General features: G+C 28.9%; 54 protein-coding genes, 14 tRNA genes and 2 riboswitches (2 of these 70 cut by a window edge). Of the genes, 14 read left to right on the top strand and 54 right to left on the bottom strand.

All coding sequences use genetic code 11. The annotated features are described in order from the left end of the window. Together thrB and asd are read left to right on the top strand one after the other, a co-directional pair. On the top strand, nucleotides 1-578 hold the 3' portion of the coding sequence (gene thrB / locus BQ2505_RS01735; protein ID WP_074016093.1) for a homoserine kinase. 298 nt of this gene lie to the left of the window's left edge; only the last 578 of its 876 coding nucleotides appear in the window; its start codon lies off the left edge, out of view; the stop codon is at nucleotides 576-578. A 46-nt stretch (nucleotides 579-624) separates the two neighbouring features. Beyond that, nucleotides 625-1,695 (top strand): aspartate-semialdehyde dehydrogenase, encoded by a 1,071-nt coding sequence (gene asd, locus BQ2505_RS01730; protein ID WP_074016092.1) that lies wholly within the window; start codon nucleotides 625-627, stop codon nucleotides 1,693-1,695. A 168-nt stretch (nucleotides 1,696-1,863) separates the two neighbouring features. Here the strand turns inward: asd and BQ2505_RS01725 are convergent, their stop codons facing one another. Further along, on the bottom strand, nucleotides 1,864-3,216 hold the full coding sequence (locus BQ2505_RS01725; RefSeq protein ID WP_074016091.1) for an alanine/glycine:cation symporter family protein: 1,353 nt from the start codon (nucleotides 3,214-3,216) through the stop codon (nucleotides 1,864-1,866). 137 nt (nucleotides 3,217-3,353) lie between these two features. After that, a riboswitch (glycine riboswitch) is annotated at nucleotides 3,354-3,433 on the bottom strand. 2 nt (nucleotides 3,434-3,435) lie between these two features. Further along, nucleotides 3,436-3,520: riboswitch (glycine riboswitch) on the bottom strand. A gap of 198 nt (nucleotides 3,521-3,718) precedes the next feature. Between BQ2505_RS01725 and rplM the strand changes: the two genes are divergently transcribed. Beyond that, nucleotides 3,719-4,153, top strand: a complete 435-nt coding sequence (gene rplM, locus BQ2505_RS01720) for a 50S ribosomal protein L13 (RefSeq protein WP_074016090.1) — start codon at nucleotides 3,719-3,721, stop codon at nucleotides 4,151-4,153. An 11-nt stretch (nucleotides 4,154-4,164) separates the two neighbouring features. Beyond that, on the top strand, nucleotides 4,165-4,563 hold the full coding sequence (gene rpsI, locus BQ2505_RS01715; RefSeq protein ID WP_074016089.1) for a 30S ribosomal protein S9: 399 nt from the start codon (nucleotides 4,165-4,167) through the stop codon (nucleotides 4,561-4,563). Nucleotides 4,564-4,817: 254 nt separating this feature from the next. Here the strand turns inward: rpsI and BQ2505_RS01710 are convergent, their stop codons facing one another. The 10 genes from BQ2505_RS01710 to BQ2505_RS01665 form a co-directional block, all read right to left on the bottom strand. Next, the gene (locus BQ2505_RS01710) at nucleotides 4,818-5,852 is read right to left on the bottom strand and encodes a ribonucleotide-diphosphate reductase subunit beta (protein ID WP_074016212.1); all 1,035 of its coding nucleotides are present in this window, start codon (nucleotides 5,850-5,852) and stop codon (nucleotides 4,818-4,820) included. Next, complete coding sequence (locus tag BQ2505_RS01705) at nucleotides 5,845-8,130, bottom strand: ribonucleoside-diphosphate reductase subunit alpha (RefSeq protein WP_074016088.1); 2,286 nt, start codon at nucleotides 8,128-8,130, stop codon at nucleotides 5,845-5,847. Before BQ2505_RS01705 ends, BQ2505_RS01710 begins: the two co-directional genes overlap by 8 nt. After that, nucleotides 8,131-8,334 carry a glutaredoxin domain-containing protein gene (locus BQ2505_RS01700; RefSeq protein ID WP_074016087.1) on the bottom strand — a complete coding sequence of 68 codons (204 nt, stop codon included), beginning with the start codon at nucleotides 8,332-8,334 and terminating at the stop codon, nucleotides 8,131-8,133. Between the two features lie 309 nt (nucleotides 8,335-8,643). Further along, nucleotides 8,644-9,375: a pyruvate formate-lyase-activating protein gene (gene pflA / locus BQ2505_RS01695; RefSeq protein WP_074016086.1), complete on the bottom strand. Its 732-nt coding sequence runs from the start codon at nucleotides 9,373-9,375 to the stop codon at nucleotides 8,644-8,646. Between the two features lie 249 nt (nucleotides 9,376-9,624). After that, entirely contained in the window at nucleotides 9,625-11,856 is a 2,232-nt protein-coding gene (gene pflB, locus BQ2505_RS01690; RefSeq protein WP_074016085.1) for a formate C-acetyltransferase, read from the bottom strand. Nucleotides 11,857-12,274: 418 nt separating this feature from the next. Then, complete coding sequence (gene recG / locus BQ2505_RS01685; RefSeq protein ID WP_074016084.1) at nucleotides 12,275-14,344, bottom strand: ATP-dependent DNA helicase RecG; 2,070 nt, start codon at nucleotides 14,342-14,344, stop codon at nucleotides 12,275-12,277. Nucleotides 14,345-14,534: 190 nt separating this feature from the next. Further along, nucleotides 14,535-15,284, bottom strand: coding sequence for a YebC/PmpR family DNA-binding transcriptional regulator (locus BQ2505_RS01680; RefSeq protein ID WP_074016083.1), 750 nt, complete (start codon nucleotides 15,282-15,284; stop codon nucleotides 14,535-14,537). A 244-nt stretch (nucleotides 15,285-15,528) separates the two neighbouring features. After that, on the bottom strand, nucleotides 15,529-16,752 hold the full coding sequence (locus BQ2505_RS01675; protein WP_074016082.1) for an FprA family A-type flavoprotein: 1,224 nt from the start codon (nucleotides 16,750-16,752) through the stop codon (nucleotides 15,529-15,531). 370 nt (nucleotides 16,753-17,122) lie between these two features. Then, the gene (locus BQ2505_RS01670) at nucleotides 17,123-17,962 is read right to left on the bottom strand and encodes a 3-hydroxyacyl-CoA dehydrogenase NAD-binding domain-containing protein (RefSeq protein WP_074016081.1); all 840 of its coding nucleotides are present in this window, start codon (nucleotides 17,960-17,962) and stop codon (nucleotides 17,123-17,125) included. Nucleotides 17,963-17,993: 31 nt separating this feature from the next. Next, nucleotides 17,994-18,770 (bottom strand): enoyl-CoA hydratase-related protein, encoded by a 777-nt coding sequence (locus BQ2505_RS01665; RefSeq protein ID WP_074016080.1) that lies wholly within the window; start codon nucleotides 18,768-18,770, stop codon nucleotides 17,994-17,996. 573 nt (nucleotides 18,771-19,343) lie between these two features. Between BQ2505_RS01665 and BQ2505_RS01660 the strand changes: the two genes are divergently transcribed. Next, nucleotides 19,344-21,932, top strand: coding sequence for a cation-translocating P-type ATPase (locus BQ2505_RS01660; RefSeq protein ID WP_074016079.1), 2,589 nt, complete (start codon nucleotides 19,344-19,346; stop codon nucleotides 21,930-21,932). 306 nt (nucleotides 21,933-22,238) lie between these two features. On the opposite strand, the gene fomA is transcribed toward BQ2505_RS01660, so the two are convergent. The 3 genes from fomA to BQ2505_RS01645 all read right to left on the bottom strand — a co-directional run bounded on the left by fomA (nucleotide 22,239) and on the right by BQ2505_RS01645 (nucleotide 25,650). Further along, complete coding sequence (gene fomA / locus BQ2505_RS01655; RefSeq protein WP_074016078.1) at nucleotides 22,239-23,333, bottom strand: major outer membrane protein FomA; 1,095 nt, start codon at nucleotides 23,331-23,333, stop codon at nucleotides 22,239-22,241. Between the two features lie 479 nt (nucleotides 23,334-23,812). Next, nucleotides 23,813-24,682 (bottom strand): RluA family pseudouridine synthase, encoded by an 870-nt coding sequence (locus tag BQ2505_RS01650; protein WP_074016077.1) that lies wholly within the window; start codon nucleotides 24,680-24,682, stop codon nucleotides 23,813-23,815. Between the two features lie 59 nt (nucleotides 24,683-24,741). Next, on the bottom strand, nucleotides 24,742-25,650 hold the full coding sequence (locus tag BQ2505_RS01645) for a PBECR4 domain-containing protein (RefSeq protein ID WP_074016076.1): 909 nt from the start codon (nucleotides 25,648-25,650) through the stop codon (nucleotides 24,742-24,744). 635 nt (nucleotides 25,651-26,285) lie between these two features. Here BQ2505_RS01645 and BQ2505_RS01640 point away from each other — a divergent pair. The 5 genes from BQ2505_RS01640 (at nucleotide 26,286) to BQ2505_RS01620 (ending at nucleotide 30,402) form a co-directional block, all read left to right on the top strand. After that, nucleotides 26,286-26,828, top strand: coding sequence for a hypothetical protein (locus tag BQ2505_RS01640; protein WP_074016075.1), 543 nt, complete (start codon nucleotides 26,286-26,288; stop codon nucleotides 26,826-26,828). Between the two features lie 250 nt (nucleotides 26,829-27,078). Further along, the gene (locus BQ2505_RS01635; RefSeq protein ID WP_074016074.1) at nucleotides 27,079-27,459 is read left to right on the top strand and encodes an acyl-CoA thioesterase; all 381 of its coding nucleotides are present in this window, start codon (nucleotides 27,079-27,081) and stop codon (nucleotides 27,457-27,459) included. Nucleotides 27,460-27,702: 243 nt separating this feature from the next. Beyond that, complete coding sequence (gene gap, locus BQ2505_RS01630) at nucleotides 27,703-28,710, top strand: type I glyceraldehyde-3-phosphate dehydrogenase (RefSeq protein ID WP_074016073.1); 1,008 nt, start codon at nucleotides 27,703-27,705, stop codon at nucleotides 28,708-28,710. Between the two features lie 115 nt (nucleotides 28,711-28,825). Then, nucleotides 28,826-30,022 (top strand): phosphoglycerate kinase, encoded by a 1,197-nt coding sequence (locus tag BQ2505_RS01625; RefSeq protein ID WP_074016072.1) that lies wholly within the window; start codon nucleotides 28,826-28,828, stop codon nucleotides 30,020-30,022. 14 nt (nucleotides 30,023-30,036) lie between these two features. Further along, nucleotides 30,037-30,402: an FMN-binding protein gene (locus BQ2505_RS01620; protein ID WP_074016071.1), complete on the top strand. Its 366-nt coding sequence runs from the start codon at nucleotides 30,037-30,039 to the stop codon at nucleotides 30,400-30,402. 165 nt (nucleotides 30,403-30,567) lie between these two features. On the opposite strand, the gene BQ2505_RS01615 is transcribed toward BQ2505_RS01620, so the two are convergent. The 10 genes from BQ2505_RS01615 to BQ2505_RS01570 all read right to left on the bottom strand — a co-directional run bounded on the left by BQ2505_RS01615 (nucleotide 30,568) and on the right by BQ2505_RS01570 (nucleotide 40,303). Beyond that, nucleotides 30,568-31,776, bottom strand: a complete 1,209-nt coding sequence (locus BQ2505_RS01615) for an acetyl-CoA C-acetyltransferase (protein ID WP_074016070.1) — start codon at nucleotides 31,774-31,776, stop codon at nucleotides 30,568-30,570. 49 nt (nucleotides 31,777-31,825) lie between these two features. After that, nucleotides 31,826-32,545, bottom strand: a complete 720-nt coding sequence (fabG, locus tag BQ2505_RS01610; protein ID WP_074016069.1) for a 3-oxoacyl-[acyl-carrier-protein] reductase — start codon at nucleotides 32,543-32,545, stop codon at nucleotides 31,826-31,828. 166 nt (nucleotides 32,546-32,711) lie between these two features. Next, a protein-coding gene (gene prfB / locus BQ2505_RS01605) for a peptide chain release factor 2 (RefSeq protein WP_187367078.1) occupies nucleotides 32,712-33,810 on the bottom strand; the annotation gives its coding sequence in 2 pieces (ribosomal slippage) (nucleotides 32,712-33,737 and nucleotides 33,739-33,810; 1,098 coding nt in all). Nucleotides 33,811-33,819: 9 nt separating this feature from the next. Further along, nucleotides 33,820-34,188 carry a holo-ACP synthase gene (gene acpS / locus BQ2505_RS01600; protein WP_074016067.1) on the bottom strand — a complete coding sequence of 123 codons (369 nt, stop codon included), beginning with the start codon at nucleotides 34,186-34,188 and terminating at the stop codon, nucleotides 33,820-33,822. After that, complete coding sequence (locus BQ2505_RS01595; protein ID WP_074016066.1) at nucleotides 34,185-34,943, bottom strand: TatD family hydrolase; 759 nt, start codon at nucleotides 34,941-34,943, stop codon at nucleotides 34,185-34,187. The genes acpS and BQ2505_RS01595 overlap by 4 nt, the downstream gene beginning before the upstream one ends. 21 nt (nucleotides 34,944-34,964) lie before the next feature. Further along, nucleotides 34,965-35,822 carry an Hsp33 family molecular chaperone HslO gene (locus BQ2505_RS01590; RefSeq protein ID WP_074016065.1) on the bottom strand — a complete coding sequence of 286 codons (858 nt, stop codon included), beginning with the start codon at nucleotides 35,820-35,822 and terminating at the stop codon, nucleotides 34,965-34,967. A gap of 1 nt (nucleotide 35,823) precedes the next feature. After that, complete coding sequence (locus BQ2505_RS01585) at nucleotides 35,824-36,345, bottom strand: ComEA family DNA-binding protein (RefSeq protein ID WP_074016064.1); 522 nt, start codon at nucleotides 36,343-36,345, stop codon at nucleotides 35,824-35,826. Between the two features lie 11 nt (nucleotides 36,346-36,356). Continuing rightward, nucleotides 36,357-37,763, bottom strand: coding sequence for a coproporphyrinogen III oxidase (locus BQ2505_RS01580; protein ID WP_143403523.1), 1,407 nt, complete (start codon nucleotides 37,761-37,763; stop codon nucleotides 36,357-36,359). 11 nt (nucleotides 37,764-37,774) lie between these two features. Continuing rightward, nucleotides 37,775-38,779, bottom strand: coding sequence for a type IV pilus twitching motility protein PilT (locus tag BQ2505_RS01575; RefSeq protein ID WP_074016062.1), 1,005 nt, complete (start codon nucleotides 38,777-38,779; stop codon nucleotides 37,775-37,777). Nucleotides 38,780-38,806: 27 nt separating this feature from the next. After that, nucleotides 38,807-40,303 (bottom strand): YifB family Mg chelatase-like AAA ATPase, encoded by a 1,497-nt coding sequence (locus BQ2505_RS01570; RefSeq protein WP_074016061.1) that lies wholly within the window; start codon nucleotides 40,301-40,303, stop codon nucleotides 38,807-38,809. Between the two features lie 72 nt (nucleotides 40,304-40,375). Between BQ2505_RS01570 and BQ2505_RS01565 the strand changes: the two genes are divergently transcribed. Both BQ2505_RS01565 and BQ2505_RS09005 read left to right on the top strand, forming a co-directional pair. Continuing rightward, the gene (locus BQ2505_RS01565; RefSeq protein WP_074016060.1) at nucleotides 40,376-40,927 is read left to right on the top strand and encodes a manganese efflux pump MntP; all 552 of its coding nucleotides are present in this window, start codon (nucleotides 40,376-40,378) and stop codon (nucleotides 40,925-40,927) included. Between the two features lie 70 nt (nucleotides 40,928-40,997). Then, a complete protein-coding gene (locus tag BQ2505_RS09005; protein WP_262360265.1) occupies nucleotides 40,998-41,123 on the top strand; it encodes a hypothetical protein in 126 nt (41 codons plus the stop codon). A 148-nt stretch (nucleotides 41,124-41,271) separates the two neighbouring features. On the opposite strand, the gene nusB is transcribed toward BQ2505_RS09005, so the two are convergent. From nusB to BQ2505_RS01540, 5 genes are all read right to left on the bottom strand, one after another. Then, nucleotides 41,272-41,733 carry a transcription antitermination factor NusB gene (nusB, locus tag BQ2505_RS01560; protein WP_074016059.1) on the bottom strand — a complete coding sequence of 154 codons (462 nt, stop codon included), beginning with the start codon at nucleotides 41,731-41,733 and terminating at the stop codon, nucleotides 41,272-41,274. Between the two features lie 3 nt (nucleotides 41,734-41,736). Next, entirely contained in the window at nucleotides 41,737-41,961 is a 225-nt protein-coding gene (locus BQ2505_RS01555; protein WP_074016058.1) for a DUF2273 domain-containing protein, read from the bottom strand. Beyond that, a complete protein-coding gene (gene amaP / locus BQ2505_RS01550) occupies nucleotides 41,962-42,534 on the bottom strand; it encodes an alkaline shock response membrane anchor protein AmaP (RefSeq protein ID WP_074016057.1) in 573 nt (190 codons plus the stop codon). It abuts the gene before it with no gap. 15 nt (nucleotides 42,535-42,549) lie between these two features. Continuing rightward, nucleotides 42,550-42,918: an Asp23/Gls24 family envelope stress response protein gene (locus BQ2505_RS01545; RefSeq protein ID WP_074016056.1), complete on the bottom strand. Its 369-nt coding sequence runs from the start codon at nucleotides 42,916-42,918 to the stop codon at nucleotides 42,550-42,552. A 107-nt stretch (nucleotides 42,919-43,025) separates the two neighbouring features. Then, nucleotides 43,026-43,685: an XRE family transcriptional regulator gene (locus BQ2505_RS01540; RefSeq protein WP_074016055.1), complete on the bottom strand. Its 660-nt coding sequence runs from the start codon at nucleotides 43,683-43,685 to the stop codon at nucleotides 43,026-43,028. An 806-nt stretch (nucleotides 43,686-44,491) separates the two neighbouring features. On the opposite strand from BQ2505_RS01540, the gene BQ2505_RS01535 reads away from it, so the two are divergent. Next, nucleotides 44,492-45,238 carry an MIP/aquaporin family protein gene (locus tag BQ2505_RS01535; RefSeq protein WP_074016054.1) on the top strand — a complete coding sequence of 249 codons (747 nt, stop codon included), beginning with the start codon at nucleotides 44,492-44,494 and terminating at the stop codon, nucleotides 45,236-45,238. Nucleotides 45,239-45,365: 127 nt separating this feature from the next. Beyond that, nucleotides 45,366-46,865: a glycerol kinase GlpK gene (glpK, locus tag BQ2505_RS01530; RefSeq protein ID WP_074016053.1), complete on the top strand. Its 1,500-nt coding sequence runs from the start codon at nucleotides 45,366-45,368 to the stop codon at nucleotides 46,863-46,865. A 37-nt stretch (nucleotides 46,866-46,902) separates the two neighbouring features. On the opposite strand, the gene BQ2505_RS01525 is transcribed toward glpK, so the two are convergent. The 25 genes from BQ2505_RS01525 to ffh all read right to left on the bottom strand — a co-directional run. After that, nucleotides 46,903-47,616: an ABC transporter ATP-binding protein gene (locus BQ2505_RS01525; protein WP_074016052.1), complete on the bottom strand. Its 714-nt coding sequence runs from the start codon at nucleotides 47,614-47,616 to the stop codon at nucleotides 46,903-46,905. Between the two features lie 4 nt (nucleotides 47,617-47,620). Next, entirely contained in the window at nucleotides 47,621-48,400 is a 780-nt protein-coding gene (locus tag BQ2505_RS01520; protein ID WP_074016051.1) for an ABC transporter ATP-binding protein, read from the bottom strand. Further along, nucleotides 48,390-49,370: a branched-chain amino acid ABC transporter permease gene (locus BQ2505_RS01515; RefSeq protein ID WP_074016050.1), complete on the bottom strand. Its 981-nt coding sequence runs from the start codon at nucleotides 49,368-49,370 to the stop codon at nucleotides 48,390-48,392. Before BQ2505_RS01515 ends, BQ2505_RS01520 begins: the two co-directional genes overlap by 11 nt. A gap of 1 nt (nucleotide 49,371) precedes the next feature. Continuing rightward, nucleotides 49,372-50,259 carry a branched-chain amino acid ABC transporter permease gene (locus BQ2505_RS01510; RefSeq protein WP_074016049.1) on the bottom strand — a complete coding sequence of 296 codons (888 nt, stop codon included), beginning with the start codon at nucleotides 50,257-50,259 and terminating at the stop codon, nucleotides 49,372-49,374. A 27-nt stretch (nucleotides 50,260-50,286) separates the two neighbouring features. Next, on the bottom strand, nucleotides 50,287-51,435 hold the full coding sequence (locus tag BQ2505_RS01505) for an ABC transporter substrate-binding protein (protein ID WP_143403531.1): 1,149 nt from the start codon (nucleotides 51,433-51,435) through the stop codon (nucleotides 50,287-50,289). Between the two features lie 423 nt (nucleotides 51,436-51,858). Continuing rightward, nucleotides 51,859-52,116 (bottom strand): 50S ribosomal protein L28, encoded by a 258-nt coding sequence (gene rpmB, locus BQ2505_RS01500; RefSeq protein ID WP_074016047.1) that lies wholly within the window; start codon nucleotides 52,114-52,116, stop codon nucleotides 51,859-51,861. A gap of 285 nt (nucleotides 52,117-52,401) precedes the next feature. Then, nucleotides 52,402-52,478 (bottom strand) — tRNA-Met (locus BQ2505_RS01495). A gap of 5 nt (nucleotides 52,479-52,483) precedes the next feature. Beyond that, a tRNA-Ala gene (locus BQ2505_RS01490) sits at nucleotides 52,484-52,560 on the bottom strand. An 18-nt stretch (nucleotides 52,561-52,578) separates the two neighbouring features. Continuing rightward, nucleotides 52,579-52,654 (bottom strand) — tRNA-Gly (locus BQ2505_RS01485). Between the two features lie 24 nt (nucleotides 52,655-52,678). Next, nucleotides 52,679-52,762: transfer RNA gene (locus tag BQ2505_RS01480), tRNA-Leu, on the bottom strand. A 9-nt stretch (nucleotides 52,763-52,771) separates the two neighbouring features. After that, nucleotides 52,772-52,847: transfer RNA gene (locus tag BQ2505_RS01475), tRNA-Thr, on the bottom strand. 3 nt (nucleotides 52,848-52,850) lie between these two features. Further along, nucleotides 52,851-52,927, bottom strand: a tRNA-Asp gene (locus tag BQ2505_RS01470). A 5-nt stretch (nucleotides 52,928-52,932) separates the two neighbouring features. Next, nucleotides 52,933-53,008, bottom strand: a tRNA-Val gene (locus BQ2505_RS01465). Between the two features lie 15 nt (nucleotides 53,009-53,023). Further along, nucleotides 53,024-53,098 (bottom strand) — tRNA-Glu (locus tag BQ2505_RS01460). Between the two features lie 8 nt (nucleotides 53,099-53,106). After that, nucleotides 53,107-53,182, bottom strand: a tRNA-Lys gene (locus tag BQ2505_RS01455). Nucleotides 53,183-53,188: 6 nt separating this feature from the next. Further along, a tRNA-Gly gene (locus BQ2505_RS01450) sits at nucleotides 53,189-53,264 on the bottom strand. Nucleotides 53,265-53,314: 50 nt separating this feature from the next. Then, nucleotides 53,315-53,388: transfer RNA gene (locus tag BQ2505_RS01445), tRNA-Cys, on the bottom strand. A gap of 7 nt (nucleotides 53,389-53,395) precedes the next feature. Continuing rightward, nucleotides 53,396-53,471 (bottom strand) — tRNA-Phe (locus BQ2505_RS01440). 3 nt (nucleotides 53,472-53,474) lie between these two features. Then, nucleotides 53,475-53,551 (bottom strand) — tRNA-Asp (locus BQ2505_RS01435). Between the two features lie 5 nt (nucleotides 53,552-53,556). Next, nucleotides 53,557-53,632: transfer RNA gene (locus BQ2505_RS01430), tRNA-Val, on the bottom strand. 137 nt (nucleotides 53,633-53,769) lie between these two features. Next, the gene (locus tag BQ2505_RS01425; protein ID WP_074016046.1) at nucleotides 53,770-54,516 is read right to left on the bottom strand and encodes an aminotransferase class IV; all 747 of its coding nucleotides are present in this window, start codon (nucleotides 54,514-54,516) and stop codon (nucleotides 53,770-53,772) included. A gap of 2 nt (nucleotides 54,517-54,518) precedes the next feature. Next, nucleotides 54,519-55,874, bottom strand: coding sequence for an aminodeoxychorismate synthase component I (pabB, locus tag BQ2505_RS01420; protein ID WP_074016045.1), 1,356 nt, complete (start codon nucleotides 55,872-55,874; stop codon nucleotides 54,519-54,521). Beyond that, the gene (locus BQ2505_RS01415; RefSeq protein WP_074016044.1) at nucleotides 55,858-56,469 is read right to left on the bottom strand and encodes an anthranilate synthase component II; all 612 of its coding nucleotides are present in this window, start codon (nucleotides 56,467-56,469) and stop codon (nucleotides 55,858-55,860) included. The genes pabB and BQ2505_RS01415 overlap by 17 nt, the downstream gene beginning before the upstream one ends. Before the next feature lie 284 nt (nucleotides 56,470-56,753). Further along, a complete protein-coding gene (gene rpsP, locus BQ2505_RS01410; RefSeq protein ID WP_074016043.1) occupies nucleotides 56,754-57,017 on the bottom strand; it encodes a 30S ribosomal protein S16 in 264 nt (87 codons plus the stop codon). A gap of 46 nt (nucleotides 57,018-57,063) precedes the next feature. Next, a protein-coding gene (gene ffh / locus BQ2505_RS01405) for a signal recognition particle protein (protein WP_074016042.1) crosses the window boundary here: on the bottom strand, nucleotides 57,064-57,671 show its final stretch. The gene runs 736 nt beyond the window's last position; 608 of the gene's 1,344 nt are visible here — the last part of the coding sequence; its start codon lies off the right edge, out of view — the gene reads right to left on this strand; it ends in the stop codon at nucleotides 57,064-57,066.

Below are 57,671 nucleotides of genomic sequence, written 5' to 3'. Positions count from 1 at the left end.
CATATTTGCTAACAAATACTGAGATAAATAAAAATGAAATCTTAAAAATCGCTACAGAAATAGAGGGGCACCCAGATAATGTTGCACCTGCTATATTTGGAAATTTATGTGCTTCTTGCTCAGTAGATGGAAATCCATACAATGTTCAATATGATGTAGATGAGAGATTTAATTTTATTGCACTTATTCCAAATTTTGAAACAAAAACAGAAGAAGCTAGAAAAGCTTTACCTAAAGAATTAAATTTTAAAGATGCTATTTATTCTTTGAGTAGATTAGGAATAGTTTTGAAAAGTTTTGAAAACTATGATACTGAAATTTTAAAAAATATTCTAGATGATAAAATACACGAACCCTATAGAAAATTATTAATACACGAATATGATGAAGTTAGAAATATTTGTGAGAGCATAGATAGTTGTGGATTTTTTATTTCTGGAAGTGGCTCAACTCTTATTAATATAATAAAAGATGAGAAAAATTTAAATGAAATTACAGAAAAGTTAAAATCTTTAAAATATGAATGGAAAGCTATTATAACAAAAGTAGATAAAAAAGGAACAATTTTTACTCTATAGAAAAGTATAAAATTAAATAATATAGAAAAAAGAAAGGAAGAAAAAAATGAAAAAATCAAGAGTAGCTGTTGTTGGAGCAACAGGAATGGTTGGGCAAAGATTACTTGTCCTTTTAGAAAATCATCCATATTTCGATGTAGTAAAACTTGCTGCATCAAAAAATTCGGCTGGTAAAAAATATGGAGAGCTTATGCAAAATAAATGGAAAATCGACAATAAAATGCCTGAATTTACAAAAAATATGATAGTTGAAGATGCAATGGAAGTGGAAGCAGTTTCAAAAGATATAGATATGATTTTTTGTGCAGTTAATTTAGATAAAAAAGAATTAGTTGCACTAGAAGAAGCTTATGCAAAACAAGAAGTCGTTGTTGTATCAAACAATTCAGCTAATCGTATGAAAGCTGATGTACCTATGATTATTCCAGAAATTAATGCTCATCATTTAGAAATAGTAGATGTTCAAAGAAAAAGATTAGGAACTAAAAAAGGATTTATAGTTGTTAAACCTAATTGTTCAATTCAAAGTTATGTTCCTGTTTTTGCTGCATTAAAAGAATTTGGAATAAAAGAAGCAAGTATTTGTACTTATCAAGCTATATCTGGAAGTGGGAAAACTTTTGAAGAATGGCCAGAAATGGTAGGAAATATTATTCCTTATATAGGTGGTGAAGAAGAAAAAAGTGAAATAGAACCACTAAAAATATTTGGTCATATTGAAGATGGAGAAATTAAATTAGATGATAAAATGAAATTCTCTGCTCAATGTATTAGAGTTCCCGTATTAGATGGACATTTAGCTTGTGTTTCATTTAACTTAGAAAAAAATCCAGGTAAAGATGTATTAATAGAAAAGATAAAGAATTTTAAGTCAGAAATAACTGATTTACCTTTAGCACCAAAAGAATTTTTACATTATTATGAAGAAAATGATAGACCTCAACCTATTTTAGATAGAGATAATGAAAAAGGAATGCAAATTACTGTTGGTCGTTTAAGAGAAGATAATTTATTCGATTATAAATTTGTAGGACTTTCTCATAATACTTTAAGAGGTGCTGCTGGAGGTGCTGTACTTACAGCTGAATTAATTAAAAAACTTGGATATTTAGATTAAAATAAAATTTTATAAAGAAAATTAGGAGTTGTTACAAAATTAAAGATGTAACAGCTCCTTTATTCATTCATGCTTATTAGTCTCTGTGACGTCCGTACTAGTTTGAAGAAACTGTGTTTATTGAGCTCGTAGAACTCATACGGCTGTCAAGAGACTTTATTTATTTTTTTATTTATGAAGTTCATCATACTCGTTAGATGTTTTTGACACTAATTTATGTAATAAAATTAATGCAATTAAATTTGGTATAACCATAAGACCGTTAAATAAATCTGCTAACTCCCATACAACATCAACTTTTTGAGTAGTTCCTAAAAAGATAGAAATCATAACAAGTACTCTGTATATACCGATAGCCTTTTTTCCAAAAAGATATTTTATATTAGCTTCTCCAAAGAAATACCAACCAATTATTGTAGAAAAAGCAAAGAAAAATAAAGCAACAGCTATAAATATATTTCCAAAGTAACCTAAAGTTTTTTCAAATGCAACTTGAGTTAAAGAAATTCCTGTTAATTCTACTCCACCAACAACATTATGAGAAGTCAAAATTACAAGAGCTGTCATAGTTAAAACTATAAAAGTATCAATAAAAACAGTTATAAGAGCAACATTTCCTTGTTCAACTGGATTTTCAACCTTAGCTATTGCATGTGCATGTGGAGTTGAACCCATACCAGCTTCATTTGAAAATAATCCTCTAGCAACTCCATATCTAACTGCTTTTTTCACACCCATTCCTAAAAACCCACCAAGTATAGATTTTGTAGAAAAAGCATTTACAAAAATTGCTTGAAATGCTGGAAAAATATTATCATAATTAATAAAAATTATTATTAAACAAATTAAAATATATAGACCTGCCATAAAAGGTACTACTTTTTCTGTAAATGATGCTATTCTCTTAACTCCTCCAAAAAAAACAAAACCTCCTAATAACGCTACTATAATCCCTGTTAATAGTGGAGGGATAGAAAAAGCATTTTCCATTGCAACTCCTATCGAGTTTGCTTGAACACCATTTCCCATAAATCCTAAAGCTAAAATACAAGATAAAGCAAAAAAGATAGCAAGAATTTTAGCTATAAAATTTTTATTAAATAATTCTTCAATATAATATGCTGGTCCCCCTGTTACTTCTCCCTCTACTTTTCTTTTAAAAAGCTGACTTAAGATAGCTTCAGCATAAATTGTTGACATTCCAAAAAAAGCACTTACCCACATCCAGAATATAGCCCCTGGTCCCCCTGATACTATTGCAGTAGCAGCTCCAGCTAAATTTCCTGTCCCAACTTGAGCAGCTATTGCTGTTGCTAAAGCTTGAAACGAAGACATTCCATTGTGGTCTGCAGATTTTCCATTCATATTAAAATCTCCAGTAAGTTGTCTTACTCCTCTTTTAAATTTTCTAACTTGAACAAATTTTAATTTGACTGTATAAAAAAATCCTGTTCCAACTAAAAGTATAATTAAAATCATTCCCCAAAATAAATTATTAATTTCTGCAATAACACTTAACATAAAAACTTCTCCTTTTATATTATAATTTCATCGAATAAATAAAAAAAGGTCTTTTTCTAAAGACCTCTGAATATCAAATATAAAAGAATTATACAATAAAAATAAAAAAATAAAATTTTTATAAGAATTGCACAATTCCTCCGTCCTTTTACCTGAGAGTTTAGGCCAAAATGGCTTTGCTCCTTCGGTGTTATCTTTATGATAATCTCTCCAGAGGTTCGTCCAATATGAGTCCTTTTACCTGAAAGAGTTACTTCTTCGGTGTTTTTTATTTTTAATAAAAAATCTCTCCTCATATCTTCATCCGATTAATTATTCGATTCTATGATTGATTATACTAGCATTTTTTTTTAGATTTGTCAAATATAAAAAATAATTAGTGCAATTTTAATTGACATATATCAAAAAAAGTAATATAATAACTAGGTATAAATTTAACCTTTCCCACAAAGGACCGTTGCGTTATATTAGAAAAATATAACCATATTAGGAGGATTTAAAAGTGAAAAAATATACTTTTATGCAAAGAAAAGAAGACGTTGTTAGAGAATGGCATCACTACGACGCAGAAGGACAAATTTTAGGAAGATTAGCTGTTGAGATAGCTAAAAAATTAATGGGTAAAGAAAAATTAACATTTACTCCTCATATCGATGGTGGAGATTATGTTGTAGTTACAAATGTAGATAAAATTGTTGTAACTGGAAACAAATTAAACAACAAAGTTTACTACAATCACTCTGGATTCCCTGGAGGAATAAGAGCTAGAAAATTAGGAGAAATCCTAGCTAAAAAACCTGAAGAACTTTTAATGCTAGCTGTTAAGAGAATGCTTCCAAAAAACAAATTAGGAAGACAACAACTAACTAGACTTAGAGCATTTGCAGGAGCTGAACATGCTCATGAAGCTCAAAAACCAAATAAGGTAGAATTATAGGAGGTAGAACAGTGGCAGATACAATTCAATATTTAGGAACTGGTAGAAGAAAAACTTCGGTAGCTAGAGTAAGATTAATCCCTGGTGGTCAAGGAGTAGAAATAAACGGTAAAGCAATGGCAGATTATTTTGGAGGAAGAGCAATCTTATCTAAAATAGTTGAACAACCTTTAGCATTAACAGAAACTTTATCTAAATATGGAGTAAAAGTTAATGTAGTAGGTGGAGGAAATGCAGGACAAGCAGGAGCAATCAGACATGGTGTTGCAAGAGCTTTATTACTTGCTGATGAAAGCTTAAAAGAAGCTTTAAGAGAAGCTGGATTCTTAACTAGAGACTCAAGAATGGTTGAAAGAAAGAAATACGGTAAGAAAAAAGCAAGAAGAAGCCCTCAATTCTCAAAAAGATAATTGGTTTATTCAAAAAATTATCCCACAGAAAACTGTGGGATTTTTTATTTTATAGGAAAGTATAAATTTAATATGAAAATTAGTCTCCGACGTCCGTATTACTCTGGAGAACATTTCGGTGAGCTCGGAAGAGTCATACGGCTGTCAGGTTGCTATTTAAATTTATACTTTCCTATATAAAATAATACACCCATAATTTTTATAAAAAAGATTATAGGTGTTATTTTTTCTAATTAATATAATTTAAAATTTACTTAGAAATCTTCCCAACCATCGATAGAAGAACTCATATTATAACTTGTTACTGTTCCTTCAAAGAAATTTGATTTAACATTTCCTTCTCCTTCAGTGTCAGCAAATCTTTCTAAATGTTTGTATGGATTCTTATTAAATCCAGGATATAACGGTTCCAATCCCAAAGATTTTAATCTCTCATTAGCAAGCCATTTTGTATATGCTTCTGTTGTTTGAGAAGTTATTCCAAGAACCTTATTTCCTATTATATGTTCTGTCCAATTTATTTCTTGTTCAACAGCTGTTTTAAACATAGAATAAATAGTTTCAGCAGTAAAAAATTCTGGATAATCGTTTTTAATTTCTTTTACCATACTTCTAAATAAAACAACATGAGAAAGTTCATCTCTATTGATAAGTCTTATAATATCAGATGTCCCAACCATTTTATTTCTACTTGCTAATAGATAGAAGAAGTTAAATCCATTGTAGAAATATAGAGACTCTAACAAATAGTTAGCTATAATAACCTTAGCAAAATTTTCATCTGATTGTTCATCTATAAAATCTTGATATATTTTAGCTATAAAGCTATTTCTTTCAAATAGAACCTTATCATCTCTCCATTTATCATAAATCAAATCTCTACTTTGTTTTGGAAGTATAGATTCTATTATATATTGATAAGATTGAGAATGTATTGCTTCTTGGAAAGTTTGAATTGCAAGTAGCAAATTAACTTCCGGAGCTGTTATATGGTCTGATATATTAGGAATATTATTAGTTTGTATACTATCTAAAAATATTAAAAAAGATAATATTCCATCATAGGCTTCTCTTTCAGGGACAGTTAAGTTTTCATAATCATTTTTATCTTGAGTTAAATCAACTTTTTCAGGTATCCAAAAGTTAGCCATCATAGTTCTATATAGTTGATTAGCCCATTGAAATTTAACATTATTTAAGTTAAATAAATTTGTGGAATTTCCCTTTATAATCTTTCTTGCATTTAATGTATCATCACCATCTGGATTAAATAATTTTTTTCTATCCACTACAGCTTTCACACTCCTCTTTATCGGCTATATTGTTTGTATTCTTTTGTATAGTTCTTATATAATAAACACTCTTACAACCTTCTTCCCAAGCTGTAATTAATGTATCATAAATATCTTTAGCTTTTATATCTTTATTTAGGTCAAATAAAAGTTCCATAGATACTCCTTGACTTACCCACGAACCAATTTTTGCCATAATCTTTACATAAGTTATAGGATTAACATTTTTAAATTCTGGATAAAACCAAGCTCTATCCTTTAGATGTTTTACAGTTCTAGGTGTAGCCCCTCTTTGATTTTTTTCTATAAAAAATCTTGAGAATGTTGGAATAACAGAAGCTGTCGACCCCATAAGTAATGATGTTGATGTATTTGGAGCTATAGCTGTAAGCTCTCCATTTCTAAGACCATGAGCTTGAACTAAATAAAAAGCTTCATTCCACTCATCTTTAAATTTAGAATTTTTTTGATACCATTCATTAGTTTTTCCAAAGAATAAACCTTGATCCCATTTAGAACCTTTAAATGCTTTATAAGATCCTCTTTCTTTTGAAAGTAATGCTGATGCTTTTATTGCATAAATAGCTATTCTTTCAAAAAGTTCATCTATTTCATTAACAGATTCTTCATATATCATATATTCCCTAGCTAAGTAATCAGCTAAGCCCATAGCTCCAACTCCAACAGTTCTATATAATAAATTATGTTTATTTGACTCTTTCAACGGAGTTACTGTTAAATCTATTGTGTTGTCCAATGCTCTAACAGCAAGAGCAACATATTTTTCAATTTCTTCTTGAGTAAGTTCAGCTAAGTTCATAGAAATTAAATTACATGTATGAATTTCTCCCATTTCACTTTTTCTTATAGAAGTATTTCCATTTTCATCTTCAATAAAATCAACTGTCGGTTTAAAATTAGAGAAACTTTCCATACATAAATTTCCATTACCTATCATTCCCATATGTGAATTATGGTTCATTTCATTAGCTCTATCTTTATAGAAAATATATGGCATACCTGTTTCTAATTGAGTTTTCATGATACTTTTAAACAAATCCTTAGCATTTAAAACTTTCTTTATTTTAATATTATTATCTTTCTCGATTTTCTCATAAAGTTCTTCAAACTCGTATCCATAAAGTTCACAAAGTTCTACTCCATAAATTTTTCTTACTTCATATGGGTCAACTAAAGTCCAAGTTTCATTATTTTTTACTCTTTTCATAAAAAGATTTGAACAAACAACTTGGGGATAAATATCGTAAGCTTTACCTCTTTGATCTCCATTTTCAGTTTGAAGTTCTAAGAAAGTTTCTATATCTAGATGCCAAGTATCAAGTGCAACTGTAACAGCACCTGCTCTTCTTCCTTGTTGATTTACAGCAACAGCTGTGTCATTGATAATTCTTATCCAAGGTACAACTCCACCACTTGCATTGTAATACCCATTTACCATAGACCCTTTAGCTCTTATTCTAGAAACATTTACTCCTACTCCTCCACCATTTTTACTAATTTTAGCAATAGAATCTATATTATAAAAAATTGATTCTATATTATCGTCTATAGCAGTGATAAAACAAGATGATAAATTCCCGTTAGGTATTCTTAAATTTGCTAAAATAGGTGTAGCTAATGACAATTTTCTAAGTGATAATGCATCGTAAAATTCTTTTGCTATTTCAATTCTACTTTTTTTATTATTTGAAGTTTTTACTTTTTCTTCATTTAGAGATAACATCATAGATATAGCCATAAATACTTCTTGAGGTAATTCATAACTCTTACCATCATATCTTATCAAGTATCTATTAACAAGCATATTTGCTCCGGCATAATCATAAACCATATCTCTATCCACAACGATAAAACTAGCTAGTTCTTGTAATTCTTCATCTGTATAAGTTGCAAGTCTATTGTCATATAGACCTAACTCTATCATTTTTTTTATCATTTTCGGAAAATCATTGTATGAAAAACCTCTTGCATGATAGACTTCTCTCTCAGCTTCCATCATAAGTAATCTTCCTGCTACATAAGACCAATCACTTTCTTCAAAAGTAGTCATAGCAACGGCTGAGTTGATAAGAGAGGCTTGAATTTTTTGAGTAGTAATATTTTCTTCATAAATTGAATCAATTTTACTTTCAAGTTCAACCATATTTACTTCTAAACCTTCACAAGCTCTTTCAAGTTTTTCTCTAATCTTTTCAATGTTCAATTCTTCAATAATTCCATCTCTATTGATAACTTTTCTTCTCTCAAAATTCAATTAAATCACCTCAAGAAAGGCTTCCATTGTGTATACATTATTATTATATTCAATAACGGGTGCACTCATAATTCTAGCTTTACTTGCAACTATCATAAGTGTTTTTAAATCTTCTATATATTCAAACTCAATATTTCTACTAGCTAAAATATTTTTTAAAGATGTACATTTACTACAATTTTCTTTTCCGTATACTTTTATCATTTCTAAAAACTCCTTTTTTATTTTATAGGCATAAATAGCAAAATTAGTTTCTGACGTTGTATTAGTTCGAAGAGCCTATGTTCATTGAGCTCGTAGAACTCATTCGTATAGCTGTCAAGAGACTTTATTTACTTAATATAGTGGTTCTAAAAAAATAATACACTATATATAGTGTGTCTAACTATATAAGTGTATTATATAAACTAAACTTTGTAAAGTAAAATTTTTAATTTATCATATAAAATATATATTTTACTTTTTCAAAATTTAATAAACTATTTTATAACTTTGGTAAATTCATTCTTAAAATTATTTTCTTTCAACATACAACGGTAAGTCATATTTTTTAAAAATATCTTCAGCTTTTTTTATTTCATCTTTAGTAGGCGTTTTTGTATCTTTTAATTTGTATTCTCTTGCTGTTTTCTCCCATTTATAAATTGCCATTTGATGAAATGGAAGTATATCTACTCTTTTAACAACACTAAATTTTGACACAAAATTTGCCCATTCATTTAAATCTTTAATATCATCACTATACCCAGGTAAAAGAACATATCTAATCCAAGTTGGCTTTTTAATTTCTTCTAGATATTTTAAAAAGTTAAGTGTTGGTTCTAAATCAACAGAAGTAATTTTCTTATACATTTCTTTATCTATATGCTTTATATCTAATAAAACTAAATCTGTATATTCTAAAACTTTTTTTGATTTTTCAGTAAATATATAGCCTGAAGTATCTAAAGCTGTGTGTATATTGTTTTCTTTACATAACTTAAAAAGCTCCAAAACAAAATCTGCTTGAAGTAGAGGCTCTCCCCCTGAAACTGTTATACCTCCAGTTAAAAATGCCTTAACTTTATTTAACTCTGCTATAACTTCTTCTGGACTATTAATATAATTTTTATCTCTTAACTCCCAAGTATCAACATTATGACAATAAAGACATCTTAGAGGACAGCCTTGCATAAAAACTACAAATCTTATTCCCGGTCCATCTTTAGTTCCAAATGATTCAAATGAATTTATATAACCTTGCATATTTTCCCTTTCAAATAAATAAAGTCTCTTGACAGCCTTATGAGTTCTACGAGCTCAATGAACACAGGCTCTTCGAACTAATACGGACGTCAGAGACTAACTTTTATTATTTAAATTTATACTTTCCTATAGAATAAAAATAAGAGAGTTACACTCCAAATTTTAGAATAAAAATTTGACTAGTAACGAATTATTTTTTACTATAATACTAATGTAAAGGGGAGAAAAATTCTCCCCTTATTTATTTTATTACATTTTATTACTGATAGTTCTGTTTATTACATCTAATTGTTGTTCTTTTGTTAGTTTTATGAAGTTTACTGCATATCCAGAAACTCTAATTGTTAATTGTGGATAATTTTCTGGATGTTCCATAGCATCTTCTAGTAATTCTCTTCCAAATACATTTACATTTAGGTGATGTCCTGTTTGTTTGAAATATCCATCAAGAAGTCCAACTAAGTTATTTTTCTTTTCATCATCTGTTTTTCCTAAAGTTTCAGGAGTTATTGCAAATGTATAAGAAATTCCATCGTTTGCATCTTCAAACGGTAATTTTGCAACTGAAGCTAGAGAAGCAACAGCTCCCTTAGTATCTCTTCCGTGCATAGGGTTTGCTCCTGGCCCAAATGGAGCTCCTGCTCTTCTTCCATCTGGAGTATTTCCTGTTTTCTTTCCATAAACTACATTTGAAGTTATAGTTAATACTGATTGAGTTGGTTCAGCATCTCTATACATTTTATGACTTCTAATCTTGTTCATAAATGTTCTTACAACTTTTACTGCTAATTCATCTGTTCTATCATCATTATTTCCAAATGGAACATATGGTTGTTCTACAACATAATCAACAGCATCTCCAGCTTCATCTCTTATTACTCTTACTTTACCATATTTAATAGCAGCAAGTGAGTCAGCAACTATTGAAAGTCCAGCTATACCACAAGCTTCTGTTCTTTTAATATCTAATGAATGTAGAGCCATTTCTAATGCTTCATAAGAATATTTGTCATGCATGTAGTGAATAATATTTAATGCTTTTACATAAGTTGATGCAAGCCAAGTAAGCATTTTATCATATTTTTCCCAAACTTCATCAAATTCCAAATAATCACCAGTAATTTTTTCAAATTGTCCAGCAGGTGTTACTTGTTCTTTCTTTACTTCATCTTTACCACCATTTATAGCATATAACAATGCTTTAGGCAAGTTTGCTCTTGCTCCAAAGAATTGCATTTGTTTTCCTATAGCCATAGGAGATACACAACAAGCTATTCCATAATCTTCTCCAAATTGTGGTCTCATAATATCATCATTTTCATATTGTAATGAAGATGTATCTATTGAAACTTTTGAACAGAATTTTTTCCAGTTTTCTGGTAATTGTTCACTCCATAAAATTGTTAAGTTAGGTTCTGGAGCAGTTCCTAAATTATATAAAGTATTTAAATATCTGAAAGCATTTTTAGTTACCCAAGATCTTCCATCGTTATTCATACCACCTATTGATTCTGTAACCCATACTGGATCTCCTGAGAATAATTGATCGTATTCTGGAGTTCTTAAGAATCTAACTATTCTTAATTTCATAACAAAGTGGTCAATAAATTCTTGAGCTTGTTTTTCAGTTATTCTTCCTTCTTTTAAATCTCTTTCAATGTAAACATCTAAGAAACCAGCAGTTTTTCCTAAACTCATTGCTGCTCCATTTTGATCTTTGATTGCTCCTAAGTAACCAAAATATGTCCATTGGATAGCTTCTTGAGCTGTTTCAGCAGGTCTTCCAATATCAAAACCATAAGCTGCTGCCATTCTTTTTAGAGCTTTTAATGCTTCTAATTGTTCAAACATTTCTTCTCTATCTCTAATAATATTTTCTGTCATTTCTTCAGGATCATAAGCATCGAATTCTCTTTTTCTTTCTGCAATTAATCTATCAACACCATAAAGAGCAACTCTTCTATAGTCTCCTATTATTCTTCCTCTTCCATATGCATCAGGAAGTCCAGTTATAATACCAGTATGTCTTGCAGCTTTTATTGCAGGTGTATAAGCAGAGAAAACTCCAGAATTATGACTCTTTCTATATTTTTCATAGATTTCTTTAGTAGTTGGATCTAATTGATATCCAAATGCTTCTAAAGAATTTTCAACCATTCTTAATCCACCATTTGGGAATATAGCTCTTTTTAAAGGAGCATCAGTTTGTAAACCAACTATTGTTTCTAATTCTTTACTGATATATCCAGGTCCATATGCATCAATCTTTGAAGGAATTTTTGTTTCTGCATCATAAATTCCTTTTTCTCTTTCTATTTTAAGCATTCCACTTAAAATTTTCCATAATTCTAAAGTATTTTCAGTAGGACCTTCTAAGAAAGATTCATCTCCAGTGTATTCAGTGTAATTTTGTTTTATAAAATCACTAACATTAATACTTTCTTTCCATTTACCATCTCTAAAACTTCTCCAAGCTTCCATTGATAAAAACCACCTTTCATTTATATAATTTATTTTATTTTTTTACGTAAACCACAGATAAAATAGTACATTCAAATATTTATTTTATTTATATTAAAATAAATAAGATATATAAACTACTACTTTACATAAGTTTACTATGATTTAAATTTTATTTCAATATAAATTTATTAGTCTATTGAAAAGAGAGTAAAAATAACTCAATTTCATGTTTAATTTTTGATTTTATATTTTAAAAGTATATTCCAATTTTGTTTTATCAATATACTTAAATTTCCCATTAGAAAACAAAAAGAGATAATACGGGAACATTAAACTACAAAGTGATTTTACTTTTCCTCTATTACCTCTTTAAAATAAATTTAGTATTTTTAATTTTTAGGTTATAAAATAATCTATTCTTATTAAGATACTTTATTTAGTTTCCTGATTGCACATCAGAAAATTTTTTCTCTATGTCATACTTCAAATATGTATTTTTAATTTCGCCTTTATTTTTCTTTAGATATTCAATACACTCATCTCTTACAAGCTTTATAGTTTTAATATCATAAATTATGTCTATAAATTTTAAATCACTAAAACCACTTTGCTTTAAACCAAAAATTTCTCCAGAATTTCTTAATTTTAAATCTTCTTCAGCTATTTTAAAACCATCTTCAGTTTCTTCCATTATTGATAATCTTTGTTTTGAAGTATCAGAACTTGGATTTGATATTAAAAAGCAATAAGATTGATTAGAACCTCTTCCTACTCTACCCCTTAATTGATGTAGAGCCGATAAACCGAATCTTTCAGCATTGTAAATAGTCATTATTGTTGAAGCGGGGACATCAATCCCAACTTCAATAACTGTTGTTGCAACAAGTATGTCATAGTCCTTATTTTTAAATTTTAACATTACTTCATCTTTTTCTTTGGCTTTCATTTTTCCATGTATAATTCCTATTCTTTTATCAAAAAATCTTTTTTCAATTTCTTCATAAACTTTATCAACAGATTTCACAACCATTTTTTCACTTTCTTCAATGAGTGGAGCAACAAAATATGCTTGATGTCCTTCATTTATTTTTTTATGGATAAAATTATACATTTTTTCCAAATCATCTTCATTAGCTATCCATTTTGTTTTTATAGGAGTTCTTCCAGGTGGTCTTTCATCTATAATAGATAAATCTAAATCTCCGTATATACTCAAAGCTAAAGAACGAGGTATGGGTGTTGCACTCATTACAAGTAAATTTCCTAGAAAACCTTTTTCTCTTAATTTATTTCTTTGATTTACTCCGAATCTATGTTGCTCATCTATAACTATCAGTCCTAATTTTTTAAAAACTACTTCATCTTCAATAAGAGAGTGTGTCCCAATAACTATATCAACTAATCCCTCTTTTATTTCTTCGATTAATTTCTCTTTTTTCTTTCCTTTTATGCTAGAAGTTAAAACTTCAACTCTCAATCCAATTTTTTCTAATCTTTCTTTTATTCCTAAATAATGTTGATTAGCAAGAATTTCTGTTGGAGCCATAAGTGCTCCTTGGTAACCATTATTAGCCATATAAATAAGCATTACCATAGCTACTATCGTTTTCCCACTTCCAACATCTCCTTGTATAAGTCTATTAACTATTTTCCCTTTTGATATTTCATCATAAATTTCTTTTATAACTTTTTTTTGAGCATTTGTAAGAGAAAAAGAAAGTTGAGATAAGAAAAGTTGTACTTTTTCTTTTTTCCCTTCAATCTCATATTTTTTTGTATCAGAATTTTCCAACAAAAATCTATTTTTTAAAATTCCTAATTCTAATATTAACAACTCTTCTATTGCAAATCTTCTCTTTGCATCTTCAATATTTTTTAAAGAACTTGGAAAATGAATTTCTTTTACAGCTTTTTCTCTATCTAATATTTTATATTTTTCAATAAGTTCAAGTGGAATATTTTCACAAATATTTTTTTGAAATAAATCTAATATTTTTTTTATAATTTTTCTCAAATCATTTTGAGTTATATTTTTACTAGAACTATATATTGGTAATATTTCATTGATAGCCATCTTTTTTTGCCCTGAATAAAGTTTGTATTCAGGATTTACCATTTGAAAAACATTAGATTTCTTTAACTGCCCTATAAATAAATATTCTTCTCCTATCTTCAACGACTTCTTTATATAAGGCATACCAAACCATAGAATTTCCATAAGACCTGTTCCATCATTTACAAAAGCTTTTACAATTTTTTTACCAGTCCTAACTGTCATATTTACAACACTCATAATACTAGCTTTTACAACAACATATTCATTAAATCTTAATTCTTCTATTTTTTTTATATTTGTTCTATCATCATAGGCCCTAGGAAAGTAATATAAAAGGTCATATACATTAACTATACCTAAAGATTTTAAATTTTTTAATTGTCTATCTGTCAAAGTTTTGCTTGGAAGTTGCTCTAAGCTAAGGTATATATCAGAATACTTTCCTATCATAATAACTCCTAATTTTTATAATTTTCTATGTGATAAATAAAGTCTCTTGACAGCCGTATGAGTTCTACGAGCTCGATGAACACAGGCTCTTTGAACTAATACAGACGTCAGAGACTAATTTTGCTATTTAATTTTATACTTTCCTATATAATAAATAAGGGCTATTTCACAACAGCCCTACATTTCTATCTTAATCTAATTGTTCTAATATTTCATCAGGAATATCAAAATTTGAATAAACATCTTGAGAATCATCTAAATCTTCCAAAGCATCATAAAGAGCCATAACTTTTTTAGCTGTTTCTAAGTCTGTTATTTCAACTTTATTTTCAGGTATCATTGTTATTTCAGCTTCTTCATAAGAATACCCTGCATTTTTTAAGTTTTCTAAAACTGTTTGAAACTCAGTATAATCTGTTGTTACTTCAAAATATCCTTCATCTTCTTCAACATCTTCTGCCCCAGCTTCTAAAGCAGCCATCATAAACTCATCTAAATCTACTCCTTCTGCTTTTATAGTTATCAAACCTTTTTTCTTGAACATCCAAGATACAGCTCCATCTGCTCCAAGATTTCCATCTTTTCTAGAAAATGTCATTCTCATTTCAGAAGCAGTTCTATTTTTATTATCAGTTACAGCTTCAACAATAAAAGCTGTTCCGGCAGGACCATATCCTTCGTATCTCATCTCTGTGAAATCTACACCTTCTAGTTCTCCCGTTCCTTTTTTTATAGCTCTTTCTAGTATATCCTTAGGCATATTACCAGCTTTAGCTTTTTCAATAGCAAGTCTTAATCTTGGGTTAAAGTTAGGATCTCCTCCACCTTCCTTCGCTGCTATTGTTAATTCTCTCCCAAATTTTGTAAATAATTTTGCTCTTTTTCTATCTTGTGCACCTTTTCTATGTTGTATATTATTCCATTTACTATGTCCAGACACAAAAAACCTCCTAATCATTTTTTATTTATTCTAATTTTTATTATATCTAAAAAGAGCCTGTCTGTCTACTATTCATAGCATAAAAAAGTCTCTTGACAGCCGTATGAGTTCTACAAGCTGAATGAACACAGACTCTTCGAACTAATATGGACGTCAGAGACTAATTTTCTCTATTTATTTTTTATACTTTTCTATACAAAAATAAATAGTTAGTCTAACAGGCTAAGAAAATTTTATTTTTATTTTAATATTTTTCAGTTTCTCTTTCAGCTATTAATTTATCAGCCATTTTTGCAGCCAATTCAATCAATCTTTCTCTTTCAAGAGGAGTTATATGACCTTTTATTTCTATAGGTTCTCCTATTTGTTCAAGTCCTGGTAGTTTATCAGCAAAGTCTTTTATTCCTTTTACTCCTCCACCACTCCACATCATATTTCCAAAAATTCCTAAGTATCTATTCTTTAGCCCGTAATTTTCAAGTTTATGTAGTAAAGGCTCCATCTTTGGATACACAGCATTGTTATGTGCACAAGACCCTAGCATTAAACCTTTGTACTTCCATATTGTACTAAAAATATATGAATGGTCAGTTTTTGATGAATCATAAATTATGACATCTTTAATTCCTCTATTACCTAATTCTCTCCCTAAAACTTCAGCCATTTCTGCTGTATGACCATACATACTTCCGTATACTATTACAACTCCTTCTTTTGTAGGTTCCATATTAGCCCATTTTTGATATCTTTTTATAACTTCAGGAACATATTTTCTCCATATCAATCCGTGAGAAGGACAAATACAAGAAATTTCAACATCTGATAATTTTTTTAAAATTGCATTTACTGGGGCTCCAAATTTCCCAACTATATTTGAATAATATCTTCTCATTTCATCAGTAAAAAAATCTGTATTTACTTCATCATCAAAAACAGCTCCATCTAAAGTTCCAAAACTTCCAAAAGCATCGTTTGAAAATAATATTTTATCTGTTAAATCATAAGTAGACATAGATTCTGGCCAGTGTACCATTGGCATTAAATAAAAAGTTAACTTATGCTTTCCTAGATCTAAAACATCTTTTTCTCTAACAATATGAGTTCTTTCATCTGGTAAATTTAATCCTAATAATTTTAACATCATTATAGTCTTTGCATTTCCAACTACTTTCATATTAGGATATAATTTTAATAAATTTTTTATAGAACCTGAATGATCTGGTTCAACGTGGTTTACAACTATATAATCGATGGGTGTTGTACCTATAACTGCTTCAACTTTTCCTAGAAAATCACCATTTTCTCCTTCTTCAACTCCATCAATAATACAAATTTTTTCATCTAATATTAAGTATGAATTATATGTTACTCCTGCATCTAATGGAATATAATTTTCAAATCTTTGTGTTTTTCTATCATTAACACCAATCCAAATAATATCATCGTTTATTCTAGTACAACAATACATTTTATTCCTCCCTATCAATATAAAGTGTTTAATCTCACTTAACTATAATAATAGATTTTTCATTTTTTTTCAACATTTTTTATCAGATTTTTTTTAATTGGATAATTTTTAATCATTTTTATACTTTTTTATAGAAAATGAAGTTTCTTGACAGCCGTATGAGTTCTACGAGCTCAATGAACACAGGCTCTTCGAACTAATACGGACGTCAGAGACTAATTTTACTATTTAATTTTATATTTTCCTATAAAAAAAGGTATATCTTAACATTTTTATTTCAAAATCCTATAAAAATTTGAAATATCAATGTACAGATATACCTAATATATAATTTTAAATTTAATGAATTAAAATTAAATTACTTTTTATTTTATTTTGTGTAATCGTAGAAACCTTGACCTGTTTTTTGTCCTAATTTCTTTCCACGAACCATTTTTCTTAATAAAGTATGAGCTCTGTATTTGCTATCTCCTGTTTCATGATATAAAACATCCATTATAGCTAAGCAAACATCAAGACCTATTAAATCTCCCAATGCCAAAGGTCCTATTGGATGATTTGCTCCCAATTTCATAGCTGTATCTATTCCTTCAACAGTTGCTACTCCTTCTGCATAGATTCCTATAGCTTCATTTATCATAGGAATTAAAATTCTATTAACAACAAATCCTGGAGCTTCTTCTACTTGAACTGGAACTTTTCCAATTTCTTCAGATATTTTTTTAATTTTTTCAACAACTTCAACTGGTGTATGAAGTCCAGCTATTATTTCAACCAATTTCATTACTGGTGCTGGATTAAAGAAGTGCATTCCTATCATTGCTCTATTTAATCCTGCTCCAATTTCTGTTATAGATAGTGATGATGTGTTTGTTGCAAATATAGCTTCTGGTTTACAAATTGCATCTAATTCTTTAAATGTTTGTTTTTTTATTTCCATATTTTCTATTGCTGCTTCTATTACTAAATCACAGTCTGCACAAATTTCTTTTGTTCCTGTTGTGATTGCAGCTAGGATTCTATCAGCTTCAGCTTGTTCCATTTTTCCTTTTGCTATTCTTTTTTCAAAACCTTTAGCTATTTTATTCTTACCATTTGCTGCAAATTCATTATTTATGTCACATAATGCAACTGTAAATCCTTCTGTTTGTGCAAATGCTTGAGCAATTCCTGCTCCCATAGTTCCTGCTCCGATAACTCCAACTTTCATAAAAATACCTCCGTTTTTTAAAAATCTTCTATTATTTATTTTTAAATTCTACATTTTTAATTTTATTTAAAAAAGCATTCATTCCTGTTTTTTGATCTTCCGTTGTAAAACAATCTCCAAATAGTTTTTCTTCAACTATAATAGCTCTATCTATATCAAGTTCTAATCCTTCATTTATTGCTTTCTTCGAAGCTCTCACTGCAAAGGGAGCATTTTTTGCTATCTTATTAGCTATTTTCATTGCTTCTTCCATTAATTGTTCTTGTGGAAATATATGATTTACTAGACCAACTCTTAATGCTTCATCTGCTTTTATTGCATTCCCTGTATATATTAGCTCTTTAGCCTTTCCTGCACCTATTAACCTTGCAAGTCTTTGTGTTCCCCCAAATCCAGGAGTTATTCCAAGTCCTACTTCTGGTTGTCCAAACACTGCATTTTCAGAACAAACTCTAAAATCACAACTCATTGCAATTTCACAGCCTCCACCTAGAGCAAAACCATTAACAACTGCAATAACTGGAATAGGAAAATTTTCAATTTTTCTAAAAATTTCATTTCCTTTATTACTAAATTTTGCACCTTGAGCTCTATTTAAAGGCATCATTTCTGATATATCTGCTCCAGCTACAAAAGATTTAGTTCCAGACCCAGTTAATAAAACTACTCTTGTTGTTTCTAAATCAATATTTGCAAAAATTTGATTTAACTCTCCTAAAACTTCTGAATTTAGTGCATTTAGGGCTTCCGGTCTTTCTATTGTTACTATTCCAACAAAATTTTCTTGTCTATAAGATACAACTGACATTTTTTAACCTCCCAATAAGCTAATATTAATCCTTAAATCTTAAGCCTATCATAGCATATATAAACTTAAAAATCAATAAAAAAGCTATTGAATTTATAGTCCAACTATGCTATAATTACTCCAACAATAAAAAATTTATTTCTCATAATAAAAGGGAGTAGTTATAAATCACAGTATCAACATCACGAAATTTATTTTCTGGTACTGTAACCATTTTGGTAACAAGACTTTTGGTATGATCTTTTTCATATCAAAAGTTTTTTTATTATATAGAAAAATATAAATTTAATAGTTATTAATAGTTTCTGGTGTCTACATTAGTTTAAATAGCCTATATTTTATGAGTTTGTAAAACTTATACGGTTGTCAAGAGACTTTATTTGTTATATAAGAAAATATAAATTAATAATAATTAATAGTCTCTGACGTCCGTATTAGTTCGAAGAGCCTGTGTTTTCTGAGCTCGTAGAACTCATACGGCTGTCAAGAGACTTTATTAAAAAAACTAAAATGTTTTATTTTAGTTTCATTATTGTTTTAAATTTTAAAATTAAATATAAAGGAGTGTGTTAAATGAAATATTTTACACGAACAAAAGAAGAATTGTTTGAAGAATTTCAAACAAAAATATCTGGTTTAACTGAAGATGATGTTGCTAGTAGAAGAAAAAAGTACGGAGAAAACAAATTTATTGAAAAAGAAAAAGACGGTCTTATAAAAATATTCTTTGATCAATTTAAAGATTCTCTTGTGATCATACTGCTTATTGCAGCAGCTATTTCATTTTTTTCTGGAAATAAAGAAAGTAGCTTTGTTATAGTTTTAGTTGTTATTTTAAACTCATTACTAGGAGCATTTCAAACTGTTAAAGCTCAAAAATCTTTAGATAGTTTAAAAAAGATGTCTTCTCCAAAATGTAAAGTAATCAGAGAACATGAACAATTAGAAATTGATTCAACTGAACTTGTACCTGGAGATATTATAATCATTGAAGCTGGAGATATTGTTCCTGCTGATGGTAGAATTATTGAAAATTTCTCTCTATTAGTAAATGAAAATTCTCTTACTGGAGAATCTAACTCGATAGAGAAAACTGATGCTGTCCTTGAATATGAAGATTCTGCTTTAGGAGATCAAATTAATATGGTTTTTTCTGGTAGCTTAGTAAATTATGGAAGAGCTAAAGTCCTTGTTACTAATACTGGAATGAATACTCAACTTGGAAAAATTGCAGGACTTTTAGATCAAACTGAAGAAAATATTACTCCATTACAAAAAGCCTTAGATAGTTTTGGAAAAAAATTAACTTTAGGAATTGTTATACTTTGTTTATTTATTTTTGCTATCTATGTTTATCATGGCAATACAATCTTAGAGTCTTTACTACTTGCCGTTGCACTTGCTGTTGCAGCTATACCAGAATCTTTAAGCCCTATTATTACAATAGTTTTATCTCTAGAAACTGAAAAACTTTCTAAAGAAAATGCTATTGTTAAAGAGCTAAAATCAATAGAAGCACTTGGTTCTATTTCTGTTATATGTTCTGATAAAACAGGAACTCTTACTCAAAATAAAATGACTGTTAAAAAAATATTTATAAATGAAAAATTAGATGATGAGTACTCTTTAAAATTTAATAATAAAATAGATAATTTATTATTAAAAAGTTTTATTCTTTGTACAGATGCAACTGATACAATAGGAGACCCAACAGAAACAGCTCTTATTCATCTTAGTCAAAAATATGATTTATCATTTAGAGATATCAGAAAAGATAATAAAAGATTATCTGAGATTCCATTTGATTCAGATAGAAAATTAATGACTGTCTTATATGATACAGAAGATAACAAAAAAATTGTCTTTACTAAAGGAGCTTTCGATTCGTTAGTAACAAGATTCAAATATTATACTGATGAAAATGGAAATATACTTCCTATATCAGATACTTTTATAAAAGAAATTGAAAAATATAATCACGAATTAGCAGAAGAAGGATTGAGAGTTCTTACTTTTGCTTATAAATATATAGATGAAAGTAAAAATCTTACTACTGATGATGAAAATGACTATATTTTCCATGCTCTAGTTGGTATGATTGACCCACCAAGAGAAGAATCAAAACTTGCTGTCCAAGAATGTATTAGAGGTGGAATTAAACCTGTTATGATAACTGGAGATCATAAAATAACTGCTAGAACTATTGCTAAAAATATTGGTATATATAAAGAGGGAGATAAAGTTCTTGAAGGTATTGAACTTGAAAAAATGAGTGATGAAGAGCTTGAAAAATCTGTTGAACAAATATCGGTTTATGCAAGAGTTTCTCCTGAACATAAAATAAGAATAGTTTCTGCTTGGCAAAAAAGAGGTAAAATTTGTGCTATGACAGGAGATGGAGTGAATGATGCCCCTGCTTTAAAAAGAGCTAACATTGGAATAGCTATGGGAATTACAGGAACAGAAGTTTCAAAAAATGCTGCTTCTATGATACTTGCAGATGATAATTTCTCTACTATTGTAAAAGCTATTATAACTGGTAGAAATGTATATAGAAATATTAAAAATTCTATAGGTTTCTTACTTTCTGGGAATACTGCTGCGATATTAGCTGTACTTTATTCATCACTTGCTAATTTACCAGTAATATTTAGTCCAGTTCAACTATTATTCATTAATTTATTAACTGATAGTCTACCATCAATTGCTGTTGGAGTTGAACCTAAAAATGAAGATATTTTAGATGAAAAACCTAGAGATCCTAATGAGGCAATTTTAACTAATAAGTTTTCTACTAAACTTTTAATCGAAGGTGTCTTAATTGCTATTTTTATCATAATTGCTTTTTATATAGGATTAAAAGAAAGTGCTCTGAAAGGTTCTACTATGGCTTTTGCTACTCTATGTCTTGCTAGATTATTCCATGGAATAAATTATAGAGGTGTAAGAAATGTATTTGCTATTAGTTTCTTTAAAAATAAATTTTCTATAATTGCCTTTGCTATTGGTTTCGTTCTTTTAAACTTAGTTTTATTAAGCCCTCAAATGTTTAATATTTTTGGAACAACTGCTCTTGAACCTATGAATTTTATACAAATTTATGTTCTATCAATAGTTCCAACAATAATTATTCAAACTTATAAAACTATTGCTTATAGATAATAAATAAAGTCTCCTGACAGCCGTATGACTCTTCCGAGCTCACCAAAATGCTCTCCAGAGTAATACGGGCATCGGAGACTATTTTTTATATTAAATTTATACTTTTTTATTAAATAAAAGCCCTTGATATCTATATAAATTTCGAACTCAATAAACACAGGCTCTTCGAACTAATACGGACGTCAGAGACTATTTTTTGTTATTTAAATCCATAATTTCCTATATAGGAAACAAGCAAAAAAGCCGTGAAAAATTTCACGGCTTAATTTTATTTTTTTGTCAATTTTAACCTTAGCTAAAGCTAGATTAGAAAGAAACTTTCATACCAGCCCAAGCAGTTGGTTGCCATCTCCAGTTTCTTACTTCGCTTTCTCCAGTTACTCTATTTCTGTAGTCTCCTCCAACAGCTCCGTATAATTTTACGAAATCAGTTGGTTTATAAGAAACTTGTACAGTTGGTTCTAAGTATAATTCATAGTCTCTTCTGTCAACAGAAGTTCCATCTACTCCACCTATTTTTTTGTATTGGTGCATATTGTAAGTATCATATCCACCTTCTACATTGAATGCCACTTCGAATGCTCCAGATTTATATAATGGAGTTCTGTTCTTTAATGTAGCAGTTAATTCTCCATTCCATTCATGTCTTTTATTAGTGTCGTTAGCTCTTTCAACTGCATGACTTCTATGAGCTGTATAGTAAGTATCATAGTCTAATTCAGCTGAGAATCCTAAAGGTAAAGTATATTCAGATTCAAATGCTAAATGATATTCGTTTTTAACTCCTTCATGTCCATGTCCATTCCATACATGTTTGTATCCTGGTCTTAATCCTAATTTATCAACTTTGAAGAATTGATTAGAGAAAATATAATCTGAGAAATCAAAGAAAACTGATCCTTTTATAGATTTTCCTCCATCATTTGCTTTTTGGTTATAAGCTAATTCAGATTCTGCTTTAACTTTAGAAGTTCCTAAAGTTCCAAAGTTATAGTAGTGTCTTAATCTGTATGAATCTTTAGATTTTTCTACTTTATCTTTTCCAGCTTCTGATTTTAATCCATGGAAGTTTCTTACTCTTACATCTATTTTTTGATTTTCAGTAAGAGCAACAGCTGCAGTAGTTTGTAATCTTCCTGCGTTAGTGTTTTCTGCAAGATCATTTCTTTCAGAATAAGGTCTTGAGTGTTCTGCTTCTCCATAATATCTGTATTGAACATCTACTGATCCATTTGGTCTCCAAGCTGGAGCTACTTCTCTGTCTCTATAAACGATAACTGGTTTTTCAACAACTTCTACTACTCTTTCAGGTGCTGCTACTGGTGCAGGCATAACTTCTTTAGCAGATACTGCTGTTCCAACTACTAATAGAGAACCTAATACTAATGCTAATTTTTTCATGGTTTTTTCCCCCTTAATTTTTTTATTTTTTTTATTTTTTTTGACCTATTTCCCATATAGGTCTTTCCCATTGATGTCAGTATACAATATTTTTTTCATTTTGTAAATATTTTTTTAAACTTTTCTACCAAATTTTAAGTCATTTATTTTTTTTGCTCTTGTTTTCTATAGCATTTTATCGCTATTAGTAAAGTTTTTTTTATTTTATAAGAAAGTATAAATTTAATAAAAAATTAGTCTCCGACGTCCGTATTACTCTGGAGAGTATTTCAGTGAGCTCGGAAGAGTCATACGGCTGTCAGGAGACTTTATTTATTATATTTTCTTATAATGATAAAATTAAATAGTAAAAATTAAATTACATTTTTTTGTCTCTGACGTCCGTATTAGTTCGAAGAGCCTGTGTTTTCTGAGCTTGTAGAACTCATACGGCTTCAAGAGACTTTTCTTTTCTTCACTTCATTTCTTCAAATATAATTTTAAATATTTAAAATTTCTTTCATATCTTTAGGTATATCAATTTCAACAACTAAATCTTCTAAAGTTTTAGGATTTTGAAACTCTAATCTATATGCATGTAACATTTGCCTTTTAGCTAATTTCATATCTCCACCATAAAGTTCATCTCCCACAAGTGCATGACCTATAAGACTTAAATGTGCTCTTATTTGATGTGTTCTACCCGTATACAATCTAGCCTCAAGATAAGTAATATTTTTTTCAAAGTTTCTTTCTAAAACTTTAATATGAGTTTTAGCAGACTTCCCTCCATTTTCTTCAGAAAGTTCTATTCTTCTTAAGTCATCCCCAATTTTTCCAATAGGTATCTCAATAAAAAAATCATCTTTTTCTATTATTCCACCAACTATAACCTTATATGTTTTTTTTACTTCCGTCTTATCTTGTAAAAAAGCTTGAGTGTAGGCATTCTTAGCAATAATAATAAGCCCTGATGTGTTCATATCTAATCTATTGTAAAATCTAGGAACTAAAGTTTTCCCCACAGTTTTTTCAAAATAATTTACAACAGCATTAGCTAGTGTCTTATCTACTTTTTTTTGTGTAGGGTGAACAATTATATAGGGTTCTTTATTCACTATCAATAAATTTTCATCTTCGTAAGCAATGTCAAGTGGAATATCCATAGCTTTTATACCAGTACTTTTTTCTTTTTCAATTATAACAATTCTATTTAATTTTTTTATTTTCTTTGCATTATTTTTTATTCTTTTTCCATTCAAATAAATTTCTAAATTTCTTAGTCCTCTACTTGAATAGCCTTTTGTCTCTTTCAAATAAGTTCCTATTTCATATCCATCATATTCATGTTCAACAATATATTTTTTCATTTTTTCCTCTTATTTTATTATTATTATTATAAAGTTTTTATACTTCAATTTTTTTACTTTTATTTTTTACTAGATTTGATAGTTATAGTTTTCTCTTGTTTTAATGAAACAAAATTTTTTTCTATTTCCTCTGATATTTCTAAATCAATAACATTATAATAACCTATTGGAGTACTTTTATAAATTTTTTCTTCATCAAGATTAGAGTTATTTAAAGTTTTTAATTCAGCATTAATTTTTTTAGAAATACCTTGTTTGATTACATCATCTTTAGCTATCCACCTAAATTCTCCTTTTTTATGTTGAAAATTTTTTAAAATATTTCCTGTGAAACAATTATAATTTTCTAAATTTCTAAATTTATTTTTAATTTCATTAGAAATATTATGAATATTAGCTACTCTGAAAATAGTATTATAAACAGTCTCTTTTTCTAAAATATTTCTAAATCCAACAAGCAAAACTTTACCAATATATTTTCCTTTTCTTTCTGGAATATCATAAAATAATGATGAAGGAACGAATTTATTGTTACTCTCTTCTGTAATTCCTAAGGAGGTAGCTTTAAATTTACTATTATTTTTAGTAATAAAAGAATCTATAAAAAGCCAATTACTATTTCCTTTTTCAGGAGAAAATTTATAATAAATTGAAGGGGAATAAAAAATATTTTGTAAATCTGGAAAATATTTCAATTTAATTTTTGCAAAGTTTCCAATTTTAATATTAGATAAATTTAATCTCCCATTTTTAACAGCTTTATAAAAATTTTTAGCAGAACTCTCCTGATTATTTTTTATATATTCAACTCCTGTAAGATGTTTAAAATGTCCAGAATTAAACACTAATTTAAATTCTTTAAATACCCCTTGTTCTTCATAAACACATAAAAACTCTTTATTTAAAAAGTATTCTTCATATATTTTTTGAGCAAGACTTAATTTCTTTAAAACTATATTTCCCTGCATAGTTCCTCCGATAAATAAAGTCTCTTTACAGCCGTATGAGTTTATGAGCTCAATAAACACAAGCTCTTTGTACTAACAGGCGTCAAAGACTAATTTTGCTATTTAATTTTATACTTTCTTACAGAATAATAAAAGGCTACTTAATAAGTAGCCTCTTTGTCAAGTTTTTCAGTTGCCTGCCAACTAACTAGCCCTTATGTCTAGCATATCTCTTCAGGTTTTTCGGTTACCTGCCAACTAACTAGCCCTTATGTCTAGCATATCTCTTCAGGTTTTTCGGTTACCTGCCAACTAACTAGCCCTTATGTCTAGCATATCTCTTCAGGTTTTTCGGTTACCTGCCAACTAACTAGCCCTTATGTCTAGCATATCTCTTCAGGTTTTTCGGTTGCTTGACCAACACTAAATTATAAAACTTAATAACTATTTTTTATATTATAACAATAAAACGTTTTTTTTTCAATAATAATTCTACCTAAATTACAATTTAGAAAAATTGAATTATAAAAGTATAAAATATTGAATTTTATAGAGTTTTAATATATAATGAATTACTAAAAATAAAAAGATATGCTAAATATCTAAAAATTTATATAAAATTTTTTTAATAGCACTTAATAGTGCTAGGAGGATTTATGTTTAATTTTGAAAAAATTGATTCAATGGTAGATATAATAGAAAATAATAACATTCCTGAAAATAAATCTTTTAATGATTTTGCTATTGATTTCTATAGTGAGGTAAAATCTCTACCCCTTTCTAAATATTTAAAAACAACTGGAAAGGCTAAAAAAATGCCTAAAATTATGAATATGAAAAAAGCAGGTGAACTTGTATTATTCACCAGAGACGATGATGAAACTTTGAGTTTTCTTAAAAGAAAAGGCTATGGAGAAATCCCTGAGTTAGACTACAAATCCATAATGTTACTTAGAAAAATAGATCCTATTGATAATTGGAAAAAAATCATAGCTTTTCTTAATGGAGATAGATCAGTAGAAGAAATTAATTTATCTACAAGACCTGTACTATTTCCACAGGAAATTAAAAAATTAGAGGATTATATAAAAGATGAATTAAATTTAGATGATGAAAAATTTGAAGATTTTATGAAATATGCTGTTGAAATAATAAAAAACAAAGAACTTTTTAAGGCTTTAAGAAAATTAAGTAGGTAACTTTTTTATTCTATAAATAAAGTCTCTGACGTCCGTATTAGTTCGAAGAGCCTGTGTTTATTGAGCTCGTAGAACTCATACGGCTGTCAAGAGACTAATTTTCATATTAAATTTATACTTTCCTATATAATAAAAAAGTTATACAAATGTATAAAATTGAATAGTAACATTTGTCTCTGATGTTAGTCTATGGAGCTTGTAAAGCTCATATAAGTATCAAGAGACTTGATTTATATGAAATGGAGGGAAAATGTTCAAATATACTTACACAATAAAAAAGGAAGATATTAACCTAGGAAATCATGTTGGTAATGAGAGAGCTTTGCTTTTTTTTCAATGGGCTAGAGAAAAGTTTTTTGAAAGCTTAAATTTAAGTGAACTTAATATTGGTGAAGATGCTGGAGTTATTCAGACAGATGCTTATGTACAATATAAAAAGCAACTTTTTTTGGATCAAACAATAGAGGTAATCATAGAAAATGTAAGAGTAGAAGGATTAAAAATAATATTTGAATATAAAGTAATGGAAAATAATGAGATTTGTATCCAAGGTTCAACAACTCTACTTGCTTACGATTATTCAAAACAAAAAGTGAGAAAAGTTCCAAAAAATTTTTTGGAGTTGATATAACAAAATAAAAGATAAAAAAATAATCTATTTTACGATAAAAATATGTCCATCTAAAATTTGACATATAGCTAAGAAAAGTATATATTTAGTATATATCTACAGGAAAGTATAAATTTAAATAAAACAAAATTTACCCGTAAACTCATACGGCTATTAAAAAGAATTTATTTACTAAATAAAATGCTTAGAAATCGTGTTATGATATTAAAAGATAAAAAATATAAATATTTTAGGAGGTTACAAATGGCAGTAAAAGTTGCAATTAATGGTTTTGGAAGAATAGGAAGATTGGCTCTTAGAGTTATGAGTAAAAATAAAGATTTTGATGTTGTTGCTATCAACGACTTAACAGATGCTAAAACTCTAGCTCATCTTTTTAAATATGACTCAGCACAAGGAAGATTTGATGGAACTATCGAAGTTAACGACAATGGTTTCGTAGTAAACGGAGATAGCATAAAAGTTTTTGCTAAATCTAATCCTGAAGAATTACCTTGGGGAGAATTAGGAGTAGATGTTGTTCTTGAATGTACAGGTTTCTTTACAAGTAAAGAAAAAGCAGAAGCTCATATAAAAGCAGGAGCTAAGAAAGTAGTTATTTCTGCACCAGCTACTGGAGATTTAAAAACTATAGTTTATAATGTAAATGACAATGTATTAGATGGAACTGAAACTGTTATATCAGGAGCTTCTTGTACAACAAACTGTCTTGCTCCAATGGCAAAAGTTTTAAATGATAAATTTGGAATAGTTGAAGGATTAATGACAACTATTCATGCTTATACAAACGATCAAAATACTCTAGATGCACCTCATAAAAAAGGAGATTTAAGAAGAGCAAGAGCTGCTGCTGAAAATATAGTTCCTAATACAACTGGAGCTGCAAAAGCAATCGGACTTGTTATTCCTGAATTAAAAGGAAAATTAGATGGAGCTGCTCAAAGAGTTCCTGTAATAACTGGTTCAATCACAGAACTTGTAACAGTTTTAGAAAAAGAAGCTACTGTTGAAGAAATTAACGCTGCTATGAAAGCTGCAAGTAACGAATCATTCGGATACACTGAAGAAGAACTAGTATCAAGTGATGTTATTGGAATTAGTTTTGGTTCATTATTTGATGCGACTCAAACTAGAGTTCTATCAGTTGGAGGAAAACAATTAGTTAAAACTGTTGCTTGGTATGACAATGAAATGTCTTATACTTCTCAACTTATAAGAACATTAAAGAAATTTGTTGAAATTTCTAAATAAGAAAGTCCATTAAAAATAAAAATAGAGACTTTATTTTTAAAATAGAATATTAGCAATTAAATAGTGGAACATTAATTTGTTCCACTTTTTTAAAAATAAAAATTAGGAGAGAAGTATGAAAAAAATAATAACTGATTTAGAATTAAATAATAAGAAAGTATTAATGAGAGTTGACTTCAATGTTCCAATGAAAAATGGAGTAATTACTGATGAAAATAGAATAATTCAAGCTTTACCTACAATAAAATATGCTTTAGAACAAAATGCTAAACTTATTTTATTCTCTCACTTAGGAAAAGTAAAAACTGAGGAAGATAAGGCTTCAAAAAGTTTAAAAGCTGTTGCTGAAAAACTATCAGAACATTTAGGAAAAACTGTTACTTTTATTCCTGAAACAAGAGGAGAAAAATTAGAATCTGCCATCAACAACTTAAAATCTGGTGAAGTTTTAATGTTTGAAAATACAAGATTTGAAGATTTAGATGGTAAAAAAGAATCTAAAAACGATGCTGAATTAGGTAAATATTGGGCAGCACTAGGAGATGTTTTTGTAAACGATGCTTTTGGAACTGCTCATAGAGCACATGCTTCTAATGTAGGTATTGCAGAAAATATTGGAAATGGAAACTCTGCTGTTGGTTTCTTAGTTGAAAAAGAATTAAAATTTATAGGAGAAGCTGTAAATAATCCAAAAAGACCTTTAATTGCAATTTTAGGTGGTGCTAAAGTATCAGATAAAATTGGTGTCATTGAAAATTTATTAACTAAAGCCGACAAAATTTTAATTGGAGGAGCTATGATGTTCACATTCTTCAAAGCTCAAGGTAAAAATATTGGAACTTCATTAGTTGAAGATGATAAATTAGATTTAGCAAAAGATTTATTAGCTAAAGCAAATGGTAAAATAGTTTTACCTGTGGATACTGTTGTAGCTGGAGAATTTAATAATGATGCTAAACATTCGACTGTTGATGTTGACAGCATTCCAGCTGATCAAATGGGACTTGATGTTGGAGAAAAAACTATAAAACTATTTGATAGTTATATAAAAACAGCTAAAACTGTTGTATGGAATGGACCTATGGGTGTTTTTGAAATGCCTAATTATGCCAAAGGAACTATTGGTGTTTGTGAATCTATAGCTAATCTTACTGATGCTGTTACTATAATAGGTGGAGGAGATTCTGCTGCTGCTGCTATTAGTTTAGGTTTTGCTGACAAATTTACTCACATCTCTACTGGTGGTGGAGCATCTCTTGAATTTTTAGAAGGAAAAGTTTTACCAGGTGTTGAAGCTATAGCAAATAAATAAGAAAGGATTTTTATATGAAAATTTTTAATTTGAAAAGTTTAATTGCTTTTTCTCTTTGTATTTTTAGTTCATTCTCTTTTTCTGAAGAAAAAATATACGAAGGAAAAGGAAAATCAATTGGTTTTAATGAAGATGGGATTCCCGTTGTTGTAACAATAAAAGCAACTAAAAATAATGGAAAAATTATTATAAAAGATATTACTGCTCAACATGAAGAAACTCCTAAATTAGGAGGGCCTGCTATCACAAAACTAATTTCTACTGCAAAAGAAACACAAAACTGTACTAACCTTGATAATATTGGAGGAGCTACTGTTTCTTCAGCAGCTTGTAAGAGAGCTTTAAAGCTTGCTATAAAAGATATTGAAAAGCAAAAATAGTATAATAACAAAAAAGCAAGTCAAAAATGACTTGCTTTTTTCATTCTATAGGAAAGTATAAAATTAAAGTCTCTGACGTCCGTATTAATTCGAAGAGCCTGTGTTCATTGAGCTCGTAGAACTCATACGGCTGTCAAGAGACTTTATTTATTTATAATTTAATTATTATTTTACATTTTTAAGTACAAGAGCTGTTCCCATTCCTCCACCTATACATAGAGAAGCAAGACCATATTCTACTCCAGTTTTCTTCATTTCATGAATTAAAGTAACTGTTATTCTGTTTCCTGATGCTCCAACTGGGTGTCCTAAAGCAATAGCTCCCCCATTTACATTTGTTTTATCTGTAAACCAATCAGCAGTTACACCATGTTCAGTACATAGTTCTCTGATAACTCCTAAAGATTGAGCTGCAAAAGCTTCATTTAATTCAATTATATTCATATCTTGTAATTTTAAATCTGCTTTCTTCAATGCTTTTCTTATTGCTGGAACTGGTCCCATACCCATTATTAATGGATCTACTCCACCTGTACCTGTTGAAACAATTTCAACTAATGGTTTTAAATTATATTTCTTTACAGCTTCTTCAGATGCAAGTAATAAGAAAGATGCTCCATCATTTAATCCTGAAGCATTTCCTGCTGTAACTGTTCCATCTTTTTTGAATGCTGGTTTTAATTTAGCTAATTTTTCTAAATCTGTTTTTCTATTTGGATATTCATCTGTATCAAATGTAATATCTCCTTTTTTATTAGGTATAATAACTGGAACTATTTCATCTTTAAATCTTCCAGAATCAACAGCTGCTATAGCTTTCTTTTGAGATTCATAAGCAAAAGCATCTTGTTCTTCTCTTGAAATGTTATATTTATCTGCTATATTTTCAGCAGTTATTCCCATATGAATATCATGATAAGCATCTGTTAAAGCATCTAAAATCATATGGTCTTTCATTTTAAGGTCAGCCATTTTGTGACCTCCTCTTATAGCTCCTGGAAGAATAAATCCAGCACCTGACATGCATTCAGTTCCTCCAGCGATAACTACATCAGATTCTCCAGCTTTAATGTTTGAATAAGCTGTGATAACAGATTTCATTCCACTTCCACAAATAATGTTTATAGAATATGCTGGAACTTCAAAAGGTATTCCTGCTTTTATTGCTACTTGTCTTCCTACTCCTTGAGCTTGTCCTGCACTTAAAACGTTTCCAACTATAACTTCATCTATAATAGCTGGATCTATTTTAGTTTCTTCTAATATATTTTTTACAACTAATGCTCCCATATCTCCTGGTTTTAAAGATGATAGAGAACCTAAGAAACTTCCAATAGGTGTTCTTTTTGCTGCCACTACATAAACTTTACTCATTATTTTCCTCCTCAAATTATTCAAAAATTTTATATAAAAAAATTATATACTATAACATTAATCCACCAGCAACAGATAAAACTTCTCCTGTTATAAATGAAGATTCATCACTTGCTAAGAATAATACTGCATTAGCTATATCTTCAACTTGTCCTAATCTTCCAAGTGGAGTAGCATCTAACATTCCTTTAATTACATCTTCAGGTAAAATATCTGTCATTGGAGTTTGAATAAATCCTGGTGCAATACAATTCGATCTAACACTTCTGCTTCCAAACTCTTTTGCCCAAGTTTTAGACATAGCAATTACTCCTCCCTTAGTTGCAGCATAGTTTGTTTGCCCTGGATTTCCGTGTAAACCTACAACAGAGGCCATATTAATAATAGATCCTTTTCTTGCTTTTAACATTGATTTTGATACTGCTTGTGTCATATTGAAAACACCTTTCAGGTTAACATCTATAACAGCATCCCATTGTTCTTCAGACATTCTCATAAGCAATCCATCTTTTGTTATTCCAGCATTATTTACAAGAACTTCAATTTTACCATATTCTTTTTCAACTTCATCTACAAAAGTTTTTATTGCTTCTCTATCAGTTACATTTAATATTTTGTGAACTACATTTGCTTGCTCATAAGAAGTTTCTCCCATATCACATGAAATCACCATTTTTGCTCCGTGAGCTGCAAGTTTTTCAACAATAGCTCTTCCTATTCCTCTTGCACTTCCCGTAACAAGAACTACTTTTCCTTCTAGTCTGTTCATTAAATCCTCCAATCATATTATCAATAAGTATATCTCCCCTTATAGAAGTATATTACATCTGTATTTCAATGTCAAGATAATAGACATTTTTGAATATTTAAAAAATTTATTTTTTACTTTCTTTAATTATAAATAATCAATTCTTAACAATTAATTTACAAAAGTATTATTTTTTTATCCATTTTAAGTAAGAGTTTATAAAATCATCTATACTTCCATCCATAACAGCCTTTACATTTCCAATTTCAGTATTTGTTCTATGATCTTTAACTAAAGCATAAGGTTGGAACACATAAGATCTTATTTGATTTCCCCAACCAATATCCGATTGTTCTCCTTGAATTTTTTTCATTTCTTCTTCTTTTTTCTTTAACTCTATTTCTAAAAGTTTTGATTTTAGCATTTTCATAGCAGTTTCTCTATTGCTAAGTTGAGATCTCTCTTTTTGACAGGTTACAACGACTCCTGTTGGAAAATGTGTTATTCTAACTGCTGAATCTGTCATATTAACATGCTGTCCCCCAGCTCCACTTGCTCTATAAGTATCTATTCTTATATCTGCTGAATTTATTTCTACTTCAACATTTTCATCAACTTCCGGTACAACTTCAACAGATGCAAAAGAAGTATGTCTCTTTTTATTGGCATCAAAAGGAGATATTCTAACAAGTCTATGAACCCCTTTTTCAGATTTTAAGTAACCATAAGCATTTATTCCTTCAACCAAAAAAGTTACTGACTTTACTCCAACACTATCCCCTGCCATAAAATCTAATTCTGATACTTTATATTTTTTTAAATTACACCATCTTAAATACATTCTATAAAGCATATCAGCCCAATCACAAGCTTCTGTTCCTCCTGCTCCAGAATGTATAGTCACGATGGCGTTGTTCATATCATATTCTCCATCTAACATTAAATCAATTTCAAATTCTTCTATATCTTTTTTTAAAATTTTGTGTTTTTCTATAAGTTCAACCTCAAAAGAATTTTCTCCACTTTCAACAAAATCAACTAGAACTTCTTCATCAGCAACCTCACTAGCTAAACTTTCATACTTTGAAACTATATTCTTTTCAAAATTCATATTTTTTATTATTTCAGAACTTTTTCTTTTATCAGACCAAAATCCATCTACAAAAGTTAATTTTTCTAGTTCTTTTATAGTATTCTTTCTCTTATCTAAGTCAAAGAGACCTCCTAATCTCTTCAGTTTTTTCTTTCATTTCTAAAAATTCTCTTTTAATTTCTAAAATATCCATTTAACCTCCTTAAAATAATATTGCCATTGCAGTGGCATACTTTTTAGAATGTGAAATTGAAATTTCAATTCTATAATCATTCTTTTTACTTTTTAAAATTTTATCCACTTTCTCAGATACAATAACATAGGGTTTTCCTAGATCATCGTTCAATATTTCTAAATCTAAAAGAGAAAACTCTCTAACTCCAGTACCAATGGCTTTAGATATAGCTTCTTTTACTGAAAAAATTCCTGCATAAGTTTCCACTCTATTTCCTCTTTTAATTATATTCTCAAGTTCTCTTTCTGTATAAACTTTATTTTTAAACCCCTCTTTTGATATTGCTTTTTCTATTCTTTCTATTTCAATAATATCATTACCAATACCTATTATCATATCATTCTATATGCCTTTCTAGTATTTTCATTAGTTATTCTAACTACATCTTCATAACTCATATTCTTTAATTCAGCAATTTTTTTTGCAACTTCTTCTGTAAAGATAGGTTCATTTCTTTGACCTCTATATGGAGTAGGAGCCATATATGGACAATCAGTTTCTATGACTAATTTTTCTATAGGAATTTCTGAAACAACCTCAACTAATTTTCTTGCATTTTTAAATGTTAGCACTCCACCTATTCCTAAATAAAATCTGTCTACCATTCTTTTGGCTGTTTCAACAGAACCTGGATAACAATGTAAAATTCCAGTTATATCTGGAAATTCATTCAATATATTAATAGTATCTTCCATAGCTTCTCTTGTATGAATTACCACAGGTTTATTTAATTTTCTAGCAAGTCTTAACTGTCTTCTAAAAATCTCCCATTGTTCTTCCTTTGGTCTTGTCATCCAATGATAATCTAATCCAATTTCCCCTATTGCTAAAACCTTAGGATTTTTTGCAAGCTCCTCTAATTTCTTTTCAGCCTCATCACTGTATCCCTCTATCTCATCTGGATGAAACCCAATAGTTGCATAAACAAATGAATATTTATCTGCATATTCCACACCTTTTTCACTACTTTTAAGGTCAAATCCTATATTTACAACAAAATCTAATTTTTCCTCAACTCTTTTTAAAACCTCATCTCTATCTTCATCAAATTGACTCAAATTTAAATGAACATGTGAATCTATTATTTTCATTTTTCCTCTTTTCTGTTTTTATTAATTTTTTAAAATATCTGTAAAATCTTCTTCCTTAAATTTATATTTTTTACCACAAAATTGACATTCGGCTTGAATTTCTGGTTCTTCTTTAAAAATGTTAGTAAGTTCTTCTTTTCCCAATGTTATAATTCCTTTATAAAATCTATCTGAATTACAATCACAACTATATTTTACTTCTTTTTCTTCCAATATTTCATAGTCTTCAACTAAACTGTCATCTTCAGTTTCCATGTCATCATACAAAAGATTAGCTATTTGCTCTAAGCTCATTCCACCTTTCATAAGTTCGTTCATAGGTCTTATTGCCTGAATTTTTCTTTCTAATTTATCTATAAAATCTTCCTCTGCATTTGGTAGAAGTTGAACCATAAAAGCACCAGCACATAAAACTTTACCCTCATTTGTTATATCACTTGCAAAAGATATCACAGTTGGTATTTGTTCTGAGTCATAAAAATATGAACAAATATCATTAGCTAATTTTGTATAATCTATATTTGTTATACCAATATATGGTTCTTTTAAGCCCATATCTTTTATTATTCTCATCATTCCATGACCTAGCTCATTAGCATTTTCTTGATTTGTATTTGCTAGATATCCCTTAATACTTCCACTTGAATCTGTACTAACTACTATATTTTCTATATATCCCTCTGTATCAGTTCTTACTGTTAATTTATCTTCTCCTTTTAAAGTTGCTCCCATAAGTATAGCCAAAGTACAAAACTTGCTAAATATTTCTAAAGAAACATCATCATAGTTATGAATTTTTTGAGCTTCTTTTACTACATCTGTTGTGTCAGTTATAAAAAATCTAGCATTTTTACTTATTCCTCTTATTAATCTTGCCATTCTATCCCCCGTAATTAATATTATCTTTTAATTTTTCATATTTCTTTTTATCTATAACTTTTTTAAGTTCTATATTATTACTTATTCTATCATATTTATCCAAATATTTTCTTAATTCTTTTATTTCTTTTTTGCTAAATCCAAAATATTTTAGAGTTAAGTCATCAGCAGTATTAATGCTTAAATCTTTTCTTTTAGGTTCAGATGCAACTTTAAAAAATTTTTTTAATTTTTCATAAGTTGCTTGTCCTATTCCTTTTATATCTTTCAAATTCTCTATTTTTTCAAATCCACCGGTTATTTCTCTATATTCTAGAATTTTATTAACATAGCTACTAGCTACACCACGAGATAACATTTCTTGTTTTGTTGCTTTATTTATATCTAAATGTTCCTCCTTATCCTTTCTCATATCTTGAGAGCTCATTATTAATTTATAGTCATCTTTTGATAAATCTTCCGGAGTTGCATACAAATTAAAAAATGTTATAGTAAACACTAAAATCCCTATTATTTTTTTCATTTTTTCTCTCCCTATTTATATTTCTCAAACATCTCTATTTTCTCACTACATCTCTTATCCAGTTCTCTTATATATAAAGCTGGGTCTTTTGGGTTTACATATCTCTCAATATAGTCTATACCATTTCTTTCTTCAACCACAACTTTACTTATTCCTCCACCACCTAAAGCCATTGTATTTTGGTTTTCCTCAATCATTTCAATATTAAATATAGATTCTTTACCCTCTTTAGAATATCCTATATTTTCTCCCCACTCTATTATATTTTTTTGTCTATACATATAGTAAGGTTTCATATTTTTTTCTTTCACTATTTCTTCTATTTTTTCTTCAATTAAAGCTCTATCTATATTTTCTCTATCCTGACTTTCCTTAAATAATTTTGAAGCTCTTTTAAATGACAAACAATGGATAGTTAAGTTATCTATATCATACTTTTTAATTTCTTCTACTGTTGCAATAATTTCCTCAGTTGTTTCTTCTGGTAAACCGATTATGAAATCCATATTTACTATAAAGTTTAATTTTTTAGCTTCTTTATAAATTAAATCAAAGTTTTCTCTATTAAACTTTCTATTTACTCTTTTCAAAGTATCTAAATTAAAAGATTGTGGATTTAAACTAATTCTATCTACAGAATATTTTTTCAATATTCTTAATTTATCAATGTTAAGAGAATCTTCTCTCCCTGCTTCAAATGTAAACTCCTTAACTGTTGACATATCTATATTTTCTATAAATGTTTTTAACACTAAATCTAAATCTTTTTCATTTAAAGTGCTTGGTGTCCCTCCACCAAAATAGATAGAGGATATTTTTTTATCATATGTTTTTAAATATTTCCCCACAATTTCTATTTCTTTTAATAAAGCTAAAACAAAATCATCGTAAAATCTTCCAACTCCGCCATTTATTTCATATGAAGCAAAAGAACAATACTTACACTTAGTTGGACAAAAAGGAATCCCTACATATAAATTTATATATTTTTTATCCATTAGCTCTATTTCTTTTTTTACAACTGTCTCCATTAAATCTATTTTTTTATGTGTTACCATATAAAAATTTTTTAATATTTCTCTAGCTTCATCATAAGTACAAGAATTTACAAGTAACCTTCTTAATACTTTCGTTGGCCTTACTCCCATCAAAGAGCCCCAAGTATATTTAACTTCCATCAATTTTAAAAGACTTATCTTTGCCATTGTGAGAACTTGGTCTTCGATTTTGCTTCCTAAATTTTTATATTCAAATTCTATTTTTTTATTTAATTTTTCTATTTTTGTTTCTATTTTTATAATTTCTTTAGTTTCATACACTTCAAAAATTATCTCTTCATTTAATAAAGTGGGAAGCATTATTCGAGAAAACTCTTCAATACTTCTGGCATTTAATTCTTTATTTGATTTTATTAACAAATTTCTTCCTCTCATTCTAGTAATTTCTTATATTTTTCTTTTGTTATCATATTATTTTCAATTCCACTTTCAATTAAAACTGAAATTTGATTAAATTTATTGGTCAATATCAAATTTGATATAGCCTTAGTATTATTTAATATTTCAAAAATTGGTACTACTTTATTATTTTTATTTATTAATTCTTGTGAAAAAATAAATCTAAGCACAGATGATAACTGTTCTTTTACATAAGTTCTCTTATCTTCTGCCACCATAGATAACATTCTATTTATACTTTCAACTGTATTCATAGTATGTAAAGTTGAAAAAACTAAGTGTCCTGTTTCTGCCAATGTCAATACGGCTGACAAACTTTCTTCATCTCTAATTTCTCCAACCATCACAATATCTGGATCTTGTCTTAATGAGCTTTTTAAAGCTTTTCTAAAACTTTCTGTATCTTCTCCTATTTCTCTTTGAATAATTATAGATTTTTTATTTTTATATACATACTCTACAGGGTCTTCAATAGTTAAAATTTTATAACTATACTTTTCATTAAATTTTTCTATAATATTTGCAAGTGTTGTGGATTTCCCACTCCCAGTAATTCCTGTCACCAAAACTAATCCATCTTTTAAATTTAATATTTCCTCATCTAAAACTTTATTTATAAAATTTTCTTCTAAATTTACAGGCTTATTATTAATTATTCTAATTACCAAGCCTATTTTTCTCATAGATTCAAAAATACTAACTCTGTATCTATTATTATTTTTGTCAGTATAAGCAAAGTCCTTATCTACATATTCTTTTTTATCTGTACTTAAATGATTATTTTTATTGACACCTATATTATAGAGAATTTCATTATGGAAAATACTCCAAATATCAATGTCTTTTAAGATATCATTTTTAAATTTATCTGAAGAAATCAACTCTCCTTTTACCCTAAAATAAATTTTTTCGTTTTCTAAAATATGAATATCTGATGCTCCTATTCCTCTTCCATAAGTTAAAATTTCATCAAACATAATACACCCCTATTTTATCATATTTTTTTATTTTCTTCTGAAAGAAATTGCTTCCATCAAATGTTTTCTATTTATATTTTCTTCTCCATTTAAATCTGCAATAGTTCTTGCTATTTTTAGAATCTTATCAAAACTTCTTGCTGATACTTTCAATTTTTCTAAAACTGTAACTAAAAACTTTTTATCTTCTTCATCAATAGCACAATATTTTTTTAATTCATATTGATTAATCTTTGCATTTACTTTATTTTCACCATATCTTTTTCTTTGTATTTCTCTTGCCTTAATTACTCTTGCTTTTATATCCTTGCTTTTTTCTTCAATTTTCGAATTAACAAGTTCATCTTCACTTAGCCTTTTTATTTCTATTACTAAATCTATTCTATCCAATATCGGCCCAGATAATTTTTTCATATACTTTTCAACTTCATAACTTGAACACTTACAATTATCTTCAAAATACATACCACAAGGACAAGGATTTGAAGTTGCTACCAATAAGAAATTAGTTTTAAATTCCACTCTATACATAGCTCTAGTTATACTAACTATTCCATCTTCAAGAGGTTGTCTTAATGCTTCTAATACAGAACGATTAAATTCACTCATTTCATCTAAAATTAAAATTCCACCACTAGCCAAACTTATTTCACCGGGTAGAATTTTCTTACCTCCACCAACCATAGCAGCAAGTGTTGTACTATGATGTGGCATTCTTACTGGTCTTTTAGAAATTATAGGTTTTTTTTCATTCAATTCCCCTGCTATACTATGTATTTTAGTACTCTCTATAATTTCATCTTCTTCCATCTCAGGAAGTATACCTATCATTCTTTTAGCAAGCATTGATTTTCCAGAGCCAGGACTTCCTATTAACAATATATTATGACCCCCTGCAGCTGCTATTTCCATAGCTCTTTTTGCTAAATATTGACCTTTAACATCTGAAAAATCTAATATATCATCATCATATTTATCTTCTTGTATTTTTTCAAACTCTAATTTCTCTCCAGTATTCATGAAATTAACTACATCTGAAATATGTTTTACAGGAACTATTTCAACTCCATCTATAAGACTTGCTTCATTTCTATTTTCCCAAGGTATAATTACTCCCTTAAATTTCTTTTCTTTTGCAAGAATAACACTATTTATAACACCATTAACTCCCTTTACTGCTCCATCAAGAGAAAGTTCTCCAACAAAGATATAATTTTCTATAATTTTATTTGTATCTTTTAAAAGCTTCATAGTTAATATTATTCCAATAGCAATAGCTAAATCAAACTGAGCTCCTTCTTTTTTTATGCCTGCCGGAGATAAATTAACTACAATTTTCTGTGGTGTAATATCGTAATCTGAATTTTTTAATGCTGCTTTTACTCTGAATTTACTTTCTAAGATAGCTGTATCTCCCATTCCAACAATTGAAAACATAGGTAAACCCCTTGAAATATCTATCTCTACTTCAACTAAATATGTCTCTAAACCTAAATAACTACTGCTGAAAATTTTTTTATTCATAATTCAACTCCTATTATTTACTTTTTTTATAGAAAATGTTAAAATAAATGACTATATTTTTTGGAGGATAAAATGACTGCTTTTAATCTTTTTATGACAGCACTTGCTCTTGCAATGGACGCAATGTCTCTTGCTATTTATCAAGGTATTGCTTCAATAAATTCAAATAAAAAAATTAATTTTTTTAAAATATCTATAACTTTTGGACTTTTTCAATTTTTAATGGCTTTAATAGGTTCTATTTCTGGAAATTTATTTATCTACTATATTTCTACCTATTCAAAATACATTTCCTTTTTTATTTTCTTATTTTTAGGGCTTATGATGTTAAAAGAAGCTTTTAAAGGAGAAGATATGAAATACGATGAAAACACATTAGATTTTAAAACACTTTTCATCATGGGAATTGCAACTAGTCTTGATTCATTACTTGTAGGATTGACTCTTGCTATTTTACCCTTTCATCAAACTCTTCTGTATACAATCGAAATTGGAATTATAACTTTTATTATATCTGGTATTGGTTTTATATTAGGTAATAAAACAGGGGATTTCTTAGGAAATAAATCTCATTTTATTGGTGCTTTCTTACTTTTATTTATTGCTATAAAAACTATAGTTTAATATTTATATTGACAATAAAACTATTTAACTATATAATAATTTTATTATAAAATTAGAAAGAGGTAATACTATGAATACATGTAGAAACTTCAAGAGAGACGATTTTAATAGAATTTTAGAAAGAAAAATAACTAAAAAATTGATTACTACTGCAACTATTCTTGCTAGTATCGGTATTTTAAATAAAACATTTTAATGAATAAAGTCTCTTGACAGCCGTATGAGTTCTCCGAGCTCAATGAACATAGGATCTTTAAACTAATACGGACATCAGATACTGATTTTCATTATTTAATTTTATACTTTCCTATAAAGTAGAAAAAGGAACTAGTAAATAGTTCCTTTTATTTTTCTGCTTTAATAACTTTTGCTAGGACTCCATTTACAAATTCATATGCTTTAGTGTCTCCGTACTCTTTTGCTAATTCCACAGCTTCATTCACAGAAATTTCTGTTGGTACATCTTCTTCTAACAATTCATAAACTGATATTTTTAATAGAGTTCTCTCTACTAGTCCTATCCTATCTAAGCTCCAGTTCTCCATATTTTCTGAAATAATTTTTTCAATTTTTTCATTTTTTTCTTGTATTCCATTTATATATTTTTCTATAAAAGCTAATTCTTCTCCATTTAATTTAGGTCTAAGTTCCTCATCTCTAACTATATATTGGTCATAAATAACTTTAATTCTTTCTTTCGAATTTTCATCAGCTTCAACTTCAAAAATAATTTTAAAAAGTTCATCTCTAACTAGTCTTCTTCCACTCTTTGGCTTTCTTTCTACTTCATCAAAATTCTCACTCATCAATTAATCCTCTTTCAGCCTATTTATAATAGCTTTTTTTACTCTTTTTACAAAATTTGAGTCTGCTAATTTATACCCAATAAAAGCAAAAGCAAATATGATGATAGCCTTGAATAAACCGTAGCTAACAACAGTAAGTCCTACTATAAATCCCAGAATAGTTCCATAAACTTTTTTCCAATTATTAATAATTTTTTCAATTAAAATTTCTAAAATATTGTCTGGCATCTAAATATTCTCCTCTACATCACTATATTGTTTGTTGACTTCTTTTTCAACTTCTTTCTCTTTAATACCTAATTTAGATATATTTACTAGCACTTTGCTTACATCAACGCCAACATTTTCTGTTAATTCTTTTTTTACCATAGCTTGGACTTCTTCTATTTTAGCACTTATATTCAACTTAGCTAATAATTCAAATTTTATATAAACTAAAAATTTTTTCCCTTTTAATTCACTATTAACTTTTATTCCAGTTATATCAACATCTCTTCTCAATAAATCTGCAACATAATTATTGATAGTGTTTCTTGAAATTTTTAATGTCCCATTTTCAGTCTTTTTTTCATAGTCTTTTTTTCTTTCAAAAATAGAGAAAAATTTAATAAGACATATAAAAATATAAATAGTTGAAATAACCAATACAGCCATTTTAAATTCAAAAGCTGTTATTTCTTTTAAATCCAAAAATGGATTTTCAAATATAAATTGATTAGGTAAAAGTATATAATTTATACTAACAAGAGATATTAAAAATATACCTAGCCAAGCCAAAAGAAATATTAGTTTTTTAAACATATACACCACCCAAAATTAGTCTTCAAAATCTTCTGATGTTTCAACAGTTTCTTCGATTCTAACATTTTGGACATAGACATTTACTTCTACAACTTTTAACCCACTAAGTTTAGAAACTTCTTCTAAAACTGCTTTTTGAACTTCTTCTGCAACTTCAGGAATTCTGTATCCATATTTTATAACTAAATATACTTCTATGCTGCATTCAACTTCTCCAACTTCAACTTTTATACCATTAGTTGGTCTTTTTTTTCCTAATATTTTGCTAACTTCATCTACAACTCCACCAGCTAATTTATACACACCTTCAACATCTGCTGCTGCCTTTGCTGCTATAGTTTTTACCACATCATCTGCTATTCTTATATTTCCTAATTCTGACATAAAAACACCTCCATATTGTTTCAAAAAATAAGCATACTATAACTCAATAATTATAGTATATTTTAATTATATAAAATTTTTTCACATATAGCAATAGCTTTTTATTTCTACAATAATTTTTTCTTGGAGATTACTTCCACAACTCTTCCATTGACCCTAAAATATTCTTGCATATCTCCTGATATATCTATATCATCATATTCTGGATTGTCACTTTTTAAGCTTATAATTCCCAATTTTTCTTTAACTTCTAATCTTTTTATATATGTTTCATCATTATATGTGATTACATATATCTTATTTTTTACATATTCAAGATTATCTGGGTCAACCAAAGCAAATTGTCCATCTTCAAGTGTTGGATACATACTATTCCCTGTTATTTCTACAAAATAACTTCTTTTAGAAAAATTCCCTTTTAATACCGGCATATAATAGTCAGGGCTTTCCATATTTATATATCCTCTTCCTGCACTTGCTTTTCCATAAACAGGCAAATTTAAAATCTTATCATTTTCTATAACTTTTCCGGCATCTTCATTTTGAAACATTTTTGGTAATATTTCTTTCAAGTATTCTTTTTTTAATTTTGATTTTTCTTCAGGATAAATATCTACAATTTTTTCAATAAATGTTTTTGAAATAGGAGCTGTCCCTTTTTCTATCTTATCTATAAAAGTAAAGTGTAGTTCCATTTTTTCTGCTAGACTTCTTAAACTATCTTTATTTTTTAATCTTATTTCTTTTAAAAACTTTCCAAAACTCATAAAAACCTCCAAAGAGTATACAATTTAATATACATTAATTATAACAAATTTTATTTTTTTTGTCTATATAAAAGTATACATTCTCATTCTCATTCTCATTTTATTTTTATTTTTCCTAAAATTACTATTTTGTACAATCAATAAAACACTTTAGCAGACATTCCTTTGAACTAATACGGACGTCAGAGACTAATAAACACTTAAATTTATACTTTTCTATAAAAAAATAAAAAAATTTTATTGACTTTGTATATAAAATATGATACAGTTATGTCAAATAGAAATGTAGATTATTTTATATACAAAAAGGAGATGTTTTATATGCATTGCTTAGAATTTAAAAGAAAATTTAATTTGTTAACTGATGATGAAATATTTTTTATATCTCAACTAACTTTAAAAGAAGCTATTAATTTTCTAAAATCAATATAATTCCATACTTACTTTTAATAATACAAAAATAATAGTATAAACAAGAAAGTAATTATAAATTGATAATTTTAATATTAATTTATAATTACTTTTTTTATTCTATAAGAAAATATAAAATTAAATAATTAAAATTAGTCTCTGACGTCCGTATTAGTTCGAAGAGCCTGTGTTTATTGAGCTCGTAGAACTCATACGGCTGTCAAGAGACTTTATTTATTTTACATAAATTATATAAGAAAGTATAAATACAAAAAACAAAAAAACTTTCAAATAAAATTTTATTTTTTTAAACTTTATGGTATAATAAAACTAACAAAACAAAAATAATTGTTTTTATTCTGAAATAAAACATATATTTTAAGGGAGGTCTTATTATGGTTTGTACAAGTATGAGTATGTATGTTGGAGAGTTTGTTGGAACAGCTTTACTTCTGCTCCTTGGAAACGGAACTAATATGACTTGTAGTTTAAAACACAGTTATGGAAAAGGTGCCGGTTGGATAACTATAACTTTTGGTTGGGGATTTGCAGTAATGATAGCTGCCTATGCTACCGGTTGGGTAAGTGGTGCTCATCTTAACCCAGCTTTAACAATTGGACTTGCCATGTCTGGAAGATTTGCCTGGTCTTTAGTCCCTGGATACATAATAGCACAGACTTTAGGAGGTATAGTCGGAGCAACCTTAGCCTATCTTGTTTATAAAGTCCAAATGGATGCTGAACCTGAAGCTGGAGTAAAATTAGGTGTTTTTTCTACAGGACCTTCTATAGATGCTCCTCTTTGGAATGTTGTTACTGAAATTATAGGAACTGCTATTCTTGTTGTTGGAATTTTAGCTATCGGGTATGGAGAAGTCGGAATTCAACCTGGAAATGGTCCTTTTATTGTTGGTTTACTTGTTGTCTTAGTTGGTATTGCTACAGGAGGTGCAACAGGTTATGCAATAAATCCCGCAAGAGACTTAGGACCTAGAATTGCTCATGCTATTTTACCTATAAAAGGAAAAGGAGATTCTAATTGGAAATATGCTTGGGTTCCTGTTGTTGCTCCAATCATAGGTGCAATACTTGGTGCATTTATATTCGACACATTCTTATCTATCGTTTGTGTTGCTATTTAAAATATTTTTTAATCATTTTTATGATAAAATTTTTATAAACTTTATATTATATAAATAATACACAAATTTTAATAATTTAATAATTTAATAATTTAATTTTTCATAATATATTTAAGGGGGCTTTTCTATGAAATATATAGTTGCATTAGACCAAGGAACTACTAGTTCAAGGGCTATTTTATTTGATGAAAAACAAAATATTGTTGGTGTTGCTCAAAAAGAATTTACTCAAATATATCCTAAAGAAGGTTGGGTAGAACATGATCCTATGGAAATTTGGGCTAGTCAAAGTGGAGTTTTGAGTGAGGTTATTGCTAGAGCCGGAATTAGTCAACATGATATCATAGCTTTAGGAATTACAAACCAAAGAGAAACAACTATAGTCTGGGATAAAAACACTGGAAAACCTGTTTATAATGCTATAGTTTGGCAATGTAGAAGAACTGCCAAAATTTGTGACGAATTAAAATCTATTGAAGGTTTTGATGAATATGTAAGAAATAATACAGGACTATTAGTTGATGCTTATTTCTCTGGAACTAAAATTAAATGGATTCTTGATAATGTTGAAGGTGCTAGAGAAAAAGCTGAAAAAGGAGAATTACTATTTGGAACTGTTGATACGTGGCTTATTTGGAAATTAACTAACGGAAAAGTTCATGCAACAGACTATACTAATGCTTCAAGAACTATGCTTTATAATATAAAAGAATTAAAATGGGATGAAAAAATACTAAAAACTCTAAATATTCCTAAAGCTCTATTACCTGAAGTTAAAGATTCAAGTGGAACTTTTGGATATGCTAACTTAGGTGGAAAGGGTGGACATAGAGTTCCTATATCTGGTGTTGCCGGTGACCAACAATCAGCTCTATTTGGTCAAACTTGTTTTGAACCTGGAGAATCAAAAAATACTTATGGAACAGGTTGTTTCTTATTAATGAATACTGGAGATAGATTTGTTAAAAGTAACAATGGCCTTATAACTACAATAGCTATCGGTCTTGATGGTAAAGTTCAATATGCCCTTGAAGGAAGTGTTTTTGTTGGAGGAGCTAGTGTACAATGGCTAAGAGATGAACTAAAATTAATCTCTGACTCTAAAGATACTGAATACTTTGCAAGAAAGGTTAAAGACAATGGTGGAGTTTATGTTGTTCCTGCTTTTGTTGGTTTAGGAGCACCTTATTGGGATATGTATGCAAGAGGAGCTATATTTGGTTTAACTCGTGGAGCTAATAAAAATCATATTATTAGAGCAACTTTAGAGTCAATAGCTTATCAAACTAAAGATGTTTTAAAAGCAATGGAAGAAGATTCTGGAATAAAACTAAATGGATTAAAAGTTGATGGTGGAGCTGCTGCTAACAACTTCTTAATGGAATTTCAAGCAGATATTTTAGGTGAAAAGGTAAAAAGACCTACAGTCCTAGAAACTACTGCCTTAGGTGCTGCATATCTTGCTGGTCTTGCTGTTGGATTCTGGGAAACTAAAGAAGAAATAAAAGCAAAATGGATTTTAGATAAAGAATTTTCTCCAAACATGAAAGAAGATGAAAGAACTAAAAAATATGCTGGTTGGAAAAAAGCAGTTGAAAGAACTAAAATGTGGGAAGAACAAGAATAGAATAAATAAGGCTGTTGCAAAGTGCAACAGCCTTTTTTTATCCTCCAAGATATGCTTTTTTTACACTATCATTATGTAACAAATCTGATGCTTTACCTTCTAGAGTAATTTTTCCAGTTTCTATTACATAAGCTCTATCTGAAATTGAAAGAGCCATTTTTGCATTTTGTTCAACAAGTAAAATTGTTGTCCCTTGATCTTTTAATTTTTTTATAACTTCAAAGATTTCTTTAACAAAAAGTGGAGACAATCCCATTGATGGTTCATCTAATATTAAAAGTTTAGGTCTACTCATCAAAGCTCTTCCCATAGCAAGCATCTGTTGTTCTCCACCAGATAATGTTCCTGCCATTTGATTCTTTCTTTCTGACATTCTAGGAAAAATTTTATATATTTCTGCTCTATCTTTTTCTTTATTTTCAGCTGTATCTTTAACTGTAAATTGTCCTAATTTTAAATTGTCTTTAACAGCTAACTGTGAAAATATTCTTCTTCCTTCTGGAACTTGAGCAATTCCAATTTTACATATGTTGTTAGCTTTTTCTTTTAACAAATCTTTTCCTTGAAAAGTAATAGAACCATTTTTAGGTTTTATAAGACCTGATATAGTTTGTAAAGTTGTCGTTTTCCCTGCTCCATTAGCTCCTATAATAGATACAACTTCACCTTCATTTATTTCAAGAGAAATTCCTTTTAAGGCATGTATATTATCATAATAAACATGTAAATTTTTTACTTCTAACATTGCCATTTTTTTAATCTCCCTCCTTACCTAAATATGCTTCTACAACTTGTGGATTATTAATAACTTCTCTAGGATTCCCACTTGCTAATATTGTTCCATGATTTAAAACAACTAATCTTTCACAAATTCCTAAAACTAATTGCATATCATGTTCTATAAGTAATACTGCTATTCCAAACTTATCTCTTATTAATTTTATGGTATTCATTAAATCTTCAGTTTCTTTAGGATTCATTCCTGCAGCTGGCTCGTCTAAAAGTAATATTTTAGGTTCTGTTGCCATTGCTCTAGCAATTTCAAGTTTTCTTTGTTCTCCATAAGGTAAATTACCAGCAGCTATATCTGCATACTTATCTAAATCAAATATTTTTAAAAGTTCCATAGCCTTATCTTTAGCTTCTTTTTCTTCTCTCCAAAAAGATGGAAAACGAAACATTCCTTTCAATACGCCATACTTCATACGAAAGTTATATGCAGCTATAACATTATCCACTACTGATAAATACTTAAAAAGTCTAATGTTTTGGAAAGTACGAGCAAGTCCTTTTTTTACAAGTTCAGATGTTGATGTTTTTATAACATTTTCTCCGTCTAAAGTATATTCTCCAGAACTTGCATTATATACACCTGTCAATATATTAAAGACAGTTGTCTTTCCTGCACCATTAGGCCCTATTAAGCCAATTAATTCTTTTGGTTTTATTTCTAAATTAAAATTATCAACTGCTTTTAATGCTCCAAAGCTAATTGAAATATCTTTAGCCACTAAAATTGGATTATTATTTTCCATTAGCTTCACCTCTTTTAATTTTTTTACTTAAGCAAGCAAGAACTTTACTAATTTGAAATTCTTCTCTTCCTAGTAAACCTTTTGGTCTAAATAACATCATTATTATTAATATAAGTGGATATACTATCATTCTGTATTCTGCAAAACTTCTTAAAACTTCTGGTAATATTGTCAAGACTATTGCCGAAACAATAGACCCTGTGAAACTTCCCATTCCTCCTAAGACTACCATAACTAAAATATTTATTGAATAGTTATAGTCAAATTGTTTTGCTCCTAAAATTCCTAAGTTATGAGCATAGATTCCACCAGCAATACCAGCAAATATAGCTGATAATACAAAAGCAAAAGTTTTATAATAAGTTGTATTTATTCCAGAAGCTCCACTTGCTATTTCATCTTCACGAATTGCAAGAACAGCTCTTCCATGTCTACTTGTCATTATAGAATACATAAATATTACCGAAATTATAGTTATAAAATATATAAGTGTAAAATTGTTAACTCTAGGTATTCCTGTTAGACCTTGAGCTCCTCCAGTAAATTTGAAATATTCTATTAAAACTCTTATAATTTCTCCAAATGCCAAAGTTATTATTGCAAGGTAGTCTCCTGTAAGTCTTAAAGCTGGAATTCCTATTACAAACCCTACTATTCCTGCTATCAAACCTCCAACAATCAAAGCTATAATATACCCAGGATACCCTGCAATTATACCAGATTTTGTTATAAGAGCTGCCGTATATGCTCCAATAGACATAAAACCAGCATGACCTAAAGTTATTTGCCCTAAACAACCTACTGTTATATTTAAACTAGCCGCTAAAATTACATTTATTAATATCAATATTAATATTCCTATTTGATATCTACTTATAAAACCTGAATTTATCAAAGAAAATAAGATAAAGTATAATCCTATAAGTAGCGCATATGTTGCTAAATAACTTAATTTTTTGTTCTTATCCATACTATACTTTCTCCTTTACATTCTTCCCAAAAATTCCAGTTGGTTTAAATAATAAAACAATAATTAATATTGAAAACACAAAAGCATCTGCAAGTTGAGATGATAAATATGCTCTTGTTAAACTTTCAATAATTCCTAATATAAATCCTCCAACAACAGCTCCAGGTAATATTCCTATTCCCCCTAATACTGCTGCAACGAATGCTTTTATTCCTAGCATAGACCCCATCAATGGTTGAATTTGAGGATATGCTGAGACATATAATACAGATCCTACAGCTGCAAGTCCACTTCCTATTGCAAATGTTAGCTGTATTGTTCTATCTACATTTATTCCTACAAGCTCTGAAGCAGCATAGTCTTGACTTGTTGCTATCATAGCCATTCCATATTTTGTTTTCTTCATAAATAAGTGTAAAGAAATAAATAATATAACTGTAACTATTATTGTAGAGAATGCACCAAAACTTATTTGTAATCCATTTATCAAATTAACAGGTCCTTGATTAAAAACCTTTGGAAATGATCTTGTATTTGGTGTAAATAATTTCATAAAGACATTTTCTATAAATAAACTAACTCCAATAGCTGTAATCAAATTAGAAATCCTAGGTGAATTTCTAAGTGGTCTGTAAGCTATTTTTTCAGCTAAGCATCCAATTAAAGCACAAACAACAATTGCCGGAATTACTGTTGCCCAAATTGGAAACCCCCAAGAATTAAACAGAGGAATAGAGAAAAGTGAAACATAAGCTCCTATCATTATTATATCTCCGTGTGCAAAATTTATAAGTTGAGCTATTCCATACACCATAGTATATCCCAATGACACTAAAGCATATATACTCCCTATTTGTAAACCGTTAATTATTTGAAGCAAAAACTCCATTTCTCTATCCTCCTATTTTATTCATTCTTATTTAGAAACTACTGAATCAAATGTGTAATCTCCATTTACTATTTTTATCATTGTAACACCTTTTACAGGGTTATTTTTTTCATCATATTTTAAGCTACCAGTTATTCCAGCAAATTCTATTTCTTTTATTGCTTTTGCAAGACTTTCTTTATCAACACTTCCATTTTTTTCAATAGCAGCTTTTAATATATAAGCAGCATCATAACTTAATGCTGAGAAAGCTGATGGTTCATCATTATATTTTGCTTTATAATTAGTTATGAAATTTTGAATTTTTTCATTACTATCTTTTACTGAGTAATGGTTAGCAAAATATACATTTTCAATAGCTGAATAAGATGATTTATCTACAGTCTTAGCAACTCCATCCCAACCATCTGGACCAAGTATAGTTGAATTTAATCCAACTTCTTTTGCTTGTATAGCTATTAAACCATCTTGTTCATAATAATCAGGTACAAATAAAATATCTGGATTTTTTTGAGCAATCTTTGTTAATTGAGCTTTAAAATCTTTATCTCCATCTGAGTATCCTTCTTTAGCTACAATTTCAATTCCTTGTTTTTCAGCTTCAGCTATAAATGCATTTGCAACTCCGTCTGAATAATCACTTGAGTTATTTACAACAACTGCAGCTGTTTTAGCTTTTAAACTTTCTTTAGCAAATTTTGCTAATACTTCTCCTTGATAAGGATCTGTAAAACATACTCTAAATATATTTGACCCAGCTTCTGTTATATTAAGTTGAGTTCCTGTTGGAGTTATCATTGGTATTCCATCTTGAGCAGCAACTTCTGCAACAGCAACACTTGGTTTAGATGTAATGTCTCCAACTAATGCTACCATTCCCCAATCTACTAATTTATTGTAAGCATTAACAGCTTCTGTAGAATCTCCTTTTTCATCTAACAAGTTTAATTCTACTTGTTTTCCTAGAATTCCTCCATTTGCATTAATTTCATCAATAGCAAGTTTTAAACCATTTGTTGCAGATACTCCATATATTGCAAGTGGTCCTGTTAATGGTCCAAGAGCTCCTATTTTAATTGTTTCTGCATCTCCTGATGCCTTTTCAGTTTTTGGTTCTCCACATGCTACAAAAAGCATTGAAGCTCCAAGTAATGATGTTAAAATTTTCTTCATAATAAATCCTCCCATATAGTTTGTTTTTTTATTAAGGCATACTATACCAAAAAAAATAAAAAATGTAAAGAATTTTTTTATTTTTTTTTGATATTCTTATACTAAAAAAATGGTCTATATTTTTGTAGTGTTTTCTAAAGCTAATAAATATGGACTATTTAACGATTACTTTTCCCTATTTTGATACATTTTTTAATATCAATTTCAAAAAAAATAAAAAAGACTTTTTTATATTTATACTTTATATATAAATAAAGTCTCTTGACAGCCCTATGAGTTCTACGAGCTCAATAAAAACAGGCTCTTCGAACTAATACGGACGTCAGAGACTAATAAGTATTTTATTTTATACTTTCCTATAGAAAGAAAAAAACCACTCTAATGAGTGGTTTTCAGTTTAAAAATCAGTGCACTAATTTTTAAATATTACTTATTTAAGTGTTTTACTAGTCTATCACTTAAAGTAGCTGAATTATCTTTTAAAATTCTCATAACTTCTACTTCAGAAGCTCCTTTTAAACTTTTTAAAGTTCTAGCACATACTTTTATTTTTATTGGACTACCATTTACAACGATAGTTGTAACTTGTAAATTTGGTTTCCAAACTCTTCTTGTTAATCTATGAGAGTGAGATATTTGGTTTCCACTTATAAGACCAGTTCCTGTTATTTCACATCTTTGCATAGTCACACCTCCTTAAAAATCTTAATTAATAATACGAATTATTTTATCATTTAATTTAAAAAATTGCAAGTTTTTTTGAAAAGCTTATATACTTGGGCTAAAATTCTATTAAAATCATATAAAAAATAAGAGATTCTTAATTGAATCTCTTTTAAATTTGCCTGTTTTTTGTCTGTTGTAATTTTTATATTTTATACATATTTATAAAACTTTATTAAGTTTTTAGCTTTTAAAAGCTCTGATTTTTAGCACATTTAGAATTTTATAAAATCTTATTAAAAAAAATGGTGCCTAGGAATGGATTCGAACCATCGACCGTACGGGTATGAACCGTATGCTCTAGCCAACTGAGCTACCTAGGCAAAAATGGTGGAGATAAGCGGGATCGAACCGCTGACCTACGCAGTGCAAGTGCGTCGCTCTCCCAAACTGAGCTATATCCCCATATTAAATTAAATGTCTTGGAGCGGGAAACGAGACTCGAACTCGCGACATTAACCTTGGCAAGGTTACGCTCTACCAACTGAGCTATTCCCGCAAAGTTTCCCTTTTTTTTATTGAATGGTGCGGAGAGAGAGACTTGAACTCTCACGTCTAAGACACTAGATCCTAAGTCTAGCGCGTCTGCCAATTCCGCCATCCCCGCATATTTTTCTGGTGCCGCTTATCGGAGTCGAACCAATCACCTACTGATTACAAGTCAGTTGCTCTACCAGATGAGCTAAAGCGGCAAATGGCGGGAGTGACGAGGCTCGAACTCGCGACCTCCTGCGTGACAGGCAGGCACTCTAACCAACTGAGCTACACCCCCATTTATGGTGGTCACAATAGGACTTGAACCTATGACCCCCTGCTTGTAAGGCAGGTGCTCTCCCAACTGAGCTATGCGACCATATTTTATATTTTTTGGTACCCCGTAGGGGAATCGAACCCCTGTTTCCAGAGTGAAAATCTGATGTCCTAACCACTGAACGAACGGGGCTTATTAAATGGTGCGTCATACAGGGGTCGAACCTGTGACCTCCTGATTAAGAGTCAGATGCTCTACCAACTGAGCTAATGACGCATAATTTGGAGCGGGAAACGAGGTTCGAACTCGCGACATTCAGCTTGGAAGGCTGACGCTCTACCAACTGAGCTATTCCCGCATACCTTTTAGATATTATCATAGTATTTTTAAATTGTCAAATGTTTTTTATGGAGGCGACGACCAGATTCGAACTGGTGATGGAGATTTTGCAGACCTCTGCCTTACCGCTTGGCGACGTCGCCATATTAATGGTGCCCAGAGGCGGAATCGAACCACCGACACGGGGATTTTCAGTCCCCTGCTCTACCGACTGAGCTATCTGGGCAAATGGCGGGAGTGACGAGGCTCGAACTCGCGACCTCCTGCGTGACAGGCAGGCGCTCTAACCAACTGAGCTACACCCCCATTTATGGTGGTCACAATAGGACTTGAACCTATGACCCCCTGCTTGTAAGGCAGGTGCTCTCCCAACTGAGCTATGCGACCTTTTTTGATACTTGTTCATGATATCATATTTTTGAAATTTAATCAATATTTTTTTATATTTTTTTATATTTTTTTTATACAGCCCTACTTTATAACTTAACCTCTCACGACTAAAGTCGCGAGTGTTCTGGCATAATTTATAAAATATTTATTTTTTTTTCATAATTCAACCTTATTTTTTTTGATAACTTTGTACTCTCTAATCTTTTCTCCCCAAATTGAATAACTGGCATAACCCCCAATAAAGAGTTAGTCACAAATATTTCATCATAAGTATCAACTTCATTTAAATATATTTTCTTTTCAGTCACTTCATAATTTAAAAGTATATATTTTCTTAGTGTTCCATTTAAAAGTCCACAAGATAATCTAGGAGTATATATTTTTTTATCTTTTATAAAAAATATATTTGTTGTTGCTCCTTCTGTTATTTCTCCTTTTGAATTTAAGAAAATAGGCTCGTCATAATTATTTTTTTTTGATTTTCTTTTTTCTAAAATATTATCTCCATAATTTAAAGTCTTATGATATGTTAAAACAGAAGTTTCATTTCTTAATACAGATGAAATATCTATTTTAAAACCTTTTTCAAAATCTTCTTCTTTATAAGAATAGTCTTTTCTAAGAAAAACTCTATTTTTTTCTGAAATAACTATTTTTAAAACTTCTTTCTTTTTAGTTTCTGAGAATAAAGATTTACTATTATCAAGAAATTTTTCAATTTCATCTTTTGTCAATTTATTTGTATTTATTCCCAAAGTTACTAAAGAATTATTTATTCTAGCAATATGTTCTTCCAAAAAAATAGCTCTATTATCATATAATAAGACAGTTTCAAACAAGCCTAATCCAAAACTATACCCATCATCAAATTCTATATTCATAATTATTCCTTTATTGCTTCAAGAAGTGCTTTTGCTTTTTGTAAAGTTTCTTCATACTCAAACTCTAAGTCTGATTCACAAGTTATTCCCCCACCTACTCCAAGATAATATTTACCTTCTTTATGAATAGCTGTTCTGATAACAATATTTAAATCACAATCTCCATTAAAAGAAATGTAGCCTATTGAACCTGTATACAAGTCCCTTCTTGTTTTTTCTAATTCATCTATAATTTCCATTGCTCTTATTTTAGGAGCACCTGTTATAGAACCACCAGGAAATGTAGCTCTTAATAAATCTACAAACTTATATTTTTCTTGTAATTTACCTTTTATTGTTGAAACAAGATGAAAAACTGTCGAATAAGTTTCTACTTCAAAAAGTTCTTCCACTTTCACAGATTTTAATTCACATATTCTGTGTAAATCATTTCTCTCCAAATCAACTATCATTAAAAGCTCACTCTTATCTTTTTCTGAATTAGCCAATTCTTTTTTCAAAATTTCATCTTCCTCTAGAGTGCTTCCTCTTTTTCTAGTTCCCTTTATAGGTCTTGTTTCAATTATTCCATTTTCCATTCTTATAAATCTTTCTGGAGAAGCACTTACAACTTCAAAATCACCATAATCTAAATATGAGCCAAATGGAGATGGATTAAATTTTCTAAGATAAGCAAAAACTGACAAAGGATTTTTCTTACTTTCTATTTCAAGTCTTTGAGTCAAGTTAGTTATATATACATCTCCCTCTATGATATAGTCTATTGTTCTTTTTATTGCATTCAAATAATCTTCCTTAGAAAAATGAGAGTAGAATTTGGATAAAACAGTATTCTTTATTAATTTTTCTTCTTTAAATTCTATGTTTTCAATCAATTTCAATAAATCTAAATATTCTTCTTTCACTTTATATGAAATATAAATTTCAGAAGTTTCATTGTTTTGAATAATAAAAGTTCTATAAAATCTAATTATAGACTCCGGTATTCTTAAATCATCGTTATGTCTTGTGCAAATATTTTCATATTTTCTTCCATAATCATATGAAAAATATCCTATTCCCCCTGCTATGATAGGTAAATTTGTTGTATTTTCTTCTTTATTTTCTGTTAAAAATTTATCCAGAACTTCATCAAAAGGTCTTTCACTTTCGACACCATTTATAATAGTTTTCCCTTTTTCTTCTCTTAGTTCAAAAAAACAATTCATTGCTATAATGGAAAATTTACCATATTTATTTGTTAAAGAAGAATCTAAAAATGAAATTTTTTTATCTTTAAAATCTTCTTGTGAACTCAAAATTCTAAAAATCTCATAAATATCTATTTGTTTTTCTAACCTTTTAATATTTGTTTGCATTTTCTAGATTCCACTCCTTTGCAAGTTCTATAAAGTTTCTAATCATTTCATGCCCATATTCCGTTAAAACTGCCTCTGGGTGAAATTGAACTCCATATAATGGATATTTTTTATGAGTTAAAGCCATAATTACTCCATCATCTGTTTCAGCTTCTATTTCAAATTCATCTATAATTCTTTCTCTTTCTACTACTAACGAATGATATCTTGTTACATTTATAAATTTTGGTAAATCTTTAAAAATATTTTTTCCAACATTTTTAATTCTATAAATTTTCCCATGAATAGGACTTTTCCCTTTAGTTACAACTGCTCCAAATTCATATCCTATTATTTGATGTCCTAAACAAACACCAAATATTGGTATTTTTTTATAAAATTTTTTAACTATTTCACCACATAATCCAGAATCTTTAGGACTCTTAGGACCTGGTGAAATAATTATTCCTTCCAACATATTTTTATCTAAAAGCTCTTCAACATATTCTATTCTAATTTTGTCATTTCTAACTATTTCCATTTCAATATTTTCTTCTAAAAAATAACTAACTAAATTGTATACAAAAGAATCATAATTATCTATCATCAGAAACATACCTAAGCCTCCATAAAAATTGTTTTAAGTTATTTTAACATTATTTTATTTTTGTAGCTAGTAATTTCTAAAAAGTAAAATTATAAAATTATAAATTGTAAAATAAAAAAGTCTCTTGACAGCCGTATGAGTTCTACGAGCTCAATAAACACAGGCTCTTCGAACTAATACGGACGTCAGAGACTAATAAGCATTTAATTTTATACTTTCCTAATAAATAAAAAAGATGTTTTTGTATGAACAGAAACATCTTTTTTGAAAGTATTTTATTTTTTTAGATTTTATTATTTCTTTTTGCTTGCTTCAAATTTAGCCCAAATTCCTGCTTTATCTAAGATAGATTTTACAGTTCTAGTTGGTTGAGCTCCATTTTGTAAGAATTTTAGGATTTCTTCTTCTTTTAAAACTACTTTAGAATCTTCTAATGGGAAGTAGTTTCCTAAGTAAGCAACGGCTCCTCCATCTCTTTTTGATAAAGCTTCCATAGCTACTAATCTGTAAGAAGGTCTCTTTTTATCTCCTAATCTTGTAAGTCTTAATTTTAACATAATTCACATCTCCTTTTATTTATATAAATATTAATTAAAAACATATTTAAAATGGAAATCTTCCATTTTTCCCCATTCCACCAAAAGCACCTAAATTAGGCATTTTTCCTGAACCAAACATTTTCATCATAGACTTCATTTGTTCAAATTGTTTTAAAAGTCTATTTACATCTGCCACATCAGTTCCACTACCTTTAGCTATTCTTATTTTACGACTAGCTTTTAATATTTCAGGTTTTTTTCTTTCTTCTTTTGTCATTGATTGAAGTATAGCTTCAACTTTTTTCATTTCTTTCTCAGCCGGAGCTAAATCATCTATCTTAGGCATACCTGGAATTAATTTCAATATTCCCCCAAGTGAACCTAATTTTTTTATAGTTTGTAACTGTTTTAAAAAATCATTAAGGTCAAATTTTTGAGTTCTAAGTTTTTCTTCCAATGATTTTGCTTCATCTTCATCAATAGCTTCTTGAGCTTTCTCAACTAAAGTAACTACATCTCCCATTCCTAAAATTCTTGACACTAATCTATCTGGGTAGAAGATCTCAATATCATTGATTTTTTCTCCAACTCCTACATATTTTATAGGTTTTCCTACAACAGCTTTTATTGATAAAGCTGCTCCTCCACGAGTATCCCCATCTAATTTTGTTA

Source organism: Fusobacterium massiliense, from assembly GCF_900095705.1.
In the GTDB taxonomy this organism is placed as follows: Bacteria; Fusobacteriota; Fusobacteriia; order Fusobacteriales; family Fusobacteriaceae; genus Fusobacterium; species Fusobacterium massiliense.
This window is presented reverse-complemented; position numbering and strand designations above follow the sequence as displayed.

Bases quoted from the DNA above. Each gene is read 5' to 3' on its own strand.
- asd (WP_074016092.1), top strand. From the start codon at position 625: ATGAAAAAATCAAGAGTAGCTGTTGTTGGAGCAACAGGAATGGTTGGG.
- BQ2505_RS01725 (WP_074016091.1), bottom strand. From the start codon at position 3,216: ATGTTAAGTGTTATTGCAGAAATTAATAATTTATTTTGGGGAATGATT.
- BQ2505_RS01700 (WP_074016087.1), bottom strand. From the start codon at position 8,334: ATGATAAAAGTATACGGAAAAGAAAATTGTAGTAAATGTACATCTTTA.
- pflA (WP_074016086.1), bottom strand. From the start codon at position 9,375: ATGCAAGGTTATATAAATTCATTTGAATCATTTGGAACTAAAGATGGA.
- pflB (WP_074016085.1), bottom strand. From the start codon at position 11,856: ATGGAAGCTTGGAGAAGTTTTAGAGATGGTAAATGGAAAGAAAGTATT.
- recG (WP_074016084.1), bottom strand. From the start codon at position 14,344: ATGATAGGAAAGTATTCTGATATATACCTTAGCTTAGAGCAACTTCCA.
- BQ2505_RS01675 (WP_074016082.1), bottom strand. From the start codon at position 16,752: ATGTATTGTTGTACTAGAATAAACGATGATATTATTTGGATTGGTGTT.
- BQ2505_RS01670 (WP_074016081.1), bottom strand. From the start codon at position 17,962: ATGAAAGTTGGAGTTATCGGAGCAGGAACTATGGGAGCAGGAATTGCT.
- BQ2505_RS01665 (WP_074016080.1), bottom strand. From the start codon at position 18,770: ATGTCAGTTGTATCTTATAGACAAGAAAATTTTGTTGGAATAGTAACA.
- BQ2505_RS01660 (WP_074016079.1), top strand. From the start codon at position 19,344: ATGAAATATTTTACACGAACAAAAGAAGAATTGTTTGAAGAATTTCAA.
- fomA (WP_074016078.1), bottom strand. From the start codon at position 23,333: ATGAAAAAATTAGCATTAGTATTAGGTTCTCTATTAGTAGTTGGAACA.
- BQ2505_RS01650 (WP_074016077.1), bottom strand. From the start codon at position 24,682: ATGAAAAAATATATTGTTGAACATGAATATGATGGATATGAAATAGGA.
- BQ2505_RS01645 (WP_074016076.1), bottom strand. From the start codon at position 25,650: ATGCAGGGAAATATAGTTTTAAAGAAATTAAGTCTTGCTCAAAAAATA.
- BQ2505_RS01640 (WP_074016075.1), top strand. From the start codon at position 26,286: ATGTTTAATTTTGAAAAAATTGATTCAATGGTAGATATAATAGAAAAT.
- BQ2505_RS01635 (WP_074016074.1), top strand. From the start codon at position 27,079: ATGTTCAAATATACTTACACAATAAAAAAGGAAGATATTAACCTAGGA.
- gap (WP_074016073.1), top strand. From the start codon at position 27,703: ATGGCAGTAAAAGTTGCAATTAATGGTTTTGGAAGAATAGGAAGATTG.
- BQ2505_RS01625 (WP_074016072.1), top strand. From the start codon at position 28,826: ATGAAAAAAATAATAACTGATTTAGAATTAAATAATAAGAAAGTATTA.
- BQ2505_RS01620 (WP_074016071.1), top strand. From the start codon at position 30,037: ATGAAAATTTTTAATTTGAAAAGTTTAATTGCTTTTTCTCTTTGTATT.
- BQ2505_RS01615 (WP_074016070.1), bottom strand. From the start codon at position 31,776: ATGAGTAAAGTTTATGTAGTGGCAGCAAAAAGAACACCTATTGGAAGT.
- fabG (WP_074016069.1), bottom strand. From the start codon at position 32,545: ATGAACAGACTAGAAGGAAAAGTAGTTCTTGTTACGGGAAGTGCAAGA.
- acpS (WP_074016067.1), bottom strand. From the start codon at position 34,188: ATGATAATAGGTATTGGTAATGATATTATTGAAATAGAAAGAATAGAA.
- BQ2505_RS01595 (WP_074016066.1), bottom strand. From the start codon at position 34,943: ATGAAAATAATAGATTCACATGTTCATTTAAATTTGAGTCAATTTGAT.
- BQ2505_RS01590 (WP_074016065.1), bottom strand. From the start codon at position 35,822: ATGGCAAGATTAATAAGAGGAATAAGTAAAAATGCTAGATTTTTTATA.
- BQ2505_RS01585 (WP_074016064.1), bottom strand. From the start codon at position 36,345: ATGAAAAAAATAATAGGGATTTTAGTGTTTACTATAACATTTTTTAAT.
- BQ2505_RS01575 (WP_074016062.1), bottom strand. From the start codon at position 38,779: ATGTTTGATGAAATTTTAACTTATGGAAGAGGAATAGGAGCATCAGAT.
- BQ2505_RS01570 (WP_074016061.1), bottom strand. From the start codon at position 40,303: ATGAATAAAAAAATTTTCAGCAGTAGTTATTTAGGTTTAGAGACATAT.
- BQ2505_RS01565 (WP_074016060.1), top strand. From the start codon at position 40,376: ATGACTGCTTTTAATCTTTTTATGACAGCACTTGCTCTTGCAATGGAC.
- BQ2505_RS09005 (WP_262360265.1), top strand. From the start codon at position 40,998: ATGAATACATGTAGAAACTTCAAGAGAGACGATTTTAATAGAATTTTA.
- nusB (WP_074016059.1), bottom strand. From the start codon at position 41,733: ATGAGTGAGAATTTTGATGAAGTAGAAAGAAAGCCAAAGAGTGGAAGA.
- BQ2505_RS01555 (WP_074016058.1), bottom strand. From the start codon at position 41,961: ATGCCAGACAATATTTTAGAAATTTTAATTGAAAAAATTATTAATAAT.
- amaP (WP_074016057.1), bottom strand. From the start codon at position 42,534: ATGTTTAAAAAACTAATATTTCTTTTGGCTTGGCTAGGTATATTTTTA.
- BQ2505_RS01545 (WP_074016056.1), bottom strand. From the start codon at position 42,918: ATGTCAGAATTAGGAAATATAAGAATAGCAGATGATGTGGTAAAAACT.
- BQ2505_RS01540 (WP_074016055.1), bottom strand. From the start codon at position 43,685: ATGAGTTTTGGAAAGTTTTTAAAAGAAATAAGATTAAAAAATAAAGAT.
- BQ2505_RS01535 (WP_074016054.1), top strand. From the start codon at position 44,492: ATGGTTTGTACAAGTATGAGTATGTATGTTGGAGAGTTTGTTGGAACA.
- glpK (WP_074016053.1), top strand. From the start codon at position 45,366: ATGAAATATATAGTTGCATTAGACCAAGGAACTACTAGTTCAAGGGCT.
- BQ2505_RS01525 (WP_074016052.1), bottom strand. From the start codon at position 47,616: ATGGCAATGTTAGAAGTAAAAAATTTACATGTTTATTATGATAATATA.
- BQ2505_RS01520 (WP_074016051.1), bottom strand. From the start codon at position 48,400: ATGGAAAATAATAATCCAATTTTAGTGGCTAAAGATATTTCAATTAGC.
- BQ2505_RS01515 (WP_074016050.1), bottom strand. From the start codon at position 49,370: ATGGATAAGAACAAAAAATTAAGTTATTTAGCAACATATGCGCTACTT.
- BQ2505_RS01510 (WP_074016049.1), bottom strand. From the start codon at position 50,259: ATGGAGTTTTTGCTTCAAATAATTAACGGTTTACAAATAGGGAGTATA.
- rpmB (WP_074016047.1), bottom strand. From the start codon at position 52,116: ATGCAAAGATGTGAAATAACAGGAACTGGTCTTATAAGTGGAAACCAA.
- BQ2505_RS01425 (WP_074016046.1), bottom strand. From the start codon at position 54,516: ATGAATATAGAATTTGATGATGGGTATAGTTTTGGATTAGGCTTGTTT.
- pabB (WP_074016045.1), bottom strand. From the start codon at position 55,874: ATGCAAACAAATATTAAAAGGTTAGAAAAACAAATAGATATTTATGAG.
- BQ2505_RS01415 (WP_074016044.1), bottom strand. From the start codon at position 56,469: ATGTTTCTGATGATAGATAATTATGATTCTTTTGTATACAATTTAGTT.
- rpsP (WP_074016043.1), bottom strand. From the start codon at position 57,017: ATGTTAAAATTAAGACTTACAAGATTAGGAGATAAAAAGAGACCTTCT.